This window comes from Variovorax sp. 10N432, from assembly GCF_056394465.1.
In genome coordinates, this window is the sequence record NZ_JBFTHX010000008.1 from 55,126 (window position 1) to 110,098 (window position 54,973).

52 protein-coding genes (2 of these 52 running past the window's edge) are annotated in these 54,973 nt (G+C 69.1%); 36 read left to right on the plus strand and 16 right to left on the minus strand.

The features are described from left to right. The 5 genes from AC1DF3_RS11785 to AC1DF3_RS11805 all read left to right on the plus strand — a co-directional run. Positions 1 to 1,374: the 3' portion of an FAD-dependent oxidoreductase gene (locus AC1DF3_RS11785; protein WP_478139715.1), read on the plus strand. It extends 306 nt beyond the left edge of the window; the window shows 1,374 of its 1,680 coding nt (coding positions 307-1,680); its start codon lies beyond the left edge, outside the window; its stop codon occupies positions 1,372 to 1,374. A 6-nt stretch (positions 1,375 to 1,380) separates the two neighbouring features. Beyond that, a complete protein-coding gene (locus AC1DF3_RS11790; protein WP_286519852.1) occupies positions 1,381 to 1,572 on the plus strand; it encodes a DUF2783 domain-containing protein in 192 nt (63 codons plus the stop codon). 19 nt (positions 1,573 to 1,591) lie between these two features. Continuing rightward, entirely contained in the window at positions 1,592 to 2,896 is a 1,305-nt protein-coding gene (gene hmgA, locus AC1DF3_RS11795) for a homogentisate 1,2-dioxygenase (protein ID WP_478139716.1), read from the plus strand. Continuing rightward, positions 2,893 to 4,164, plus strand: coding sequence for a fumarylacetoacetase (gene fahA / locus AC1DF3_RS11800; RefSeq protein ID WP_478139717.1), 1,272 nt, complete (start codon positions 2,893 to 2,895; stop codon positions 4,162 to 4,164). Before hmgA ends, fahA begins: the two co-directional genes overlap by 4 nt. Positions 4,165 to 4,242: 78 nt before the next feature. Beyond that, positions 4,243 to 5,184: a hypothetical protein gene (locus AC1DF3_RS11805; protein WP_478139718.1), complete on the plus strand. Its 942-nt coding sequence runs from the start codon at positions 4,243 to 4,245 to the stop codon at positions 5,182 to 5,184. 16 nt (positions 5,185 to 5,200) lie between these two features. Here AC1DF3_RS11805 and AC1DF3_RS11810 read toward each other — a convergent pair whose 3' ends face one another. Then, the gene (locus AC1DF3_RS11810; RefSeq protein WP_286509763.1) at positions 5,201 to 5,647 is read right to left on the minus strand and encodes an acyl-CoA thioesterase; all 447 of its coding nucleotides are present in this window, start codon (positions 5,645 to 5,647) and stop codon (positions 5,201 to 5,203) included. Between the two features lie 102 nt (positions 5,648 to 5,749). Between AC1DF3_RS11810 and AC1DF3_RS11815 the strand changes: the two genes are divergently transcribed. The 5 genes from AC1DF3_RS11815 (at position 5,750) to AC1DF3_RS11835 (ending at position 11,195) form a co-directional block, all read left to right on the plus strand. Further along, positions 5,750 to 6,733, plus strand: coding sequence for a Bug family tripartite tricarboxylate transporter substrate binding protein (locus AC1DF3_RS11815; protein WP_478139719.1), 984 nt, complete (start codon positions 5,750 to 5,752; stop codon positions 6,731 to 6,733). Positions 6,734 to 6,795: 62 nt separating this feature from the next. Then, positions 6,796 to 7,776 (plus strand): Bug family tripartite tricarboxylate transporter substrate binding protein, encoded by a 981-nt coding sequence (locus AC1DF3_RS11820; RefSeq protein ID WP_478139720.1) that lies wholly within the window; start codon positions 6,796 to 6,798, stop codon positions 7,774 to 7,776. Then, the gene (locus AC1DF3_RS11825) at positions 7,773 to 9,119 is read left to right on the plus strand and encodes an FAD-dependent oxidoreductase (protein ID WP_478139721.1); all 1,347 of its coding nucleotides are present in this window, start codon (positions 7,773 to 7,775) and stop codon (positions 9,117 to 9,119) included. The genes AC1DF3_RS11820 and AC1DF3_RS11825 overlap by 4 nt, the downstream gene beginning before the upstream one ends. 79 nt (positions 9,120 to 9,198) lie before the next feature. Beyond that, positions 9,199 to 10,086: an acyl-CoA thioesterase gene (locus AC1DF3_RS11830; protein ID WP_286533505.1), complete on the plus strand. Its 888-nt coding sequence runs from the start codon at positions 9,199 to 9,201 to the stop codon at positions 10,084 to 10,086. Beyond that, the gene (locus tag AC1DF3_RS11835) at positions 10,083 to 11,195 is read left to right on the plus strand and encodes an NADH:flavin oxidoreductase/NADH oxidase (protein ID WP_478139722.1); all 1,113 of its coding nucleotides are present in this window, start codon (positions 10,083 to 10,085) and stop codon (positions 11,193 to 11,195) included. The genes AC1DF3_RS11830 and AC1DF3_RS11835 overlap by 4 nt, the downstream gene beginning before the upstream one ends. Positions 11,196 to 11,209: 14 nt before the next feature. Here the strand turns inward: AC1DF3_RS11835 and atpE are convergent, their stop codons facing one another. From atpE to AC1DF3_RS11855, 4 genes are all read right to left on the minus strand, one after another. Then, complete coding sequence (gene atpE, locus AC1DF3_RS11840) at positions 11,210 to 11,449, minus strand: F0F1 ATP synthase subunit C (RefSeq protein ID WP_286509773.1); 240 nt, start codon at positions 11,447 to 11,449, stop codon at positions 11,210 to 11,212. Next, entirely contained in the window at positions 11,446 to 11,706 is a 261-nt protein-coding gene (locus tag AC1DF3_RS11845; protein ID WP_478139723.1) for a hypothetical protein, read from the minus strand. Before AC1DF3_RS11845 ends, atpE begins: the two co-directional genes overlap by 4 nt. A gap of 197 nt (positions 11,707 to 11,903) precedes the next feature. Beyond that, on the minus strand, positions 11,904 to 14,948 hold the full coding sequence (gene uvrA / locus AC1DF3_RS11850; RefSeq protein WP_478139724.1) for an excinuclease ABC subunit UvrA: 3,045 nt from the start codon (positions 14,946 to 14,948) through the stop codon (positions 11,904 to 11,906). A 47-nt stretch (positions 14,949 to 14,995) separates the two neighbouring features. Then, positions 14,996 to 16,366, minus strand: a complete 1,371-nt coding sequence (locus AC1DF3_RS11855; RefSeq protein ID WP_478139725.1) for a chloride channel protein — start codon at positions 16,364 to 16,366, stop codon at positions 14,996 to 14,998. Positions 16,367 to 16,453: 87 nt separating this feature from the next. Here AC1DF3_RS11855 and ssb point away from each other — a divergent pair, with 87 nt between their 5' ends. Beyond that, positions 16,454 to 16,981 carry a single-stranded DNA-binding protein gene (gene ssb / locus AC1DF3_RS11860; RefSeq protein ID WP_286533514.1) on the plus strand — a complete coding sequence of 176 codons (528 nt, stop codon included), beginning with the start codon at positions 16,454 to 16,456 and terminating at the stop codon, positions 16,979 to 16,981. 103 nt (positions 16,982 to 17,084) lie between these two features. Further along, positions 17,085 to 18,311, plus strand: coding sequence for an MFS transporter (locus AC1DF3_RS11865; RefSeq protein ID WP_286533515.1), 1,227 nt, complete (start codon positions 17,085 to 17,087; stop codon positions 18,309 to 18,311). A gap of 9 nt (positions 18,312 to 18,320) precedes the next feature. On the opposite strand, the gene AC1DF3_RS11870 is transcribed toward AC1DF3_RS11865, so the two are convergent. After that, on the minus strand, positions 18,321 to 19,052 hold the full coding sequence (locus tag AC1DF3_RS11870; protein ID WP_286533516.1) for a carbonic anhydrase family protein: 732 nt from the start codon (positions 19,050 to 19,052) through the stop codon (positions 18,321 to 18,323). Between the two features lie 229 nt (positions 19,053 to 19,281). Here AC1DF3_RS11870 and AC1DF3_RS11875 point away from each other — a divergent pair, with 229 nt between their 5' ends. From AC1DF3_RS11875 to AC1DF3_RS11890, 4 genes are read left to right on the plus strand one after another with little or no spacing between them, the layout of a single operon-like run. Next, a complete protein-coding gene (locus AC1DF3_RS11875; RefSeq protein WP_286533518.1) occupies positions 19,282 to 20,712 on the plus strand; it encodes a basic amino acid/polyamine antiporter in 1,431 nt (476 codons plus the stop codon). Between the two features lie 13 nt (positions 20,713 to 20,725). Next, the gene (locus AC1DF3_RS11880) at positions 20,726 to 21,136 is read left to right on the plus strand and encodes an SH3 domain-containing protein (protein WP_478139726.1); all 411 of its coding nucleotides are present in this window, start codon (positions 20,726 to 20,728) and stop codon (positions 21,134 to 21,136) included. Between the two features lie 38 nt (positions 21,137 to 21,174). After that, on the plus strand, positions 21,175 to 21,399 hold the full coding sequence (locus AC1DF3_RS11885; RefSeq protein ID WP_286519871.1) for a LapA family protein: 225 nt from the start codon (positions 21,175 to 21,177) through the stop codon (positions 21,397 to 21,399). Positions 21,400 to 21,447: 48 nt separating this feature from the next. Next, on the plus strand, positions 21,448 to 21,825 hold the full coding sequence (locus tag AC1DF3_RS11890; protein WP_286533520.1) for an SHOCT domain-containing protein: 378 nt from the start codon (positions 21,448 to 21,450) through the stop codon (positions 21,823 to 21,825). Between the two features lie 18 nt (positions 21,826 to 21,843). Here the strand turns inward: AC1DF3_RS11890 and AC1DF3_RS11895 are convergent, their stop codons facing one another. Further along, on the minus strand, positions 21,844 to 23,385 hold the full coding sequence (locus AC1DF3_RS11895) for a phospholipase D-like domain-containing protein (protein ID WP_478139727.1): 1,542 nt from the start codon (positions 23,383 to 23,385) through the stop codon (positions 21,844 to 21,846). 103 nt (positions 23,386 to 23,488) lie between these two features. Between AC1DF3_RS11895 and AC1DF3_RS11900 the strand changes: the two genes are divergently transcribed. Next, on the plus strand, positions 23,489 to 24,484 hold the full coding sequence (locus AC1DF3_RS11900; RefSeq protein ID WP_478139728.1) for an LLM class flavin-dependent oxidoreductase: 996 nt from the start codon (positions 23,489 to 23,491) through the stop codon (positions 24,482 to 24,484). A gap of 52 nt (positions 24,485 to 24,536) precedes the next feature. Next, positions 24,537 to 25,640, plus strand: a complete 1,104-nt coding sequence (gene mnmA / locus AC1DF3_RS11905) for a tRNA 2-thiouridine(34) synthase MnmA (RefSeq protein WP_478139729.1) — start codon at positions 24,537 to 24,539, stop codon at positions 25,638 to 25,640. A gap of 7 nt (positions 25,641 to 25,647) precedes the next feature. On the opposite strand, the gene AC1DF3_RS11910 is transcribed toward mnmA, so the two are convergent. The 3 genes from AC1DF3_RS11910 to AC1DF3_RS11920 are packed head-to-tail and all read right to left on the minus strand — an operon-like array spanning position 25,648 to position 27,863. Further along, a complete protein-coding gene (locus AC1DF3_RS11910; RefSeq protein ID WP_478139730.1) occupies positions 25,648 to 26,112 on the minus strand; it encodes an NUDIX hydrolase in 465 nt (154 codons plus the stop codon). 2 nt (positions 26,113 to 26,114) lie between these two features. Then, positions 26,115 to 27,143 (minus strand): sensor histidine kinase, encoded by a 1,029-nt coding sequence (locus tag AC1DF3_RS11915; protein WP_478139731.1) that lies wholly within the window; start codon positions 27,141 to 27,143, stop codon positions 26,115 to 26,117. Then, a complete protein-coding gene (locus AC1DF3_RS11920) occupies positions 27,144 to 27,863 on the minus strand; it encodes a response regulator transcription factor (RefSeq protein ID WP_478139732.1) in 720 nt (239 codons plus the stop codon). A gap of 229 nt (positions 27,864 to 28,092) precedes the next feature. Between AC1DF3_RS11920 and AC1DF3_RS11925 the strand changes: the two genes are divergently transcribed. The 10 genes from AC1DF3_RS11925 (at position 28,093) to AC1DF3_RS11970 (ending at position 39,254) form a co-directional block, all read left to right on the plus strand. After that, positions 28,093 to 29,223, plus strand: a complete 1,131-nt coding sequence (locus AC1DF3_RS11925) for a Re/Si-specific NAD(P)(+) transhydrogenase subunit alpha (RefSeq protein WP_286533529.1) — start codon at positions 28,093 to 28,095, stop codon at positions 29,221 to 29,223. 28 nt (positions 29,224 to 29,251) lie between these two features. Further along, positions 29,252 to 29,587 (plus strand): NAD(P) transhydrogenase subunit alpha part 2, encoded by a 336-nt coding sequence (locus AC1DF3_RS11930; RefSeq protein ID WP_286519879.1) that lies wholly within the window; start codon positions 29,252 to 29,254, stop codon positions 29,585 to 29,587. Further along, a complete protein-coding gene (locus AC1DF3_RS11935) occupies positions 29,584 to 31,071 on the plus strand; it encodes an NAD(P)(+) transhydrogenase (Re/Si-specific) subunit beta (RefSeq protein WP_286533530.1) in 1,488 nt (495 codons plus the stop codon). The genes AC1DF3_RS11930 and AC1DF3_RS11935 overlap by 4 nt, the downstream gene beginning before the upstream one ends. Before the next feature lie 117 nt (positions 31,072 to 31,188). Then, positions 31,189 to 32,868, plus strand: a complete 1,680-nt coding sequence (locus tag AC1DF3_RS11940; RefSeq protein WP_478139733.1) for a long-chain-fatty-acid--CoA ligase — start codon at positions 31,189 to 31,191, stop codon at positions 32,866 to 32,868. Between the two features lie 53 nt (positions 32,869 to 32,921). Next, positions 32,922 to 33,926: an ABC transporter permease subunit gene (locus tag AC1DF3_RS11945; RefSeq protein WP_286519883.1), complete on the plus strand. Its 1,005-nt coding sequence runs from the start codon at positions 32,922 to 32,924 to the stop codon at positions 33,924 to 33,926. After that, positions 33,923 to 34,822, plus strand: coding sequence for an ABC transporter permease subunit (locus AC1DF3_RS11950; RefSeq protein WP_301811126.1), 900 nt, complete (start codon positions 33,923 to 33,925; stop codon positions 34,820 to 34,822). The genes AC1DF3_RS11945 and AC1DF3_RS11950 overlap by 4 nt, the downstream gene beginning before the upstream one ends. A 1-nt stretch (position 34,823) precedes the next feature. After that, on the plus strand, positions 34,824 to 35,843 hold the full coding sequence (locus tag AC1DF3_RS11955; RefSeq protein ID WP_286533534.1) for an ABC transporter ATP-binding protein: 1,020 nt from the start codon (positions 34,824 to 34,826) through the stop codon (positions 35,841 to 35,843). Continuing rightward, positions 35,840 to 36,841: a dipeptide ABC transporter ATP-binding protein gene (locus AC1DF3_RS11960; RefSeq protein ID WP_478139734.1), complete on the plus strand. Its 1,002-nt coding sequence runs from the start codon at positions 35,840 to 35,842 to the stop codon at positions 36,839 to 36,841. Before AC1DF3_RS11955 ends, AC1DF3_RS11960 begins: the two co-directional genes overlap by 4 nt. A gap of 14 nt (positions 36,842 to 36,855) precedes the next feature. Continuing rightward, complete coding sequence (locus AC1DF3_RS11965; RefSeq protein WP_286533537.1) at positions 36,856 to 38,478, plus strand: ABC transporter substrate-binding protein; 1,623 nt, start codon at positions 36,856 to 36,858, stop codon at positions 38,476 to 38,478. Further along, positions 38,475 to 39,254, plus strand: a complete 780-nt coding sequence (locus AC1DF3_RS11970; RefSeq protein WP_478139735.1) for a 5'-methylthioadenosine/adenosylhomocysteine nucleosidase — start codon at positions 38,475 to 38,477, stop codon at positions 39,252 to 39,254. Before AC1DF3_RS11965 ends, AC1DF3_RS11970 begins: the two co-directional genes overlap by 4 nt. On the opposite strand, the gene corA is transcribed toward AC1DF3_RS11970, so the two are convergent. Then, positions 39,247 to 40,233: a magnesium/cobalt transporter CorA gene (gene corA, locus AC1DF3_RS11975; protein ID WP_286519890.1), complete on the minus strand. Its 987-nt coding sequence runs from the start codon at positions 40,231 to 40,233 to the stop codon at positions 39,247 to 39,249. The genes AC1DF3_RS11970 and corA overlap by 8 nt on opposite strands. Positions 40,234 to 40,442: 209 nt before the next feature. Between corA and AC1DF3_RS11980 the strand changes: the two genes are divergently transcribed. The 4 genes from AC1DF3_RS11980 to hprK all read left to right on the plus strand — a co-directional run bounded on the left by AC1DF3_RS11980 (position 40,443) and on the right by hprK (position 44,793). Continuing rightward, a complete protein-coding gene (locus tag AC1DF3_RS11980) occupies positions 40,443 to 42,563 on the plus strand; it encodes an ATP-dependent helicase (RefSeq protein ID WP_478139736.1) in 2,121 nt (706 codons plus the stop codon). A 354-nt stretch (positions 42,564 to 42,917) separates the two neighbouring features. Next, entirely contained in the window at positions 42,918 to 43,247 is a 330-nt protein-coding gene (gene hpf, locus AC1DF3_RS11985; RefSeq protein ID WP_093381418.1) for a ribosome hibernation-promoting factor, HPF/YfiA family, read from the plus strand. Between the two features lie 90 nt (positions 43,248 to 43,337). Further along, the gene (locus tag AC1DF3_RS11990; protein WP_286372102.1) at positions 43,338 to 43,805 is read left to right on the plus strand and encodes a PTS sugar transporter subunit IIA; all 468 of its coding nucleotides are present in this window, start codon (positions 43,338 to 43,340) and stop codon (positions 43,803 to 43,805) included. A 28-nt stretch (positions 43,806 to 43,833) separates the two neighbouring features. Further along, entirely contained in the window at positions 43,834 to 44,793 is a 960-nt protein-coding gene (hprK, locus tag AC1DF3_RS11995) for an HPr(Ser) kinase/phosphatase (RefSeq protein ID WP_286510392.1), read from the plus strand. A gap of 22 nt (positions 44,794 to 44,815) precedes the next feature. Here hprK and fur read toward each other — a convergent pair whose 3' ends face one another. Next, positions 44,816 to 45,235 carry a ferric iron uptake transcriptional regulator gene (gene fur, locus AC1DF3_RS12000; RefSeq protein ID WP_286533540.1) on the minus strand — a complete coding sequence of 140 codons (420 nt, stop codon included), beginning with the start codon at positions 45,233 to 45,235 and terminating at the stop codon, positions 44,816 to 44,818. Positions 45,236 to 45,322: 87 nt separating this feature from the next. On the opposite strand from fur, the gene AC1DF3_RS12005 reads away from it, so the two are divergent. From AC1DF3_RS12005 to AC1DF3_RS12020, 4 genes are all read left to right on the plus strand, one after another. Beyond that, complete coding sequence (locus AC1DF3_RS12005) at positions 45,323 to 45,883, plus strand: outer membrane protein assembly factor BamE (RefSeq protein WP_286533541.1); 561 nt, start codon at positions 45,323 to 45,325, stop codon at positions 45,881 to 45,883. Positions 45,884 to 45,956: 73 nt separating this feature from the next. Beyond that, complete coding sequence (gene dapB, locus AC1DF3_RS12010) at positions 45,957 to 46,787, plus strand: 4-hydroxy-tetrahydrodipicolinate reductase (RefSeq protein ID WP_478139737.1); 831 nt, start codon at positions 45,957 to 45,959, stop codon at positions 46,785 to 46,787. Positions 46,788 to 46,865: 78 nt separating this feature from the next. Then, the gene (locus AC1DF3_RS12015) at positions 46,866 to 47,564 is read left to right on the plus strand and encodes a MotA/TolQ/ExbB proton channel family protein (protein ID WP_478139738.1); all 699 of its coding nucleotides are present in this window, start codon (positions 46,866 to 46,868) and stop codon (positions 47,562 to 47,564) included. A 17-nt stretch (positions 47,565 to 47,581) separates the two neighbouring features. Next, positions 47,582 to 48,040 (plus strand): ExbD/TolR family protein, encoded by a 459-nt coding sequence (locus AC1DF3_RS12020; protein WP_478139739.1) that lies wholly within the window; start codon positions 47,582 to 47,584, stop codon positions 48,038 to 48,040. Here the strand turns inward: AC1DF3_RS12020 and AC1DF3_RS12025 are convergent. The 4 genes in view from AC1DF3_RS12025 to glgX are tightly spaced (at most 59 nt apart) and all read right to left on the minus strand, a layout consistent with a single transcriptional unit that may run on beyond the window. Beyond that, positions 48,012 to 50,525, minus strand: coding sequence for a glycogen/starch/alpha-glucan phosphorylase (locus AC1DF3_RS12025; RefSeq protein ID WP_478139740.1), 2,514 nt, complete (start codon positions 50,523 to 50,525; stop codon positions 48,012 to 48,014). The genes AC1DF3_RS12020 and AC1DF3_RS12025 overlap by 29 nt on opposite strands. Then, entirely contained in the window at positions 50,522 to 51,994 is a 1,473-nt protein-coding gene (gene glgA / locus AC1DF3_RS12030; protein WP_286533545.1) for a glycogen synthase GlgA, read from the minus strand. Before glgA ends, AC1DF3_RS12025 begins: the two co-directional genes overlap by 4 nt. A 5-nt stretch (positions 51,995 to 51,999) precedes the next feature. Further along, positions 52,000 to 53,292: a glucose-1-phosphate adenylyltransferase gene (gene glgC / locus AC1DF3_RS12035; protein WP_286533546.1), complete on the minus strand. Its 1,293-nt coding sequence runs from the start codon at positions 53,290 to 53,292 to the stop codon at positions 52,000 to 52,002. A gap of 59 nt (positions 53,293 to 53,351) precedes the next feature. Beyond that, positions 53,352 to 54,973, minus strand: partial view of a glycogen debranching protein GlgX gene (glgX, locus tag AC1DF3_RS12040; protein ID WP_478139741.1) — the 3' portion only. 418 nt of this gene lie beyond the right edge of the window; 1,622 of the gene's 2,040 nt are visible here — the last part of the coding sequence; the start codon falls outside the window, past its right edge — the gene reads right to left on this strand; it ends in the stop codon at positions 53,352 to 53,354.

A 54,973-nucleotide genomic window follows, 5' to 3' on the forward strand; every position in this document is an offset into this window, starting at 1 on the left:
AACGTCGGCCGGGTGTTCTTCGGCGACGAGCAGGTCTACAGCTTCGACCTGCTGCCCGAGGCCGGCCACGAGCGCCCGGCCTTCATCAATCTGCAGCAGTACTACGTCGAGGGCTATCTGGCCGAGCGCGCCGCCGAGCTGCCGCTGATCGAGCTGCGCTGGAGCAACAAGGTGGTCGGCATCGAACAGGGCGCCGACCAGGCGCTCCTGACCATCGAGACGCCCGAGGGCGAGTACCGCCTGGCGGCCGGCCACGTGGCCGCCTGCGACGGTTCGCGCTCCAGCCTGCGGCAGCTGCTGGGCCTGGAGGCCAAGGGCCGGGTGTTCCGCGACCGCTTCCTGATCGCCGACGTGAACATGGACGCCCACCTGCCGACCGAGCGGCGCTTCTGGTTCGATCCGCCCTTCCACCCGAAGCAGAGCGTGCTGCTGCACAAGCAGGCCGACAACATGTGGCGGGTCGACTTCCAGCTCGGCTGGGACGCCGACCCGGTCGAAGAGCGCAAGCACGAGAACATCATCCCGCGGGTGCGCGCGCTGCTCGACAGCATCGGCCACCAAGGTGTGCGCTTCGACATCGGCTGGGCCAGCGTCTACACCTTCGCCTGCCAGCGCATGGAGCGCTTCCGCCACGGCCGCGTGCTGTTCGCGGGCGATTCGGCGCACGGCGTGTCGCCGTTCGGCGCCCGGGGTGCCAACTCCGGCGTGCAGGACGCCGACAACCTGGCCTGGAAGCTGGCCGCGGTGCTGCGCGGCGAGGCGCCCGACGCCCTGCTCGACAGCTACGCCAGCGAGCGCGAGTACGCGGCCGACGAGAACATCCGCAACTCGACCCGCGCCACCGACTTCATCACGCCCAAGAGCGAGGTCAGCCGGCTGTTCCGCGACGCCGTGCTGGAGCTGTCGAAGCGCCACGCCTTCGCGCGGGCGCTGGTCAACAGCGGCCGGCTGTCGGTGCCGAGCACCCTGCGCGAGTCGACGCTCAACACGCCCGACGTGGATGCGTTCGAAGGCCCGATGGTGCCCGGTGCGGCGGCCGCCGACGCGCCGCTGGCCGGCGCCGATGGCCGCGCCGGCTGGCTGCTGCGCGAACTGAGTCCGCCCGCCGGCGCGGCCACGCGCTTCACGGCACTGGTCTTCGGTGACGGCGCCGAGGCCGAGCGCAGCGTCGCTGCGCTGGCCCGAGCCGACGTCGCCCTGCACATCGTGCGGGTGCCCCCGGGCAGTACGGGCGAACTCGCCGCCCGGCGCTACGACGCCCGGCCCGGCACCGTCTACCTGCTTCGCCCCGACCAGCATGTCTGCGCGCGCTGGCGCGCACCCACACCCGAGGCCGTGCGCGCCGCGCGCGACCGCGCACTCGCCAAGGGCTAGACCGCCATGGACCTGATCACCACCCCCAACCTCGACGCCCCCGACGACTTCTACGAGGCCCTGATCGAAGCCCACCAGGGCCTGTCGAGCGACCAGAGCCACGCCTTCAACGCCCGCCTGGTGCTGGTGCTGGCCAACCATATCGGCTCGACCGCCGTGCTGCGCCAGGCCTTCGAGGCGGCCGCGGCTTCCCGTTGAACCCTCAGAGAGACTCCCCATGACGATCGCATCCGCGGCCGAGCGCCGCTACCAAAGCGGCTTCGGCAACGAGTACGCCACCGAAGCCGTCGCCGGCGCGCTGCCGCAGGGCCGCAACAGCCCGCAGCGCGCGCCCTTCGACCTCTACCCCGAGCTGATCTCGGGCACCGCCTTCACGGCGCCGCGGCACCAGAACCGGCGCACCTGGATGTACCGGCGCCAGCCGTCCGTGGTCGCCGGGCGCTACCAGGCCTATGCGCAGCCGCACTGGACCACCGGCGCCGACCGCGAGATGGCGCTCGCGCCCGAGCCGCTGCGCTGGGCCCCGCTGCCGCTAGACGGTGCCGACGCCGATTTCGTCGACGGCATGCGCACGCTGGCCGCCAACGGCGATGCCGAGGCACAGAGCGGCATCGGCGCCCTGGTCTATCTCGCCAACCGCTCGATGGAACGCCGCGCCTTCGTCAACGCCGATGCCGAGATGCTGGTGGTGCCGCAGCAGGGCCGGCTGGTGGTCACCTCCGAGATGGGCGTGCTCGACGTCAAGCCGGGCGAGATCGTGCTGCTGCCGCGCGGGGTCGTGTTCAAGGTCGATCTCCCCGACGGAGCGTCGCGCGGCTACGTCTGCGAGAACTACGGCGCCCAGTTCCGGCTGCCCGAGCTGGGCCCGATCGGCTCCAACGGGCTGGCCAACGCGCGCGACTTCCAGGCCCCGGTGGCGGCCTTCGAGGATGCGACGGTGGCCTACGAACTGGTGAAGAAGTCGGGCGGGCGCTTCTGGTCGGCACCGACCTCGCACTCGCCCTTCAACGTGGTCGCCTGGCACGGCAACCTGGCGCCGGTGAAGTACGACACCGCGCACTTCATGACCATCGGCTCGATCAGCTTCGACCATCCCGATCCGTCGATCTTCACGGTCCTGACCTCGCCCTCCGACACGCCCGGCACGGCCAACTGCGACTTCGTGATCTTCCCGCCGCGCTGGCTGGTGATGGAAGACACCTTCCGTCCGCCCTGGTACCACCGCAACCTGATGAGCGAGTTCATGGGCCTGGTCTACGGCGAGTACGACGCCAAGCCCGGCGGCTTCAAGCCGGGCGGCGCCAGCCTGCACAACTGCATGGTGCCGCACGGTCCCGACGAGGAAGCCTTCGAGAAGGCGAGCCACAGCGATCTCAAGCCGCAGAAGCTCGACAACACGCTGGCCTTCATGTTCGAAAGCCGGTTCCGATTCATTCCCACCGCCTACGCGATGCAAAGCCCGGCGCTCGACCAGAACTATGCCGACTGCTGGGCCGGCCTCAAAGATCAATTCAAGCCATGACATCCATCGACGCCACCCACGATCCGAAGCTGCGCAGCTGGGTCGCCTCGGCCAACCAGGCCGGCTGCGACTTTCCGATCCAGAACCTGCCCTTCGGCCGCTTCAGCCATGGCGCCGATGCGGCGCCGCGCATCGGCGTCGCGATCGGCGACCGGATCCTCGACCTGCGCCGCGCCGGCCTGATCGACAGCGACGACATGAACGCGCTGATGGCGGCCACGCCCGAGAAGCGCGCGGCGCTGCGGGCGCTGATCTCCCAGGGGCTGGCCGAAGGCAGCGCGCGGCAGGCGGAATGGGAGTCGGCGCTGGTCAACCAGTCGGCGGCGACGATGCATGTGCCCTGCCGCATCGGCGACTACACCGACTTCTACACCAGCGTGCACCACGCGACCACGGTCGGCAAGCAGTTCCGCCCGGACAACCCGCTGCTGCCGAACTACAAGTGGGTCCCGATCGGCTACCACGGGCGGGCCTCGTCGATCGGCGTCAGCGGCCAGCGCTTCAAGCGGCCGCAGGGGCAGACCAAGGCGCCGGACGCCGCGGTGCCCAGCTTCGGTCCGTCGAAGCGGCTGGACTACGAACTGGAGCTCGGCTGGTTCGTCGGCCAGGGCAATGCGCAGGGAGAGCCTGTCGGCATCGGTGCGGCCGAGGCCCATCTCTTCGGCGTCACGCTCTTCAACGACTGGTCGGCGCGCGACATCCAGGGCTGGGAGTACCAGCCGCTGGGCCCGTTCCTGTCGAAGAACTTCGCCAGCACGCTGTCGCCCTGGCTGGTCACGACCGAGGCGCTGGCGCCCTTCCGCGCGGCCTTCGAGCGCCCGGCCGACGATCCGCAGCCGCTGCCCTACCTGGACTCGGAGGCCAACCGCGCCCAGGGCGCGTTCTCCATCGAGCTGGAGGTGCTGCTGCAGACCGCGAAGATGCGCGAGGCGGGCGAGGCGCCGCATCGCCTGTCGAAGACCAACAGCACCCGCGCCGCCTACTGGACGCCGGCCCAGCTGATCGCCCACCACACGGTGAACGGCTGCAACCTCCAGCCCGGCGACTTGCTCGGCTCGGGCACGCTGTCCGGCCCGGAGGCGGTCGAGGCCGGTTCGCTGATGGAGCTCACGAACGGCGGTAAGCAGCCGATCGTGCTGCCCAACGGCGAGCAGCGCAGCTTCCTTGAAGACGGCGACACGCTGGTGATGCGCGGCTGGTGCGAGCGTGCGGGCGCGGTGCGCATCGGCCTCGGCGAAGTCAGCGGGACGGTGCTGGCGGCAGGCTGATCCGAAAGCGGTGCGGGGTCGCGGCCCCTCACCAAAGGGCAATTGCGCATCGTCGGGCGGCGGGCACCATCGAGACCGATGAAACCGCACGAGGCGTTCGCGCTGCTGATGGCTGGCGCATTGGGTCCCGCGACCGCCTGTGCGCAGGGGCTGGACATCGTCGGCTCGCGCATCCAGGAGCATGCCAACGGGGTGCTGGCGCTGATGGCCTACCAGGCGGTGCCGGACCTGACCTCGAGCAGCCTGTCGATCACCAACCCGACCAGCGGCAACCCCGGCATCGTGATGTCGCAGCTGGGCGGCGGATTCACGGTGAGCAAGAGCCTGCCGCTGTACCTCGAGGGCGCGATCGCCTACAGCCGCTACGACCCGGTCTTCGTCGCCAGCAACGGTGTCGACGCGCGCCAGCTGCCGACGCGCTGGAATTCGTTCAGCGGTACCGCCGGCATCGGCTGGGACTTTCCCATTGCAGCGGAGCTCGCCTTCCGTCCGATCTTCAATTTCTCGCTCGGCAAGGTGGCGAGCGACCTGCAGATCGCCAGGGCCTATCTCCGGAACGTCACCGACCGCCAGCTCGACTTCCTCGACGGCGGCTCGCTCAACGCCTATGGGCTCGGCGGCGCCGTCATGCTCGACTGGGAGCACTACCGCCAGGACTACGAAGTCGATGTCGAGCTGCGCTATTCGGACATCGAGCTCAAGTCCTACGGCAGCAGCAGCGCCGCGGTGGAGGGCAGCGCCTCGGCACGCACCGCCAACCTGTGGGCCCGCTGGCGCGCCCCGACCGGGCTGCAGGCCTTCGACCGGCCGCTGCGCTACGTGCTGGAGTTCTCCCATTCGCGCTACCTGGGCAGCCAGGCCGACGTGCTGGGCTTCGACCGCCTGACCACGCTGGGCACCGGGCTCGAACTGGACACCAGCGCCCACGACATCTTCATCACCCGGATCCGGGCCGTGGTGCGCTATGTGTTCGGCAACAACGTGTCGGGGTTCTCGCTGGGGCTGGCGGTGAGTTTTTGATGCGACGTCGATCGGCCTAGGCCCCGGTCGCCGCCCGGGTAGCCTCCAGGTGCAAGCGGGCCCGCTCGGCCAGCGCCATCTCTCCCGGCGTGCCGGGCGTGAAGCTGTCGACCGGCAGGGTGCGGCCGTGGGAGTCGACCGAGACGAAGACCACCAGACATTCGGTGGTCTTGTGCATCTCGCCGCCCTTCATGTCGCCGCTGCGCACCTCGACCGAGATGTTCATGCTGCTGTTGCCGGTGTAGGCAAGGCGGGCCTCGACCTCGACCAGGTCGCCGATCATGATCGGGCGATGGAAGCGGATGCTGCCGATGAAGACCGTCACGCAGTAGCGCTTGGACCAGCTGGTCGCGCAGGCGTAGCCGGCCTCGTCGATCCATTTCATGACGGTGCCGCCGTGGACCTTGCCGCCGAAGTTGACGGTGCTGGGTTCGGCCAGGAAGCGCAGGGTGATGGACGACATGGATGGCCTGGGCGTGGAGTGGATCGAGGACGCCGATTATGCGAGCGCCACGGCGACCTGATACAAATGCGCCGGCCTGTCTTAACAATCGCGAGACAAAAAATGAAATCCCTCCTGTCGTTGATCGCCGCCGGCGCCGCGGCCCTGTTGTCCACCACGGTGGCGGCCCAGGCGCCGGCCACGGACTTCCCGAGCAAGCCGGTGACCATCGTCACGCCCTTCGCCGCCGGCAGCGGGCCCGATGCGGTGCTGCGGCTGATCTCCGACAAGCTCGGCCGGCTCTGGAACCAGCGCGTGCTGGTCGACAACAAGCCCGGCGGCGGCGGCTTCATCGCGATCGAGCAGGCCCGGCGCGCCGCACCCGACGGCTACACGCTGCTGCAGCTCGACAGCGAGCACATCGCCGCCCTGCCGCACCTGTACAAGTCGCGCAACTTCGTGACCTTGCAACACTTCGATCCGGTGGCCTCGCTGTTCCGCACGCCCTTCTTTGTCGCGGTGCCGACCGATTCGAAGTGGAAGACCATGGGCGACCTGGTCGCCGCCGCCAAGGCGCAACCGGGCCAGATCAGCTACGGCTCGTGGGGTGTCGGCAGCCCAGGCCACCTGGGCGGCCAGCAGCTCGAGTCGCTGACCGGCACCCACATGCAGCACGTGCCCTACCGCGAGGTCTCGCAACTGTTCGCCAACGTGGGTTCGGGCGAGGTGGCGTGGAGCTTCGCCAGCCTGCCGTCGAGCCAGGGCATCTACAAGGCCGGCAAGCTGCGCTACATCGCGATCGCGGCGCCCAAGCGCATCCCGCAGATGCCCGACGTGCCGACCATGGCCGAATCCGGCGGCCCGGCCGGGCTGGAGGTGAACTCCTTCGTCTCGCTGCTGACGCCCAAGGGCGTGCCGGCGGCGATCCGGGCCCGGATCAACGCCGATGTCGCCAAGGTCATCGCCGACCCCGAGATCCGGGCCCGCTTCGATACCTTCGCCTTCGAGCCGCTGGCCTGGTCGCCCGAGGAGATCGAACGCAACGCCGAAGTCAAGTCGAAGATCTACGGCGAGCTCGTGCGGCGCGGGAACATCAGCCTCGAATGACGTCTCGTTACAAGACAGGGCTATCCTTGGGTTCTCGTTCGTTCCTCATTCCTCCTTCCCCCATGCATCCCTCCAAGAGAGCCCTCCTGATCGCTGCCGCCTGCGGCATCGCCACCGCTGCCCTGCCGTTCGCCGCCTCGGCGCAGAGCGCTGCCTGGCCCACCAAGCCGATCCGGCTGATCGTCGGCTTCCCTGGCGGCTCGACGCCCGACATCGCGGCCCGCGCCATCGCCGAGCCGCTGTCCAAGGCGCTCGGCCAACCGGTGGTGGTCGACAACAAGCCGGGCGCCTCGGGCAACATCGCGGCCGACCAGGTGGCCAAGGCAAGCGACGACCACACGCTGGGCATCGTCATCAACGGCAACCTGACCTCGTCGAAGATGCTGTATCCGAAGCTGCCCTACGACCCGGGCAAGGACTTCACCTACCTGTCGCTGATCGCCACCGCGCCGCTGGTGCTGGTGGGCCAGGCGAGCCTGCCGACCGGCGCCGCCTTCTTCGACGCCGCGCGCAAGGGCGGCGACAAGTGGAGCTACGGCTCGGTCGGCGTCGGCTCGGTCGGCCACCTCGGCATGGAGCTGCTCAAGAGCAAGGTGCCGGGCCTGAAGGCCGAGCACGTGCCCTACCAGGGCAACCCGCAGGTCATGACCGACCTGATCGGCAACCAGATCCAGATGGCGCTGATCCCGCCCGGGGTGGCGCTGCCGCAGATCAAGGCCGGCAAGGTCAAGGCGGTCGGCCTCACCAGCGGACGCAGCACGCTGGCGCCCGACGTGCCGGCGCTGGCGGACGCGGGCGTGCGCGACTTCAACCTCGAAGTCTGGACCGCGCTGGTCGGCCCGGCCAACCTGTCGAAGACGGCGCAGGACCGCATCACGAAGGAACTGGCGATCATCATGAAGTCGCCCGACGTGCGCCAGAAGCTGTTCGAGCAGGGCTGGCAGGCGGTCGGCACCTCGCCCGACGGCATGCGCGCGCGGGTGAAGGAAGAGGCCGCGATCATGACCAAGATCATTTCCACCAACGGCATCAAGCTCCAGTGAGCCAGACAGTCGTCGAACCGCAACGCACGCTGCCGGTCTACGGCGAGTACGACGTCGTCGTGGTCGGCGGCGGGCCGGCCGGCATCGCGGCCGCGGTGAGCGCGGCGCGCCACGGCGCCCGCACCTTGCTGGTCGAGCGCTACGGCTTCCTCGGCGGCATGGGCACCGCCGGCGGTGTCACCAACTTCGCCGGCCTCTACGGCCGGCGCGACGGCGAGATGACCCAGCTGGTGCACGGCGTGGCCGACGAGCTGCTGGCGCGCATCGACGCCCTGGGCGGCCTCAACAAGCCGCAGGACGGCATGCAGGGCCGCATCCGGGTGCGCTCCTACGACACCTCGGTCTACAAGTGCGCGGCCGACCGGCTGCTGCTGGACGCCGGGGTGGAACTGCTGTTCCACGCGCTGGCTGCCGCGGTGGTGATGGACGGCGCGCGCATCGCGGCGCTGGTGGTCGAGACCAAGTCGGGGCGCCAGGCGATCCGCGCCAATGCCTTCGTCGACGGCAGCGGCGACGCCGATGTCGCGGCCTTCGCCGGCGTTCCCTTCGCGGTCGGCGATGGCCACGGCAGCGGCCTGTTCCCCTCGACCATGTTCCGGGTCGGCCATGTCGAGGCGGCGCGCGCACTGGCCGCAGTGGGCGAGTTCAAGGCCATCAACGACCTGATGGCGCAGGTGCGCGAACGCGACCCGGAGGCCTACCGGTTTCCGCGCGAGGGCGCGATCCTGCGTCCGCAGATCGACCCGCGCGAATGGCGCGCCAACGTGACGCAGATCCGCAATGCCGAAGGCGGCGCGATGAACGGCGTCGATGCCCGCCAGCTGAGCGACGGCGAGGTCGAGGGCCGGCGCCAGATCGGCGAGTTCTTCAGGTTCCTGAAAGCCGAGGTGCCGGGCTTCGAGCAGTCGGCCATCGTCGAGATCGCGCCCCAGGTCGGGATCCGCGAGACCCGGCGCATCGAGGGGCTGTACGCGCTGAGCGGCGAAGACATCCTGTCGTCGGCGCGCTTCGACGACAGCATCGGCATCAATGCCTGGCCGATGGAAATGCACGCGGCGGGCCGGATCGAGTGGGCCTTTCCGCGCGACGAGCGGCGCACCTTCAACCAGCTGCCCTGGCGCATGCTGGTGCCGCGCGGGGTCGACAACCTGCTGGTGGCCGGCCGCTGCGCCTCGATGACCCACGAGGGCCAGTCGGCGGCGCGCGCCAGCGGCGGCTGCTTCGTGATGGGGCAGGCCGCGGGCACTGCCGCGGCGGCCCTGGGCGCCGGGCGCTTCGCCGAGGTCGAGGTGCCGGCGCTGCAGCGCAAGCTCGCGGCCGACGGCGCCGACCTGGATCGCTGAACATCGGCTGACAGGCGCGGGACAGCGCGGCGGCCGGGTCTTTGCTATCGTGGCAGGCTCCCGTTTTCCCGCCTCCCCGATGATTGATCCTTCCACCGCCGCCCGCGTCGTCGCCGACCTGGTCGATCTCATGCGCCTCGAAACCCTGGGCGCCGACCGCTTCCTGGCCCAGAGCGAGGACATCGGCACCCCCGCCGTCTTCGGCGGCCAGGTGCTCGGCCAGGCACTGATGGCCGCCAGCCGCACGGTCGAGGCCGACCGGCCGGCCCACTCGATGCACGCCTATTTCCTGCTGCCCGGCGAGCATGCGCCGATCGAATATTCGGTCGACCGCGTGCGCGATGGCCGCAGCTTCACCACCCGCCACGTGGTGGCGCGCCAGGGCGAGCGCATCATCTTCGAGATGTCGGCCTCGTTCCAGACCGTCGACGACGGCGTCGAGCACCAGCTGCCGATGCCCGCCGCGGCCGGCCCGGAGGGCCTGGCGAGCGAACTCGAGCAGCGCATCGCGATGGGCGAGCGCCTGCCCGCGCGCTGGCGCGACAAGGGCCTCGTGCCGCACGGGCTCGAATACCGCCGGGTCGACCCCGACGACCTGCTCGCGCCCGCGGTGCGGCCTTCCGAGAGCGCGCTCTGGATGCGCGCCATCGCGCCGCTGCCCGACGACCCCAACGTGCACCGTGCGCTGCTGGCCTATGCCTCGGACCATGGCCTGCTGGGCGCGGCCATGCGGCCGCACGGGCTCAGCTTCATGAGCGGCCAGGTGCGGCCCGCGAGCCTCGACCACGCGATGTGGTTCCATCGCGATTTCCGGCTCGACGACTGGCTGCTGTACAGCCTCGATTCGCCGAGCGCGAGCGGTGCCCGCGGCTTGTGCCGCGGCAGCATCTTCGCGCGCGACGGCCGGCTGGTCGCTTCCACCGCCCAGGAGGGGATGCTGCGGGTGCGGCGCCCCGAAAGCGCATGAGTCTTCTCTTCTCGCCTTTCTCGCTCGGCCCGCTGGCGCTGCGCAACCGCATCGTGATCGCGCCGATGTGCCAGTACTCGGCCGAGGACGGCAACGCGGCCGACTGGCACCTGATCCATCTCGGGCAGCTCGCGCTGTCGGGCGCCGGGCTGCTGATCATCGAGGCGACCGCGGTCGAGGCGCTGGGGCGCATCACGCTCGGCGACCTCGGCCTCTACACCGACGACAACCAGGCGGCGCTGGCGCGGGTGCTGGCGGCGATCCGGCGCCATTCGCGGATCCCGGTCGCGATCCAGCTCGGTCATGCCGGGCGCAAGGCATCCAGCCATGTGCCATGGGCAGGCGGCCAGTGCCTGGCGCCGGCGGAAGGCGCCTGGCAGACGGTCGCGCCGTCGGCCCTGCCGCACGCGCCCGGCGAGCCCCCGCCCACGGCGCTCGATGCCGACGGCCTGGCGCGCGTCAAGGCGGCCTTCGTGCGGGCGGCGCAGCGCGCCGACGCGCTCGGGCTCGATGCCATCGAGCTGCACGCGGCGCACGGCTACCTGCTGCACCAGTTCCTGTCCCCGATCGCGAATCGCCGCGAGGACGAATTCGGCGGCTCCCTCGAGCGGCGCATGCGCTTCCCGCTGGAGGTCTTCGAGGCCGTGCGTGCCGCCGTGCCGCAGCGCATGCCTGTCGGGGTCCGGATCTCGGCCACCGACTGGGTCGAGGGCGGGTGGGACGTCGACCAGAGCATCGCCTTCGCCCAGGGGCTCGCGCAGCGCGGCTGCAGCTTCATCCACGTGTCGTCGGGCGGCGTCTCGCCGCAGCAGAAGATTCCGGTCGGCCCTGGCTACCAGGTGCCGCTGGCCGAGCGCATCCGCGCCGCGGTCGACATGCCGGTCATCGCGGTCGGACTGGTCACCGAGCCGCAGCAGGCCGAAGCCATCGTCGCGGCCGGGCAGTCCGACCTGGTGGCGCTGGCCCGTGCCATCCTGTTCGAGCCGCACTGGCCCTGGCGCGCCGCCGCCGAGCTCGGGGGCCAGGTCGAGGCGCCGCCGCAGTACTGGCGCTCGCAGCCGCGCGAGCTGAAGGCCCTGTTCGGGGACGCCCGCATCGGCCAGCGCTGACTGCGCAGTGGCCGCTACCTGAACGGGTTGGCGGTCGCGAACCACAGGCCGATGCCGGTGGCGATGATGAAGGCGCCGTCGGTGACGCCGGCGATCAGGAAGAACAGCGTCTGCAGCGTGTCCTTGAGCTCGGGCTGCCGTGCCGTGCCTTCCAGCAGCTTCGCACCCACGATGCCGATGCCGATGCACGAACCCACGGCGGCGATGCCGATGAGGAGGGCCACTGCGAGGGGGAGGATGTCGAAGCCGGTCATGATGCGCTTTCGTTGGCCTGGAAGGTTCGGCCTGGTGGCTGCCGGTGCCACCCTGGCCCCGGCTCGCATCCAATGTCGCCGAGGCCCTGCGCGGCGTCGATGACCTCGCAGGTCATGGCGCGGCCGATGGTCAGTTCCCGCACTGATTGCTGCAGCAGCGCTTTCGGATTCATCTCATGGTGACGGGGCGCCGCGCCTGTCCCAATAAGGAGCTGCGCTCGGATTCCGGCGTCGTCAAACCTTTTTTGCTTCACCATGTTCCCTCAGTTCTTCGGGTTGGCTGGCAGTCAGACGCCCTTGCTGCTCGTTCTATTCGATGTCTCTTGCGCCCTGTTCACGGGTGGGTCGGTCTCCAGGATCCTCAGTCGCGAGCGACGCCGACGCCAGCGCCGCGAGGCGGCATCGCACCACTACGCCCGCTGCATGGAAGATTTTCCCGAGCTGGCGCAATGAGCTAGCTGCCCAGCAGGCGCTTCAGGTAGCGCCCGGTGTGGCTGGCCTCGTTGGCGGCGATGTCTTCAGGCGTGCCGACGCCCACCACGGTGCCGCCGCCGGCACCTCCTTCGGGGCCCATGTCGATCACCCAGTCGGCGGTCTTGATGACGTCGAGGTTGTGCTCGATCACCACGATCGTGTTGCCGGCATCGCGCAGCTGGTGCAGCACCTTCAGCAGCAGCTCGATGTCGGCGAAGTGCAGCCCGGTGGTCGGCTCGTCGAGGATGTAGAGCGTGCGGCCGGTGTCGCGCTTGCTGAGCTCGAGCGCCAGCTTGACGCGCTGCGCTTCGCCGCCCGACAAGGTGGTCGCCGACTGGCCGAGCTTGATGTAGCTGAGGCCGACGTCGAGCAGGGTGCGCAGTTTGCGCTCGATGGTCGGCACCGCCTTCAGGAAGTCGTGCGCGGTCTCCACCGTCATGTCGAGGATCTGCGCGATGTTGCGGCCCTTGTAGAGCACCTCCAGCGTCTCGCGGTTGTAGCGCTGGCCGTGGCAGACCTCGCAGGGCACGTAGACGTCGGGCAGGAAGTGCATCTCGACCTTGACCACGCCGTCGCCCTGGCAGGCCTCGCAGCGGCCGCCTGCGACGTTGAAGCTGAAGCGGCCCGGCCCGTAGCCGCGCTCGCGCGCGGTGTTGGTCTCGGCCATCAGCTCGCGGATCGGCGTGAAGAGACCGGTGTAGGTCGCCGGGTTGCTGCGCGGCGTGCGGCCGATCGGCGACTGGTCGACGTTGATCACCTTGTCGAAGTATTCGATGCCCTCGATCGCCTCGTGCGCGGCCGGCTCTTCATGCGCGCGGTACAGCGTGCGGGCGACCGCGCTGTAGAGCGTGTCGTTGACCAGCGTCGACTTGCCTGAGCCCGAGACGCCGGTCACGCAGGTCAGCAGGCCGACCGGGAAGGCGACGCTGACGTCCTGGAGGTTGTTGCCGCTGGCGCCGATGACGCGGATCTCCTGCAGGTCGGTCTGCGAGGCCAGGTGCGCCGCTTCGCGCGCCGCGCGGCGCTCGGCGGCGGGGCTGGGCGGAAAGCGCGGGGGCTTCTTGCCTTCGTGGAAGGCCCGTGTCGCCACCACCGGCAGCCACGGCGTACGGCGCGCGGGCACCTCGATCTTCTTCGCGCCCGAGAGGTACTGGCCGGTCAGCGAATCGGCGCTGGCTGCGACCTCGGCGTAAGTGCCCTGCGCCATCACCCGACCGCCATGGATGCCGGCGCCCGGCCCCATGTCGATCACGTGGTCGGCGGCATGGATCATGTCCTCGTCGTGCTCGACCACGATCACGCTGTTGCCGATGTCGCGCAGATGGCGCAGGGTGCCGATCAGCCGGTCGTTGTCGCGCTGGTGCAGGCCGATGCTGGGCTCGTCGAGCACATACATCACGCCCGTCAGGCCGGAGCCGATCTGAGAGGCCAGCCGGATCCGTTGGGCTTCACCGCCCGACAGCGTCTCGGCGCTGCGGTCCAGGCTCAGGTAGTTGAGCCCGACGTCGTTCAGGAACTTGAGCCTGAGCCCGACCTCGCGCACCACCTTGTCGGCGATCTCGGCCTTGGCGCCGCGCAGCTGCAGCTGCTGGAAGTAGGCGAGGCTGTCGCGCAGCGTGGCGCGGCTGATCTCGTAGATCGCCATGCGCTTGGGCTCGGGCCCGGACTCGTCGACCAGGAACACGTTGCGCGCCTCGGGCCGCAGGCGGCTGCCTTCGCAGTCGGGGCAGGGCTGCATGTTGCGAAAGCGCGAGAGGTCTTCCCGCACCATCGTCGAATCGGTCTCGCGGTAGCGCCGCGCCATGTTCGGGATGATGCCTTCGAAGGGGTGCTTGCGCACCAGCTTCTTGCCGGCCTGCTGGCCGCTGTCCATCACGTAGCTGAACTTGATCTCTTCCTGCGCCGAGCCGTGCAGCACGGCCTGCTGGACCGAGGCCGGCAGCTCCTCGAAGGGCTTGTCGATGTCGAACTTGTAGTGCTTGGCCACGCTCTCCAGCATGCTGAAGTAGTAGCCGTTGCGCCGGTCCCAGCCCTTGATCGCGCCGCTCGCGAGGCTCAGCGACGGGAAGGCGACGACCCGCGCCGGGTCGAAGAACTCGCGATGTCCCAGGCCATCGCAGCTCGGGCAGGCGCCCACCGGCGAGTTGAACGAGAACAGCCGCGGCTCCAGTTCGGCCAGCGAGTAGTGGCAGATCGGGCAGGCGAACTTGGCGTTGAACAGGTGCTCGCGTGGCGCGGCGGGCGTGCTGCCCTCGGCCGCCGGCGTTGCCATCTCGAGCGCGATCGCGCGGCCGTCGGCCAGCCGCAGCGCGGCCTCGAAGCTCTCGGCCAGCCGCTGCTGCATGTCGGGGCGGGCGCGCAGGCGGTCGATGACCACGTCGATGTCGTGCTTCTCGGTCTTCTTGAGCTTTGGAAGGTCGTTGTATTCGTAGGTCTGGCCGTCGACCCGGAAGCGGATGTAGCCCTGGGCCTGCATCTCGGCGAACAGTTCCAGGAACTCGCCCTTCTTCTCGCGCGCCACCGGCGCCAGGATCATCAGCCGCGGCTCGTCGGGCAGCGCGATCACGGCATCGACCATCTGCGACACGGTCTGCGCCTGCAGCGGCAGGTGGTGTTCGGGGCAGTAGGGCGTGCCGGCGCGGGCGTACAGGAGGCGCAGGTAGTCGTGGATCTCGGTCACCGTGCCGACGGTCGAGCGCGGGTTGTGGCTGGTCGCCTTCTGCTCGATGCTGATCGCCGGCGACAGGCCCTCGATCATGTCGACGTCCGGCTTGTCCATCAGCTGCAGGAACTGCCGCGCATAGGCCGACAGGCTCTCGACGTAGCGGCGCTGGCCCTCGGCGTAGAGCGTGTCGAAGGCCAGGCTCGACTTGCCCGAGCCCGACAGGCCGGTGATCACCACCAGCTTGTTGCGCGGAATGTCGAGGTCGACGTTCTTGAGGTTGTGCGTGCGCGCGCCGCGGATGCTGATGCGCTGCTGCGCCAGCACGGCGCCGAGGTAGGCGTCTTCGGGGGGGAGATTCACGGGGCGGTCGATTTTGGGCAACCGGACATGATAAGTCCCCGGAGCTTTCAGGGCACGGGCGGGGAATCTTCCGATTCCGCGGGCTCATCCTGCCGCGGCGGCAGGGGTGCCCCGATCGCCTGGGTCACCATGAAGTCGGCCAGCACCTCGTAGAGCGGCCGGGTGATCATCCGCGCCACCAGGCTGGCGCCCATCGCGCAGGCCATCAGGCTCAGCACCATCGAATGGCCGTCGACCATCTCCATCACGATGATGAAGGCGGTCAGCGGCGCCTGGGTCACGGCGGCCAGGAAGCCGGCCATGCCCATCGCGATCAGGGCCGGCCGCAGCGCCGGGCCGGCCAGCTGCGACAGGCCCTCGCCGATGCCGGCACCGATGGTCAGCGAGGGCGCGAAGATGCCGCCCGGCACGCCGCACCAGGCGGTGAGCCAGGTGGCGATGAACTTGAGCAGGGTCTGCAGCGGCGTGAAATCGCCCTGGCCGGCCAGCAGCTCCTTGACGGTCTCGGAGCCCGAGCCGAAGGTCGCGCCGCCCGAGGCCAGGCCGATCACGGCCACCGCCAGCCCGAGCCCGGCCGCGAATCGCACCGGCCAGCGCTGGCGCCAGCGGTTCAGCCGCTCCGGCGCAGCGGTCAACGAACTGGCCATCAGCTTGGAAAACAGACCGCCTGCCACGCCCGCGACCAGTGCCACCCCCAGGCCCGGGCCGAGGACGTCGATGCCCAGGCGGGGCACCTTGATGACGCCGAAGTAGCTGAAATTGCCGAACACCGAGACCGCCACCAGGCCGGCCAGCACGATGGCCGTGATGATGAGGCCGCTGGCCTTGGCCTCGATCCGGCCCGACAGCTCCTCGATCGCGAACACCACGCCGGCCAGGGGCGCGTTGAAGGCGGCGGCGATTCCGGCCGCGCCGCCGGCCAGGATCAGCGAGCGCCGGTTGATCGTGGTGCCCGGCGACAGCCAGCGCCGCGAATGCTGCAGCAGGCCGGCCGCGACCTGCACCGCCGGCCCTTCGCGACCGATCGACAGCCCGGCGCCGAAGCCGGCGACCGCCAGGCCGATCTTGGCCAGCGTCAGGCGCAGCGACACGAAACGGCTGCGCAACCCGTGCGGCAGCGCCGGGTGCAGCGCGGCCTTGACCTGCGGAATGCCCGAGCCGCTGGCGGCCGGGGCCCAGCGGCGCGTGGCCCAGACGATCGCCGCGGTGGCGGCGGGCGTCCACAACAGCACCGCCCAGGGATGGCTGCCGTACAAGCCGCGGAACAGCGCGAAAGCCCGGTCGCTGGCGATCGTGAACCCGACCACGAACAGGCCGGCGGCCACTGCATAGCCCAGCACGATGGCGCGGTCCAGCCACTGACGGCCGCCGGACAACTCGGCGCGCAGGTTCTCGAGGAAGTCGGGTTCGCGATTCATTGGGAAAGTGGAGCGATTGTCTCAGGCGGCATGCGGCACAATCCTGGGTTTTCCTTCTCCTTCACCACTTCATCAGGGGCAGTGCATATGGCATCGGTCAATAAAGTCATCCTCGTCGGCAATCTGGGACGCGATCCCGAAACCCGCACCTTTCCCAGCGGCGACCAGGTCTGCAACGTGACCCTCGCCACCACCGACAAGTGGAAAGACAAGCAGAGCGGCGAAATGCGCGAGGCTACCGAGTGGCACCGCCTCGTGTTCAACGGCCGGCTGGCCGAGATCGCCGCGCAGTACCTGCGCAAGGGCTCGCAGATCTACGTCGAAGGCCAGATCCGCACGCGCAAGTACAACGACAAGGACGGCGTCGAGAAGTACGCCACCGACATCCGCGTCGACCAGATGCAGATGCTGGGCAGCCGCCAGGGCCAGGGCGGTCCGTCGGGTGGCGGTGACGACGACGGCGGGTACTCGCAGGGCGGCGGCGGTGGCGGTGGCGGCTACTCGCGCCCGCCGGCAGCGGCGCCTCGCGCGCCTGCGGCGGCACCGGCAGCGCGCCAGGCGCCGGCCAAGTCGTCGTCGGGCTTCGACGACATGGACGACGACATCCCGTTCTGATCTCGACCTCCGTCGATCCGCAGACCCAAGGGCCGGTTCTCCACCAGAACCGGCCCTTCGCATTTCGGCGATGATCTGACGCCCCCCGCCAGGAGCCGGAGCCATGTCGATCCCCCCATCGCCGCCGTCCCGCGCCAAGGTCCGCTCGCTGGCCATCCTCCTGCTGTGCCAGGTCGGCGCCATGACCGTCTGGTTCTCCTCCGCCTCGGTGGTCGCGACCGTCAAGCAGACCCAGGCGGTGAGCGCCCAGGCGGCGGCGCTGCTGACCAGCGCGCTGCAGGTCGGCTTCGTCGCCGGCACCATCTTCAGCGCCGTGCTCTCGCTGGCCGACCGCTTCGATCCGAGGCGCCTGTTCATGGCCTCGGCGCTGGTCGCGGCCGCCGCCACCGCCTGGCTGGTGTTCCTGCCGCCGACCGGCCCGCTTGTGTATGCCTTGCGCTTTCTCACCGGCGTCTGCATGGCCGGCGTGTATCCGGTCGGCATGCGGCTGGCGGCGACCTGGGCCCAGGGCGACCTCGGCTTGCTGATCGGCCTTCTGGTCGGAGCCCTGACGCTGGGCTCGGCCAGCCCGCACCTGCTGGCGGCCAGCGGCGGGCTGGACTGGCGCCTGGTCTACGGCGTCGCCGCGGCCTGCGCCGCGCTCGCGGGCGTCGCCGTGCTGGCCTGCGGGATCGGCCCGCAAATGGCCCGCGCCGCCCGGCTCGACCCGACGAAGTTCATGCAGGCCTGGCGCGACCCGGCGGTCCGGCTGGCCAACCTGGGCTACCTGGGCCACATGTGGGAGCTGTATGCGATGTGGGCCTGGCTGGCCGTGTTCCTGCAGGCCAGCTTCGCGCTCAGCGGCCGGCCCGATGCCGCCCACCAAGCCAGCCTCTGGACCTTTGCCGCGGTGGCGTCGGGCATGCTGGGCGCCTGGGGCGGAGGCCTGTTGGCCGACCGCATCGGCCGGACCGCGGTCACCATCGGCGCCATGGCCGCCAGCGCCAGCTGCGCGCTGCTGATCGGATGGCTGCTGGGGGCCTCGCCCTGGATCGTGGTTCCGGTGGCGCTGCTGTGGGGCGTGACCGTGATCGCCGACTCGGCCCAGTTCTCGGCCAGCATCGCCGAACTCGGCGACCCGGCCTCGGTCGGCACCCTGCTGACCATCCAGACCTGTACCGGCTTCCTGCTGACGCTGGTCAGCATCCACCTGGTGCCCGACGTGGTGGCCCTGGCCGGCTGGCCCGGCGCCTTCAGCATGCTGGCCGTCGGGCCGCTGCTCGGCTGCGTGGCGATGTACCGGCTGCGGCAGCGGCCGCAGGCGCTTCGGCTGGCCGGCGGGCGGCGCTGAAGCCTTGCCCTAGCCCAGGAAAGTCACGGCACCGTTCGACAGGTCGTACATCGACCCGACGATCTTGATCTGCCCTTTCTTCTCGAGGTCCGAGAGGGTCGGGCTGCCGCTGCGCAGCGTGTCGATGGTCTGCTGCACGTTGGTTCGCGCCACTGCGTCGACGAAGGCCGCGTTCTTGCTGGTTCGCTCGCCCGCGTAGGTCGTTGCCGCCACGGCCGGCTTGATGGTGTCGAGCAGGCCGGTCAGGTTGCCGAGCTGCACGTTGTCGATGGCACCCTTGATCGCGCCGCAGGCGGTGTGGCCCATCACGAGCACGACCTTGGCGCCGGCGGCCGCGCAGGCGAACTCCAGGCTGCCCATCAGGTCCTTGTTGGCGATGTTGCCGGCGATGCGGGCGTTGAAGGTGTCGCCGATCCCCATGTCGAGGATGATCTCGGCCGGCGCGCGCGAGTCGATGCAGCTCAGGATCACCGCCGCCGGGAACTGGCCCGATGCGCTGGACCGCTTCTGCGCCAGGTAGTCGTGCTGCGTCGTCTTGCCGGATCGGAAGCGCTGGTTGCCCCGCTTCATCATCTCGATGATCTGGTCGGGGGTCAGCGCGTCGCGCTGGGCCTGGCTCAGCGAGGCGGCCTGGGCGTCCTCGGTGCGCAGGCCGATGCCGGCCATCAGCACGGCGGCGCCGGTGCCGGCGCCGGCCTTCAGCCAGCTCCGCCGGCCGCAGCAATCCTGGATCGATGTCATGGGCGCTCCTCTGTGGTTGTCCGGCCGATGATGCGGCGATCGATGCCGAAAATCCAGCCGGCGCGCGGCGCTAGAAGACGCGCTTGACAAAGGTTGGCGAGCCATCGATGCTCGCCGCCGGATGTGTTCCATGGACTCGGCCGACGCGCACGACACATCGTGGGAACCCATGAGAACAACAAAATCTGGAGGTTGGACGGGCACTTCGGTTCCGCCCTGTTGACCCTGCATGAGCACTTCGCAAGACCAGAAGCTTTCGCGTGGCGCCCTGATCGCGCTCGTCGTCGGGTCCATGATCGGTTCGGGCATCTTCGCGCTGCCTTCGGCCTTCGGCCGTTCGACCGGCGGCCTCGGCGCACTGATCGCATGGGCCATCGCCGGCACCGGCATGCTGATGCTCGCGCTGGTCTTCCAGACCCTGTCGATGCGACGGCCCGACCTCGACACCGGCATCTATGCCTATGCCAAGGCCGGCTTCGGCAACTACCTCGGCTTCGCGTCCGCGGTGGGCTACTGGATCGGCTGCTGCCTGGCCGACGTCGCCTGCCTGGTGCTGATCAAGGCCACGCTGGGCCAGTTCTTCCCGGTCTTCGGCGACGGCTCGACCGCGGTCGCGATCGTCTCGGCTTCCGTGATCTTGTGGGGCGTGCATGTGCTGGTGCTGCGCGGAGTCAAGGAGGCGGCGGCGCTCAACACCATCGCGACCGTGGCCAAGATCGTGCCGATCGCGGTCTTCCTGGTGGTCGCCGCCGTCGGCTTCAAGGCCGACATCTTTGCCTGGAATTTCTGGGGCGGCGAGGAGCGCAGCCTGTCGAGCGTCGCAGGCCAGGTCCGCAACACCATGCTGGTGACGGTGTTCGTTTTCGTGGGCATCGAGGGCGCCAGCGTCTATTCGCGCCACGCCAAGAAGCGCGAGGACGTCGGCGCCGCCACCGTGCTCGGATTCCTGGGCGTGCTGTGCCTGCTGATCCTGGTCACGATGTTCTCGTACGGCGTGCTGCTGCGGCCCGACCTGCAGGCCCTGCCGACACCCGCGATGGCTGGCGTGTTCGCCTCGATCGTCGGCCCGTGGGGCCTGGTCTTCATCAGCGTCGGGCTGTTGATCTCGATCCTCGGCAACTACCTGTCGTGGTCGCTGCTGGCGGCCGAGGTGCTGCATTCGGCGGCCAAGAACCAGACCATGCCGAGCTTTCTCGCCCGCGAGAACGCCAACAAGGTGCCGTCCGCCGCGCTGTGGCTGACCAACATCGTGATCCAGCTCTTCCTGCTCGTGACCTGGTTCGCCGAGTACGCCTTCACGATGGCGCTGAAGATGACGAGCTCGATGACGCTCATCCCCTATCTGCTGGTCGCCGCCTACGGGCTCAAGCTCGCATGGACCGGCAAGACCTACGAGCAGGACAGCCGCAGGCGCACGGGCGACTGGGTGCGCGGCGCCATCGCGACGCTCTACGCCGCGGGCATGCTGTATGCGGGCGGCCTGAAGTTCCTGCTGCTCTCGGCGATCCTCTACGCGCCGGGCACCATCCTGTACTTCCTCGCCCGGCGCGAGCAGAAGGAGCGGATCTTCACCGGGCCCGAGACGCTCGTCTTCGGCGTGTTGGTGCTCGCTGCGCTGGCGGCGCTGTGGGCGCTGGTGTCCGGTTCGATCACGGTGTAGTGTGAGGGTGACCATGCCGATCCCCGTCTCGACCCGATGGCTCGCCGCATTGTCTTGGCTGATGCCGCTGGCGGCACTGGCGCAAACGGCCTCCACCTTGCAGGCGGTCAACATGCGGGCCGGTCCCGACCGCGTTTTCCCGGTCGTGAGCTGGCTGCCGGCGCGCACGCCGGTGCGGGTGTTCGGCTGCACCACGCGCTGGCGCTGGTGCGATGTCGCCGCCGGCCGCAACCGCGGCTGGGTCGATTCGCGCTATCTCTCGAATGCGGTGCGGCGGGCGCCGATCGTCAATTTCTCGGTGCCGACCTACTGGGACCGGCACTACCGCGGACGGCCCTGGGACGTCGATCGCAACCAGTGGTCGAACTGGCGTTCGCCCGGGTTCCGGCCGCCGCCGCCGCCGCCGATGCGGCCGCCTCGATGAACCACGCCGCTTCGCATTTCACCAAGGAGAGACCCCTCATGCACCGCTTCGTCTACATCGTGCTGATCGTGATCCTGGCCGGCATCGTCCTGCTGTTCAAGTTCCAGAACCTGGAGTCGGCGACCGTCTCGCTGTTCTCCATGAGCATCACGCTGCCGATCTCGGTGCTGGTGCTGCTGATCTACGTGCTGGGCATGTTCACGGGCGGCTTCGTGCTCAGCCTGCTGCGCTCGCTGGCGCACGGCGCCACGCGCCGGCCCTGAAGCCGCGCCTCTCATTTCTCGATTTCTCAACAAGCTAGAAAGACCTCCATGAGCAATTTTTGGGACCTGATTCAATTGCTGCTGTCGACCTTCGTCCTGATCGTCTACCTGCTCATCCTGTTCCAGATCATCGGCGACCTGTTCCGCGACTCGGAGATGGGCGGCGGATCGAAGGTGCTGTGGATCATCGGCCTGGTCGTGATCCCGGGCCTCACGGCGATCCTCTACATCGTGATCCGCGGCCGCGGCATGGCGGAGCGGCAGCGTGCCAGCCTGCAGCGCGCCAAGTCCGACACCGACGCCTACATCCGCGAAGTGGCCGGCAAGTCGCCGGCCGAGCACATCGCGGATGCCAAGGCGCTGCTGGACGCCGGCACCATCACGCCGGAAGAATTCGCCAGGCTCAAGGCCAAGGCCCTGGCCTGAGCGGCGCGCCGACGCGCGTCAGAGCAGGTCCTCGGGCACCAGCGGCTGCAGCAGCAGCCGCTGCAGCGCGCTCCATGGCGACACTCCGGGCTCCGTTTCGACGCCCTGGTCGTCGTCCTCGTTCGGCGACACCCACGCGAGCGTGCTGCCCTGCGTCTCCAGCCGCAGCGCGTAGGCCTCGTTCTTCATCGCGTCGATCAGGCGCAGCGCTTCCCTGGCCAGTGCCGGGCTGTCGATCGCGACCCCGAGCTCGGTGTTGCGTCGCGCCGAGCGGGGGTCGAGGTTGAGCGAGCCGAGCAGCACCACTTCCTGGTCGATCACCATCAGCTTCGCGTGCAGGCGACCGTGCGACGAGCCGCTGAAGAAGGGCTGGCTCGCATTGGCGGAGGGCTGGGCGCTGATCTCGTACAGCCTGACGCCGGCGCGCAGTATCGGCCGCCGGTAGCGCGCATAGCCGATGTTGACCAGCGCCGAGTCGTTGGCCGACAGCGAGTTGGTCACCAGCGTCATCTCGACGCCCTTGCGCCGCAGGCTGTGCATCACCGCCATGCCGCGCGTGCCGGGCACCAGGTAGGGCGAGCTCACCACCAGTTCGCTGCGGCTGCCGAGCATCTGGCCGACGGCCCCGGTCATCAGGCTGCCGTCCTCGAGCTCGTCGCCGATCTGCAGCCGCTTGGACGGCTGGTCGGCGACGCCGTAGGCGAGGCCGGGAACCAGGCTCAGCCGATTCGCCGCCAGCTCCTTGCCGACCGGCTCGCGTCCCAGCAGGTCGCGCGCGGGCAGTCCGGAATCGATCGGTGCCGCGCCGTCGGGCAGGAGGCGCGCGAGCGCGGCCATGCGCGTGGACTCGGGGCCAAGGGGGCGCACCAAGAACTTGGCCGGAAAGGACTCCTCGCTGTTCCAGTAGCGGTCGAAGAGCACGCCGAGCTGGGGCACCACGCGGCCCGCGGCGATGGCGTCGAGGTCGATGAAGTTCGCCACCGGATCGCGGCCGAAGTAGGCGTCGGCGATGTTGCGGCCGCCGACGATCGCCAGCGCGCCGTCGGCGATCATCAGCTTGTTGTGCATCCGGTGATCGAGCCGGGGCAGGTCGCCGAGCGAGGTCACGATGCGCCCGGCCAGGCTCTGGCGGGCGCAGCAGAACGGGTTGAACAAGCGGATCTCGAAGTTCGGCAGGTCGACCAGCGCCGCCAGCAGCGGCTCGGCGCTCGCGCTGTTGAGATCGTCGAGCAGCAGCCGCACGCGCACCCCGCGCTGGGCGGCGTCGCGCAGCGCGGCGAACACGGCACGCCCGGACTCGTCGTTGTCCATGATGTAGACCTGCAGGTCCAAGGTGCGCGTGGCGCGGCCGATCAGCGCCAGCCGGGCATCGAGGCCGTAGGCGCCCAGCGGCAGCAGCCGGAAGCCCGACTGGGCGCTGGGCGGCAGCGCGGACTCGGCCAGCCGGGCCAGCGGGCTCTCGTCCGGCGCGGCGGGAAGACTGGTCGACACCGGCCGCTCCACGCCTGCCGGCAGCGAGCCGCAAGCGCCCAGGGCCAGGGCCAGCGCAAAACCAAGCATGCAGGAACCGAAGCGTCGCCAATTCATGGCCCCAAGCCTACCCGGTGGCGGGCCAATATCCCTTCGGCGCTTGAATCCGGCCGATCCGCGCCAAGATAGCGGCATGATTCCGTTTTCAATCCTCGATCTCTCCCCCGTCACCGAAGGCAGCGATCCCGCGCAGTCCTTTCGCAATTCGCTGTCGCTGGCGCGGCATGGCGAGAAGCTGGGCTACCGCCGCTACTGGCTGGCCGAGCACCACGGCATGCCGGGCATCGCGAGCGCGGCCACGGCGGTACTGCTGGCCCACATCGGCGCCGGCACCTCGACGATCCGGATCGGCGCCGGCGGCGTGATGCTGCCGAACCATTCGCCGCTGGTGATCGCCGAACAGTTCGGCACCCTGGAATCGCTGTACCCGGGGCGCATCGACCTCGGCCTCGGCCGCGCGCCCGGCTCCGACCAGCGCACCGCGCAGGCGCTGCGGCGCGACCTTCAATCCGATTCGGACCAGTTCCCGCAGGACGTCGTCGAGCTGATGGACTTCATGTCGAAGGAACCGCGCCAACCGGTGCTCGCGGTGCCTGGCCGGGGGCTCGAGGTGCCGGTGTGGATCCTCGGATCGAGCACTTTCGGTGCCCAGCTCGCGGCCCATCTCGGCCTGCCCTATGCCTTCGCCTCGCACTTCGCGCCGCAGCAGCTGATGCAGGCGATCCGCATCTACCGCGAGACCTTCAAGCCCTCGGCGCAGCTGGCCAAGCCTTACGTGATGCTGGGCTTCAACGTGTTCGCGGCCGAGACCGACGAGGAAGCCGCGTTCCGCGCCACCTCCTGGCAGCAGGCCTTCGTCAACCTGCGCAGCGGCCGGCCGGGCCGCCTGCCGCCCCCGGTCGCCAACTATCGGCAGAAGGTCGGCCCGGCCGAGAACGCCTTGCTCGATTCGGTGCTGTCGTGTTCGGCGGTGGGGTCGCGCGACACCGTGCGCGCCGGCATCCAGGCCTTCGTCGAGCGCACCGGTGCGGACGAGCTGATGATCACCTCGCAGGTCTTCGACCACGAGGCGCGGCTGCGCTCCTACGAGATCCTGGCCGAACTCCGCGACCAGGTGCCCGCGCGCTGAATTGACCCGCCGCCGGCACCGGCTTGGCCGGTGCTGGGACAATGCCAGCCCTATGGAAAAGCAGCGCATCGTGGTGGGCCTGAGCGGCGGAGTCGACTCCGCGGTCACGGCGCACCTGCTGAAGCAGCAGGGCCACGAGGTGGTCGGCATCTTCATGAAGAACTGGGAAGACGACGACGACAGCGAATACTGCTCGTCGAACATCGACTTCGTCGACGCCGCCAGCGTGGCCGACGTGCTGGGCATCGAGATCGAGCACGTCAATTTCGCCGCCGACTACAAGGACCGCGTGTTCGCCGAATTCCTGCGCGAGTACCAGGCCGGCCGCACGCCGAATCCCGACGTGCTGTGCAATGCCGAGATCAAGTTCAAGGCCTTCCTCGACCACGCGATGCGGCTCGGCGCCGAGAAGATCGCCACGGGGCACTACGCACGCGTGCGCCTCAATGCCGCCACCGGCCTGCACGAGCTGCTCAAGGGACTCGATCCGGCCAAGGACCAGAGCTATTTCCTGCATCGCCTGAACCAGCAGCAGTTGTCGAAGACGCTGTTCCCGGTCGGCGAGCTGCACAAGACCGAGGTGCGGCGCATCGCCGACGAGATCGGCCTGCCGAACGCGAAGAAGAAGGACTCCACCGGCATCTGCTTCATCGGCGAGCGCCCTTTCCGCGAGTTCCTCAACCGCTACATCTCGAAGGAGCCGGGCCCGGTGCGCGACGAGCGCGGCCGCCAGATCGGCGAGCACCAGGGCCTGAGCTTCTACACGCTGGGCCAGCGCCAGGGGCTGGGCATCGGCGGCATCAAGGCCAAGGGCGCCCGGCGCGGCGCCGGCGACCACGCGCCATGGTTCGTGGCGCGCAAGGATGTCGCCGACAACACGTTGTGGGTGGTGCAGGGTCACGACCATCCGTGGCTGCTGTCGTCGGCGCTCGAGGCCGACGATGCGAGCTGGGTCTCGGGCCAGGCGCCGGCGCCCGGCGCGCTGGCCGCCAAGTCGCGCTATCGGCAGGCCGACGCGTCCTGCCGGATGGGCGAGGGGTGCGATGGCGCCTTCCGCCTCGAATTCGACGAACCGCAATGGGCCGTCACACCGGGCCAGTCGGCGGTGCTGTACGACGGCGAGGTCTGCCTCGGCGGCGGCGTGATCGCGAACTGATCGCCAACTAGATCACCGACGGATCGATCCGCACCAGCTCCAGCGGGTAGCGCTTGCCGGCCGCGTGGTCTTCGACGCCTTGCAGCACTAGCGGGCTGCGATGCCGCGCCACGCTGGCGCGGATTTCATCAATCGTCATCCACAGCGTGCGGACGATGCCGTGGTCGAGCGGCCGCGCCGGCTCGAAGGCGCCGAGCGTGCCCGTGAAGGCGAAGCGCAGGTAGGTGATGTCTTCGGGCTGCCGGGTGCGGGCCAGGTAGATGCCGACCAGGGCTGTGGGGCTGAAGTGGTGGGCGGTTTCTTCCAGTGTTTCGCGCACGCAGCCCTGGACGGGCGATTCGCCGCGGTCGAGATGCCCGGCCGGGTTGTTCAGCCGCAGGCCGTCGGCCGTGTCTTCTTCGACCAGCAGGTAGCGGCCCTGCCGCTCGATCACGGCGGCCACCGTGACGTTGGGTTTCCAGCGCTTCGCCATGCTCATGACTCCGTGAAAGGCGCCGCCAGTTCGGCCGCGGTCGGCCTGGGCAGCACCAGCGTGACGGTGCAGCCGGCATCGGCCGCGTGTTCGATGTCCAGGCTACCACCATGGCGCTGTGCCACGGTGCGGGCCAACTGCAGCGCCTGTTGCACCGGTGGGCCCGCGGCAGGCTCCCGCAGGGCGACGCGCCACTGCCCGCCGTCCGCCGTGACGGCGCACGACAGGACCGAGCCGGGTGGCGAGCGACCGAGCGCATGGTCGAGCATCGCGCCCAGTGCGCGAGTGAGCATGCCGCGATCGGCGACGCAAGGCGCGTCGTCGGGCAGGGGCCGCAGCAGGATCCGGACGCGTTGGCGGTCCGCCGTGGACCAGGCCGCGTCGACCACCATCCGCAGCAGCGCGGCGAGGTCCAGCAACTCGGTCTGCAGCGGCCGCGCCTGCGTCCTTGCCAGCCGCACGAAGCGGTCGGAGCGGTCGAGGCCGGCCTGCGCCTCGCGCTCGATGCCCTGCAGCAGCCGGCCGTCCGTCTGATCCGCTTCCGGCCGCTGGCGCGCCAGGTCGAGCATGGCGAGGATCGTCGTCGCGGATTGGCGGGCGTCGTGGGAGAGGAATCGCAGTGCGTGGTCGCGTTGCGCCTCGGCCAGCCACAGGAGCGTGACATCGACCAGCACGACCAGCCAGCCGTGCAAGCCCTGACCCTCGTCGACCAGCGGCAGGCAGCGCAGCAGCCAGCCGCGGCCCTGCGCGTCCTCGCCCTCGCCGCAGGTCGCTCGCGGGCCGCCGCGCAGCGCGGCCCGGGGCAGCAGCGGCGAACCGTCGCCACGGCGGCGAAGGCCGCTGAGCAGGCTGTCCGCAGGCTGGCCCTGCAGCGGCGCCCCGCCGCCTTGCCACTGGCCCTGTGCCGCCAGGTTGGCGACCGCCACGCGGCCTTCGGGGTCGAGCAGCAGCGCCGCATCCGGCCAGTGGTCCAGGCTGTCGCGCAACCGGCGCCAGTCGGGCGGCGGCGGCGTGCGGGCGTGCCGCTTCATTCAGGTGCGCCGGCCATGGAGCGCCTCGATCTGCTCCGACTCGAGAGGCTCCAGCCTGTAGCCCATGCCATAGACGGCGGACAGCAGGAAGCCGTTGGAAGGCTGCAGGTCGAGTTTCTGCCGCAGTCGCGAAATGTGGGTGTCGAGCGATCGCGACGGCGTCTCGGTGTCGAGGCCCCAGACCGCCTCGCGCAGGTGGTCGCGCGACAGCAGGCGGCCCAGGTTGCGGAACAGGAACAGCGCCAGCGCGTGCTCGCGGCGGCTGAGTTCGACCAGTCTGCCGGCGATCCGAAGGGTGCGCGTCGCCGCATCGAAGCGATAGTCGCGAAACACGAGCACGCTCTCTTGCTGGCCCGGGTAGGTGCGGCGCAGCAGGGCGCGCACGCGGGCCTGGAGCTCGGCCACCCGGATGGGCTTGGTCATGAAGTCGTCGGCGCCGGCCGCCAGCCCTTCGACCAGGTCTTCTTCCTCGCGCCGGTTGGTGACGAACAGGATCGGCATGGCGCTCTTGAGGTCGTCGCGGATCCGTTTGACCACCCGCGGGCCCTCGATGTCGGGCAGTCCCCAATCGAGGATCAGCAGGTCGTAGGTTTCGCGGTGCAGGTCGCGCAGCAGCGACTTGCCGTCGCCATAGCCGTGGCACTCGTGGCCGATGACCTCCACCGCATGGCGGATCAGTTCGAGCTGAACCCCCTCGTCGTCAAGCGCAGCGATACGCATTCGATCCCCCTGAATCTTGTTGTCATGCGAAGCCGGCGTTCTTCGATCCGGTCATCGCGCCGACAGTGTACCCAGCGAAGCAGGTTCTGGAGTGCTATCGGTTTGATAGCAAGATGGACAGTCCGGGCGCTCCGAGGCACCGCTGGCGTCGGCACCTGGGGGACAACTTCCGGCTGGCGTCTTCGGGTAAGCTCGGCCCGAATTCCAATGCTGCCCTGAGGAGAAGTCCATGCTGATAGGCGTGCCGGTTGAAACCGTGCCAGGCGAAACCCGCGTCGCCGTGACCCCGGAGACCGCGAAGAAGCTGGTGGCGCAAGGCCATGTCGTTCGTGTGCAATCGGGCGCCGGCGTGGCCGCCAGCGTGACCGATGCGGCCTACCAGGCCGCCGGCGCCGAGATCACCGATGCCGCGGGCGCCTTCGGCGCCGACATCGTGCTCAAGGTGCGCAGCCCCGACGACCGGGAGTGCGCGCTGATGAAGCCCGCCACGGTGCTCATCGGCATGCTCAACCCCTTCGATGCCGCCGGCCTGCAGCGCCTGGCGACCGCAGGCCTCACGGCCTTCGCATTGGAGGCCGCCCCGCGCACCACCCGTGCCCAGAGCATGGACGTGCTGTCGTCGCAGGCCAACATCGCCGGCTACAAGGCCGTCATGATCGCCGCCGACCGCTACCAGCGCTTCTTCCCGATGCTGATGACCGCCGCCGGCACCGTGAAGGCGGCCCGGGTCGTGATCCTGGGCGTCGGCGTGGCCGGCCTGCAGGCCATCGCCACGGCCAAGCGCCTGGGGGCGGTGATCGAGGCCTCGGACGTCCGCCCGAGCGTCAAGGAGCAGATCGAGTCGCTGGGCGGCAAGTTCATCGAGGTGTCCTACGACACCGACGAAGAGAAAGAGGCTGCGGTCGGCGTCGGCGGCTATGCCAAGCCGATGCCCCCGAGCTGGCTGGCCCGCCAGCAGGTCGAAGTCGCCAAGCGCGTCGCGCTGGCCGACGTCGTGATCAGCACCGCGCTGATCCCGGGCCGCGCGGCGCCCACCCTGATCACCGAGGACATGGTCAAGGCCATGAAGCCGGGCTCGGTCATCGTGGACATCGCCGCCGGCAAGGGCCCTGACGGAGTGGGCGGCAACTGCCCGCTGTCGGAGGCCGACAAGACGGTGGTCAAGCACGGCGTGACGATCGTCGGCGAGACCAACCTGGCGGCGCTGGTGGCGGCCGATGCGTCGGCGCTCTATGCGCGCAACGTGCTCGACTTCCTGAAGCTGATCGTGGCCAAGGAAGGCACGCTCAAGATCGACCTCGAGGACGACATCGTGGCGGCCTGCCGCATGGCGCAAGACGGCCAGGTCACCAGGAAGTAAGACAAGAAACCCCCGGAGGAGCATCGCCATGGATCCCGTATCCCATACCGTCATCAACCTGATCATCTTCGTGCTGGCGATCTACGTCGGCTACCACGTGGTGTGGACCGTCACGCCGGCGCTGCACACGCCGCTGATGGCGGTCACCAACGCGATCTCGGCGATCGTGATCGTGGGCGCCATGCTGGCGGCCGCGCTGACCGAGACCGGTCTCGGCAAGACCATGGGCGTGCTGGCCGTGGCGCTGGCCGCGGTCAACGTCTTCGGCGGCTTCCTGGTCACCCGGCGCATGCTGGAGATGTTCAAGAAGAAGGACAAGAAGGCGCCTGCGGCTGAAGCGAGCGGCAAGGGGAACGCAGCATGAGCATGAATGTCGTCACGCTGCTGTACCTCGTCGCCAGCGTCTGCTTCATCCAGGCCCTGAAGGGCCTGAGCCATCCCACCACCTCGATCCGCGGCAACCTCTTCGGCATGGTCGGCATGGCGATCGCCATCCTGACCACCGCGGCGCTGATCGTGCAGCTGTCCGGCGGCAAGGCCATGGGAATGGCCTGGGTGCTGCTCGGGCTGGTGGTCGGCGGCGGCTACGGCGCCTACCGGGCCAAGACGGTCGAGATGACCCAGATGCCCGAGCTGGTGGCCTTCTTCCACAGCATGATCGGTATGGCGGCGGTGTTCATCGCGGTGGCCGCGGTGGTCGAGCCCTGGGCCTTCGGCATCACGCCGCCGCCGGTGGCGGCCGCGGTCGGCGTGCAGACGCCCGAGGGCGCCGCGATCATCGACGGCTTCCTTCGCTATGCCATTCCGGCCGGCAACCGGCTCGAACTGTTCCTGGGTGCGGCCATCGGCGCGATCACCTTCAGCGGCTCGGTGATCGCCTTCGGCAAGCTCTCGGGCAAGTACAAGTTCCGCCTGTTCCAGGGCGCGCCGGTGCAGTTCAAGGGCCAGCACATGCTCAACCTGGTGCTGGGCCTGCTGACCATCGCGCTGGGCCTGGTCTACATGGCGACCGAGAGCTGGGCGGCCTTCCTCGCGATGCTGCTGCTGGCCTTCGTGATGGGCGTCTTGATCATCATCCCGATCGGCGGCGCCGACATGCCGGTGGTGGTGTCCATGCTCAACAGCTACTCGGGCTGGGCGGCCGCGGGCATCGGCTTCAGCCTGAACAACGCGATGCTGATCGTGGCCGGTTCGCTGGTGGGCTCCTCGGGTGCGATCCTGAGCTACATCATGTGCAAGGCGATGAACCGCTCGTTCTTCAACGTGATCCTGGGCGGCTTCGGCGGCGAGGCGGCCACGGCCGGCGGCGGCGCCAAGGAGCAGCGCCCGGTCAAGAGCGGCAGCGCCGACGACGCGGCCTTCGTGCTCAGCAACGCCGAGACCGTGATCATCGTGCCGGGCTACGGCCTGGCGGTCGCCCGTGCCCAGCATGCCGTCAAGGAACTCGCGGCCAAGCTCACCGAGCACGGCGTGACGGTCAAGTACGCGATCCACCCGGTGGCCGGGCGCATGCCGGGCCACATGAACGTCCTCCTGGCCGAGGCCGAGGTGCCCTACGACCAGGTGTTCGAGATGGAGGACATCAACGGCGAGTTCGGCCAAGCCGACGTGGCGATCATCCTGGGCGCCAACGACGTGGTGAACCCGGCGGCGCTGCAGAAGGGCACGCCGATCTACGGCATGCCGATCCTGGAGGCCTACAAGGCCAAGACCGTGATCGTGAACAAGCGCTCGATGGCCGCGGGCTACGCAGGTCTCGACAACGAGCTCTTCTACATGGACAAGACCATGATGGTCTTCGGCGACGCCAAGAAGGTGGTCGAGGACATGGCCAAGGCGATCGAGTAGCACTCGGCCGCGCCATGAAGACCACGGGCCGCGCAGTGTCGCGGCCCGTGCCGCATCCGACGCTCAAGTTACGATGGCGGCAGATTTCCCCACAAGATTTCGTTCTGGAGACTGACAGTGATTGATCGACCCTGGCTCGGCAGCTATCCGCAAGGCGTGCCCGCCGACATCGATGCCTCGCGCTACGCCTCGCTGGTGGCGCTGATGGAAGAGAGCTTCACCCAATACGCCGACCGCACGGCCTACAGCTTCATGGGCAAGGATGTCAGCTACGCCGACGTCGACCACCAAAGCCGCGCCTTCGCCTGCTACCTGCAGGGCCTGGGCCTGGTCAAGGGCGACCGGGTGGCGATCATGATGCCGAACTGCCCGCAGTACCCGATCTCGGTGGCTGGCGCGCTGCGGGCCGGCCTGATCGTGGTCAACGTCAATCCGCTCTACACGCCGCGCGAGCTCGAGCACCAGCTGAGGGACTCGGGCGCGACCGCGATCGTGCTGATGGAGAACTTCGGCACCACGCTGCAGCAGTGCATCGGCGCCACGCAGGTCAAACACGTGGTGCTGGCCTCGATGGGCGATCGGCTCGGCATGCTGAAAGGCGCGCTGGTCAACTACGTGGTGCGCAGCGTCAAGAAGATGGTGCCGGCGTTCAGCCTGCCCGGCGCGGTGCGCTTCAACGATGCGCTCGAGAAGGGTGCCACCCGCACCTTGAAGGCCCCCGCGCTGGGCCCGGACGACGTCGCGGTGCTGCAATACACGGGCGGCACCACCGGCGTGTCGAAGGGCGCGGTGCTGCTCAACCGGAACGTGATCGCCAACGTGCTGCAGTCCGAGGCCTGGAACGACCCCGTGATGCAGAAGGTGCCGCCCGGCGAGCAGCCGACCAGCATCTGCGCGCTGCCGCTCTATCACATCTTCGCTTTCACGGTGAACATGATGCTCAGCATGCGCACCGGCGGCAAGCTGATCCTGATCCCGAATCCGCGCGACATCCCGGCGGTGCTGAAGGAACTATCGAAGCACACCTTCCACAGCTTCCCGGCGGTCAACACGCTGTTCAACGGCCTCGCGAACCACCCGGACTTCAACACCGTCAACTGGAAGAACCTCAAGGTCTCGGTCGGCGGCGGCATGGCGGTGCAGGCCGCGGTGGCCAAGCTCTGGCTCGAGAAGACCGGCTGCCCGATCTGCGAGGGCTACGGCTTGTCGGAGACCTCGCCCTCGGTGACCTGCAACCCGACCACCAGCATCGCCTACACCGGCACCATCGGCGTGCCCTTGCCGAGCACCGAGGTCAAGCTGCTCGACGACGACGGCCGGGAGGTCCCGCTCGGCAGCACGGGCGAACTCGCGGTCCGCGGGCCGCAGGTCATGGCCGGCTACTGGCAGCGGCCCGACGAGACGGCCAAGGTCATGACCCCCGACGGCTACTTCAAGACCGGCGACATCGCGATCGCGGACGAGCGCGGCTACTTCAAGATCGTGGACCGCAAGAAGGACATGATCGTGGTGTCGGGCTTCAACGTGTATCCGAACGAGATCGAGGACGTGGTCGCGCTGATGCCGGGCGTGCTCGAATGCGCCGCCGTGGGCATTCCGGACGAGAAGACCGGCGAGGGCGTCAAGCTGGTGATTGTCAAGAAGAACCCCGACCTCACCGAAGCCGAGGTTCGGGCCCACTGCCGCGCCAACCTGACCGGCTACAAGCAGCCGCGGGTGATCGAGTTCCGCACCGACCTGCCCAAGACGCCGGTCGGCAAGATCCTGCGGCGCGAACTGCGCGACGTTAAAAAGTAGTAAGGGTTCGGCCGGGGACCATAGCCGGCATCGCTCTTGCATATTGGGCATGAATGTTCAGATTCATCCTGACCCGCGCCAGCCTGCTCGTGCCGACCTTCATCGGCATGACCTTGCTCGCCTTCTTCCTGATCCGTCTGGTGCCGGGCGACCCGATCGAGACCCTGGCCGGCGAGCGCGGCATCGACCCGGTGCGCCACGCGGCGCTGCTCAAGGACTACGGGCTCGACAAGCCGCTATTCACCCAGTACGGCATCTACATCGGCCGCGTGCTGCATGGCGACCTCGGCAAGTCGGTCATCACGCAGGAGCCGGTGATGAGCGAGTTCCTGGCGCTGTTTCCGGCCACGGTCGAGCTGGCGCTGTGCGCCATCGCGTTCGCACTGCTGCTGGGCATTCCGGCCGGCATCCTGGCGGCGGTCAAGCGCAATTCGCTGTTCGACCATGGCGTGATGGCGACCTCTCTCACCGGCTACTCGATGCCGATCTTCTGGTGGGGGCTGCTGCTGATCCTGTTCTTCTCGGTGCAGCTCGGCTGGACGCCGGTCTCGGGCCGGATCTCGGTGCAGTATTTCATCGAGCCGGTCACCGGTTTCCTGCTGATCGACACCCTGCTGTCCGATGAAAAGGGCGCCTTCGTCTCGGCGCTGCAGCACCTGATCCTGCCGGCCATCGTGCTCGGCACCAACACGCTGGCGGTGATCGCGCGCATGACGCGATCGGCCATGCTCGAAGTGCTCGGCGAGGACTACATCCGCACCGCCCGCGCCAAGGGCCTGGCGCCGCTGCGCGTGATCGGCCTGCATGCGCTGCGCAACGCGATGATCCCGGTGGTCACCGTGATCGGCCTGCAGGTCGGCGTGCTGTTCACCGGCGCGATCCTGACCGAGACCATCTTCTCCTGGCCCGGCGTCGGCAAATGGCTGATCGAGGCCATCGGCCGGCGCGACTACCCGGTGCTGCAGGGCGGCATGCTGCTGCTCGGCGTGATCGTCATGACGGTCAACGTGGCGGTGGATGTCGCCTATGGGCTCATCAATCCGAGGATCCGCAGATGAGCGCCAGCGCCGTCGTGACCGACAAGAGCACCGCGCCACCCGGCCCGTGGCGCGAGTTCTGGGGCGCGTTCTCGGCCAACCGCGGCGCGGTCATCGGCCTGGCCGTGATCGTCTTGCTGCTGCTGGTGGCGCTGTTCGCGCCGTGGATCGCGCCGCATGCGCCCAACCAGACCGACAGCAGCGCCTTCCTGCGGCCGCCGGCCTGGCAGGAGGGCGGCACCGCCGCGCACCTGCTGGGCACCGACGCGATCGGGCGCGACATCCTCTCGCGGCTGATGTTCGGCGCCCGGCTGTCGCTGTCGATCGGCATCGCCGTGGTGGCGATCTCGGCCGCGGCGGGCATCGCGCTGGGCCTGATCGCGGGCTTCTTCCGCGGTGTGCTCGAGATCGCGATCATGCGGCTGATGGACGTCGTGCTGACCTTGCCCAGCCTGCTGCTGGCGATCGTGATCGTCGCCATCCTCGGTCCGGGCCTGACCAACGCGATGCTCGCGGTGGCCGTGGTGGTGTTGCCGCACTACGTGCGCATCACGCGGGCCGCCGTCATCTCCGAAGTCTCGCGCGACTATGTCACGGCGGCCCGCGTGAGCGGCGCCGGCACGCTGCGGCTGATGTTCCGCGAGGTGCTGCCCAATTGCGCCGCACCACTGATCGTCCAGGCCTCGCTGGGCGTCTCGACCGCCATCCTCGACGCCGCGGCGCTGGGCTTCCTCGGCCTCGGCGCGCAGCCGCCGTCGCCCGAGTGGGGCACGATGCTCGCCGATGCGCGCGAGTTCGTGCTGCGTGCCTGGTGGGTCGTGACCTTCCCGGGCATGGCGATCCTCGCCGCGGTGCTGGCCTTCAATCTTCTGGGCGACGGGCTGCGCGACGCGCTCGACCCCAAACTCAAACGCTGAAATGCCTCTTCTCGACATCCGAGACCTCCATGTGGAGTTCCCGACCCAGGGCGGCACGCTGCATGCGGTCGACGGCGTGAGCCTGCGGCTGGAGCAGGGCGAGGTGCTCGGCATCGTCGGCGAATCCGGCTCGGGAAAGAGCGTCACGATGATGGCGCTGATGGGCCTGATCGGCTGGCCGGGCCGCGTGCGGGCGCAGCACCTTCGCTTCGACGGCCACGACCTGCTCGGCCTGTCGGACAAGGCACGGCGCGGACTGGTCGGCAAGGATGTGGCAATGATCTTCCAGGAGCCGACAACCAGCCTGAACCCCTGCTTCACGATCGGCTGGCAGCTGATGGAAACGCTGCGCCTGCATCTCCATCTCGACAAGCGCGAAGCGAAGAAGCGGGCCATCGGCCTGCTCGAGCAGGTCGGCATCCCGGCGGCGTCCACGCGCCTGGGCAGCTACCCGCACCAGCTGTCCGGCGGCATGAACCAGCGCGTGATGATCGCGATGGCGATCGCCTGCAACCCCAAGCTGCTGATCGCCGACGAGCCCACCACCGCGCTCGACGTCACGATCCAGGCCCAGATCCTCGACCTGCTGCGCAGCCTGCAGAAGGAGCGCGGCATGGGCCTGGTGCTGATCACCCACAACATGGGCGTGGTGAGCGAGATGGCGCAGCGCGTGGCCGTGATGTACGCGGGCCAGGTGATGGAAGAGCGCGGCGTGGCCGAGCTGTTCGCCGCGCCCCAGCATCCCTACACCGCGGCGCTGCTGGCGGCGCTGCCCGAGCGTGCGGCCGGCGAGGGCCGGCTGGCCACCATCTCGGGCGTGGTGCCGGGCCTGCACGATCGCCCCACGGGCTGCCTGTTCGCGCCGCGCTGCAGCTACGCGACCGCGCATTCGCGCGCCGTGCGGCCCGAGCTGCGCGACTGGATGGGCGGCCAGGTGCGCTGCCACTATGCGCTCGGCGATCCGCAGCGCGACGCGGCGCTGGCGCGCGATGGCGCGCGGGTGGTGGAGTTCGTGCGATGACCGAATGGGTGGTCGAGGCCCAGGACCTGCAGCGCGTCTACACGGTGCGCCGCGGGCTGTTCCGCGCACCGGCGCACCTGCAGGCGGTCGGCAACATCTCGTTCAAGGTCGAGAAGGGGCGCACGCTGGCGGTGGTCGGCGAATCCGGCTGCGGCAAGTCCACCTTGGCGCGCATGGTGGCGCTGATCGAGAAACCGACCGCGGGCTCGCTCCGGCTGGTCGGCCACGACGCGGTCGATCCGCCGCACGAGCGCCGGCGCGAGCTGCGCCAGGCGGTGCAGCTGGTGTTCCAGAACCCCTACGGCTCGCTCAACCCGCGCAAGAAGATCTCCTCCGTGCTCGAGGACCCGCTGGCGATCAACACCACCCTCGGCAAGACCGAGCGGGCCGCCAAGGCGCGCGACATGCTGGCCCGGGTCGGCCTGCGGCCCGAGTACGCCAACCGCTATCCGCACATGTTCTCGGGCGGCCAGCGCCAGCGCATCGCGATCGCGCGGGCCCTGATGCTCGACCCGCGCCTGCTGGTGGCCGACGAGCCGGTGTCGGCGCTCGACGTCTCGATCCAGGCCCAGGTGCTGAACCTGCTGGCCGACCTGCAGGCCGAGCTCGGCCTGTCCTATCTCTTCATTTCGCACGACCTCGGCGTGGTGCGCCACATCGCGCACGAGGTGCTCGTGATGTACCTGGGCCATGCGGTCGAGCAGGGCCCCAAGGCGCGCATCTTCGCCCGGCCGCTGCACCCCTACACCCAGGCGCTGCTGGCATCGACGCCCGGTCTTGCCGCCGAACGCATCGTGCTCAAGGGCGAACTGCCCTCGCCGCTGGCACCGCCGCCGGGCTGCGTCTTCAACACCCGCTGCGCGCATGCCACCGAGCGCTGCCGCAGCGAGCGGCCGCTGCCGCGCCTGCTCGACGAGCGCATGGTGGCCTGCCATCACGCCGAAAAATTCCTGCCAGCCGAAGTTTCCCCATCCGCGTCCGCGCGGCCTCAACCTTGAAGGAGTCGAACGACATGCCCACCACGTCCCCTCTCTCGCGCCGCTTCCGCGCGGCCGCGCTGCTGGCACCGGCCGCGCTCGCGCTGGCCTGCGGCGCCGCGTCGGCCAAGACCCTGGTGTTTTGCTCCGAAGGCAGTCCCGAGAATTTCTACGCTGCCGTGAACACCACCGGTACCTCGTTCGACGTCACCACGCAGGTCTACAACAACCTGGTCGAGTTCGAGCGCGGCGGCACCAAGGTCGTGCCCGGCCTGGCCGAGAGCTGGACCATCTCGCCCGACGGCACCGAGTACACCTTCAAGCTGCGCCAGGGCGTCAAGTGGCACAACACGTCCAAGAGCTTCAAGCCGACGCGCGACTTCAACGCCGACGACGTCATCTTCATGATGGAGCGGCAGTGGAAGGAGAACGATCCCTACTTCAAGGTCACGAGCACAAACCACTCGTACTTCAACGACATGGGCATGCCGAAGCTCTTGAAGTCCATCGACCGCATCGATGACTACACGGTCAAGTTCGTGCTCAACAAGCCCGAGGCGCCCTTCCTCGCCAACCTCGCGATGCCCTACGCGGGCATCCAGTCGAAGGAATACGCGATCGCGATGCTCAAGGCCGGCACGCCCGAGAAGATCGACCAGGACCCGATCGGCACCGGCCCGTTCTACCTCGTCCAGTACCAGAAAGACGCGATCGTGCGCTTCAAGGCCTTCCCGCAGTACTGGGGCGGCAAGGCCAAGATCGATGACCTGATTTTCGCCATCACGCCCGATGCCTCGGTGCGCTGGGCCAAGCTGCAGAAGGGCGAATGCCACGTCATGCCCTACCCGAACCCGGCCGACCTCGACGCGATCCGCAAGGACTCGAACGTGCAGGTGCTCGAGCAGGCCGGCCTCAATGTCGGCTACCTGGCCTACAACACGCAGAAGAAGCCCTTCGACGACGTGCGGGTGCGCAAGGCCATCAACATGGCGATCAACAAGAAAGCCATCATCGATGGCGTCTACCTGACCACCGGCGTCGCCGCCAAGAACCCGATCCCGCCGACCATGTGGTCCTACAACGACGCCATCAAGGACGACCCCTACGATCCCGAAGCGGCCAAGAAGCTGCTGGCGCAGGCCGGCTACCCGGACGGCTTCACGACCGACCTGTGGGCGATGCCGGTGCAGCGGCCCTACAACCCGAACGCCAAGCGGATCGCCGAGCTGATGCAGGCCGACCTGGCCAAGGTCGGCGTCAAGGCCGAGATCAAGAGCTTCGAATGGGGCGAATACCGCAAGCGCATGCAGGCCGGCGAGCACCAGATGGGCATGCTGGGCTGGACCGGCGACAACGGCGATCCGGACAACTTCATGTACACGCTCCTGGGCTGCGCCTCGGCGCAGTCGAACGGCAGCAACGTCGCCAAGTTCTGCTACCAGCCCTACGAGGAGCTGGTCGTGAAGGCCAAGAACGTGCCCAAGCAGGCCGAGCGCGACGCGCTCTACAAGAAGGCGCAGGTGGTCTTCAAGGAGCAGGCGCCCTGGTTCACGATCGCGCACGCGGTGCAGTTGAAGCCGGTGCGCAAGGAGGTCGTGGACTTCAAGCTGAGCCCCTTCGGGCGCCACACCTTCTACGGGGTCGACATCAAGCAATGACGATCGCCATCGTCGCCGCGATGCACGAGGAACTGGCTGCGCTGCTGGCGCAGATGCCGGACGAGCAGCGCGTGCGCGTGGCGGGGCGCGACTTCTGGGTCGGCCATCTGCAGGGGCAGCCGGTGGTGGCGGTGCTGTCGCGCATCGGCAAGGTCGCGGCGGCGCTCACGGCCACCGTGCTGCTCGAGCGCTTCCAGGCGCAGGCGATCGTCTTCACCGGCGTCGCCGGCGGGCTGGCGCCGGGTGTCCGGGTCGGCGACGTGGTGGTCGCGACCCGGCTGCTGCAGCACGACCTCGACGCCTCGCCGATCTTCCCGAAGTACGAGGTGCCGCTCACCGGCCATGCGCGTTTCGCGGCCGACACGGCGATCAGCGACGCGCTGGCCGCGGTGGCCGCCGGCGTGCTGGCCGACACGGTGGGCCTGCTAGGGCAGCAGGTGGTCGAGGATTTCGGGCTGGCCGCGCCCGCGGTGCACCGCGGCCTGCTGGTGAGCGGCGACCGCTTCGTGTCGTCCGCCGCCGAAAGCAGCGCGCTGCGCAACGACCTGCCGGACGCGCTGGCGGTCGAGATGGAAGGCGCAGCGGTGGCCCAGGTGTGCCACGACTTCGGCGTGCCCTTCGCCGCGGTGCGCACCATTTCCGACCGCGCCGACGACGAGGCGCACGGCGACTTCACGCGCTTCGTCTCGGTGGTCGCGAGCCGCTACAGCCTGGCGCTGATCGATGGGTGGCTGGCGACCCTGCCGCCGCCCGCCGAGCAGGGCGAGGCTACTTGAGCCACCCCCGCCGGCGGAAGTACCACATCGGCCCCAGCGCGCTGATGATCATCAGCACGATCGCATACGCGTAGCCGTAGCTCCAGTCGACTTCGGGCATGAACTTGAAGTTCATGCCGTAGACGCTGGCGATCAGGGTCGGCGGCAGCAGCGCGACGCTCGCCACCGAGAAGATCTTGATGGTCTTGTTCTGGTTGATGTTGATGAAACCGACGGTCGCATCCATCAGGAAGTTGATCTTGTCGAACAGGAAGGCCGTGTGGTTGTCCAGCGACTCGATGTCGCGCAGGATCTGCCGCGCCTCCTCGAACTGCTCGGCGTTGAGCATCCGGCTGCGCATCATGAAGCTCACGGCGCGGCGGGTGTCCATCACGTTGCGGCGGATGCGCCCGTTCAAGTCTTCCTGGCGCGCGATCAGGCCCAGCACCTCGCCGGCCAGCTCGTCGCTGACGTTGCCCGACAGCACCTTCCGGCCGGCGATCTCGAGTTCGTCGTAGATGTTCTCGAGCGTGTCGGCCGAGTACTCGGCGTCGGCGTCGAACAGCTTCAGCAGCACTTCCTTGGCATCCTCGATCAGCCCCGGGGCACGCCGCGCGCGCATGCGCAGCAGCCGGAACACCGGCACGTCCTCGTCGTGGATCGAGAACAGCACGCCGCGGCTGCGCAGCTCGGTGTTGTGCTGGTTCAGGATGAAGGCGACGCGCACCGAGCGCGGGTTCTCGTCGTCGGCAATCAGGAAGTCGCTGCGGATGTGGAGCTCGCCGTTGTCTTCCTCGTAGAAGCGGGCCGACTCCTCGATGTCCTCGTCCATCGCGTCTTCGGGGATCGACAGGCCGTAGTACTGCTTGATCCAGCGCTTCTCCTCGACCGTCGGCGATTCGAGGTCGACCCAGATCGGCTGGAACTTGGACAGCTCTTCCAGGGCCTCGATCTCTTCCTGGACGAGGCGGCCGTTGGCAAGCGTGAAGATGTTGAGCATGGCTCACTCCCTTGAAATGTCTGGCGTTGGGGCGAGGGGCGGGGCGCTTTCAACTCCCTCGCCAACGGCGCGTCAGAGGGGAAGTGAAAGCTGCCGAGACGGATCGATTTCCATGCGCGAGTCTCCGGTTGCAGCGAGGCGCGATTATGTCATCCGGTCCCCGGCGGCGCCGCTGTCCGACTGGACGGACATACAGTACAGTTGCGTCGATGCAGCGCCTTGCCACCCCTCTTCCCACCGCGGCCGGAAGCCAGGCCGAGCGGCTGGCTGAAGCGCTCGCGACCCTCAACGAGGCCCAGCGCGCCGCGGTCCTGCACGGCGTCGACGCCGCCCTGGACCCGGGGCAGCAGGACCCGCGTCCGCTGCTGGTGATCGCCGGCGCCGGCTCGGGCAAGACCAGCACGCTGGCGCACCGCGTGGCGCACCTGATCGCCGGCGGCGCCGACCCGCAGCGCCTCCTGCTGCTGACCTTCTCCCGCCGCGCGGCGCAGGAGATGGAGCGCCGCGCCGGCCAGGTGCTGCAGCGCGTGCTGGGCCTGGCCTCGCAGGCGCCGCCGGCACTGCCCTGGGCCGGCACCTTCCACGGCATCGGCGCCCGGCTGCTGCGCGCGTACGCGGCGCAGATCGGCCTGAGCGAGAACTTCACCATCCATGACCGCGGCGACGCCGAGGACCTCATGGGACTGGTGCGCCACGACCTCGGCCTGTCGTCCAGCACGCGGCGCTTTCCGCAGAAGGGCACCTGCCTGTCGATCTATTCGCGCACGGTCAACACCTGCGCGCCACTGGCCGAGGTGCTGAAAGAGGCCTTCCCCTGGTGCGCCGAATGGGAGGCCGAGCTCAAGCGGCTGTTCGGCGCCTACGTCGAGGCCAAGCAGCAGCAACAGGTGCTCGACTACGACGACCTGCTCCTCTACTGGTCGGCGATGGTCGCCGAGCCCGCGCTGGCCGAGCAGGTGGGGGGCCGATTCGACCACGTGCTGGTCGACGAATACCAGGACACCAACCTGCTTCAGGCCGCCATCCTGCGTGCCATGAAGCCCGATGGCCGCGGCCTGACCGTGGTCGGGGACGACGCCCAGTCGATCTATTCGTTCCGTGGCGCCACGGTCCGCAACATCCTCGACTTCCCGCATCAATTCGGCCAGCCGGTGCGGATCGTCACGCTGGAGCGCAACTACCGGTCGACCCAGCCGATCCTCGACGTCTCCAATGCGCTCATCGCCGGCGCCGCCGAACGGCACGCCAAGACCCTGTGGACCGACAAGCCCTCGGCCGGCAGGCCGCAGCTGGTGCTGGTGCCCGACGAAGCGCAGCAGGCCTGCTGGGTCGCCGACCGGGTGCTGGCCCACCGCGAGGGCGGCCTGGCGCTGAAGTCGCAGGCGGTGCTGTTCCGCACCTCCAGCCACAGCGCCGCGCTCGAGCTGGAACTGGCGCGGCGCAACATCCCCTACGTGAAATACGGGGGGCTCAAGTTCCTGGAGGCGGCCCACGTCAAGGACCTGCTCGCGGTGCTGCGTTTCGCCCAGAATCCGCGCGGCCGGATGGCCGGCTTCCGGGTCACCCAGATGATCCCGGGGATCGGCCCGGTCAGCTCGGCGCGGCTGCTCGATGCCATGGACCGGGCGGGCGATCCGGGCGCCGCGGTGCAGGACTTCGTGCCGCCGGCCGCGGCGCAGGTCGAATGGACCCGTTTCGCAGCCACCTACGCCGCGCTGCGCGCCCCGGGGCTGTCCTGGCCCGCCGACATGGAACTGGCGCTCGACTGGTACCTCCCGCACCTGGAGCGGCTTCACGACGATGCCGCCGTGCGGCGCGGCGACGTCGAGCAGCTGGCCCGGCTGGCCGCCGGCTACGGCTCGCGCGAGCGCTTCCTGACCGAGCTCACGCTCGACCCGCCCGAGGCCACCAGCGACCGCCCCGGACCGCCGCTGCTCGACGAGGACTACCTGATCCTGTCGACCATCCACTCCGCCAAGGGCCAGGAGTGGAAGTCGGTCCACGTGCTCAACGTGGTCGACGGCTGCATCCCGGCCGACGTGGCGCAGGGCGCCCGCGAGCTCGAAGAAGAGCGCCGGCTGCTGTACGTCGCCATGACCCGTGCCCGCGACCACCTGCACCTGCTGGTGCCGCAGCGCTTCTACGTGACGCAGCAGGCGGCGCGCGGCGACCGCCACCTGTACGCGGGCCGCACCCGCTTCATTCCCGCCGCCGATGCCCAGCGCTTCGAGCAGCAGACCTGGCCGCCGCCGCCCGAGCGCGCGCCCCACGTGCCGCCGCCGGCCGCCACGATCGACCTGCTGAGCCGGATGCGCGCCGCCTGGCGCTGAACGCGTGTCCGGCGGCGGCTTCCTGTCCCTTCGGACTGCGGGGTCGAAAGCCCCTTCGCCGGAGCCTGGGTTTGTTTCCAGTGGCGCCGGTCGGCCGCGCCGCCCGGCGCTTGTTGGCTATCAAATCGATAGCGTGTGACAAACTGCATTTGATCTGGCGCAGACCCCTGGCACGAAGGGATTGCAATTCGATGACAGCATGGGCATAGTGACCCGAAGCCTCTCTCTCCCTCCCCCTCTTTCCCTTCTTTCCCCTCTCTCTCCCTCCCCTCATTCCCCTCTCGTTTCCCCGGCCACGCCTCTACTTCCAGGGGCGCGGCTATTTCCCCAACCGTCAATTCCAGGAGGTCATTCATGAATTTGACGATCAGCGGTCATCACCTCGACGTCACACCTGCTTTGCGCAACTACGTTACGAGCAAGCTGGACCGGATCACCCGGCATTTCGACCAGGTGGTCGATGTGAAGGTGATCCTCACGGTGGAAAAGCAGAAGGAAAAGGAACGCCGGCAACGGGCCGAATGCAATATCCACGTCAAGGGCAACGACATGTTCGCGGAATCGAGCCACGCTGATCTCTATGCCGCCGTCGACGAACTGGTCGACAAGCTCGACCGCCAGGTCGTGCGCCACAAGGACCGCCTGCAGGATCACCACCACGCCGCCCCCAAGCGCGTGATGTAGTTCCGCTGTTCGGGCAAATACTCTTGCGGGCCGCCATCAGGCGGCCCTTTGCTTTTTTCAGGGTGGGTGCATAATCGCCCCCGCCCCAACATGAACCGACTCGCGTCCATCCTGCCGCCCGCTCAAGTGCTCGTGAGCGTCGACGCCACTAGCAAGAAGCGTGCTTTCGAAGAAGCAGGGCTTTTGTTCGAGAACCTGCACGGTCTCGGGCGTGCCCTGATCACCGACAGCCTGTTTGCGCGCGAGCGCCTGGGCTCAACCGGTCTCGGCCACGGCGTGGCGATCCCCCACGGCCGCATCAAGGGCCTCAAGTCGCCGATGGCCGCTGTGTTCCAGCTCGCCAACGCGATCGGCTTCGACGCCCCGGACGAACAACCGGTCGTGCTGCTGATCTTCCTTCTGGTGCCGGAAGCCGCGACCCAGAAACATCTGGAAATACTCTCGGAAATCGCCGAGCTGCTGAGCGATGCCAATCTGCGCGAGCAGATCAAGTCCAGCACCGATGCGGCGGCACTGCACGCCCTGATCGCCGGATGGCAGTCCGCACAGGTGGCTTGAACCTCTTCGGCGCCGGACGGGTTCGGACATGAAGCCGACCGTCATCAGCGCCGATGCGATGTTCGAGGAGTTCCGCGGCTCGCTGCGCTGGGAGTGGCTGGCCGGGCTCGGCGCCTCCGAACGGCAGTTCGACCCCGACGTCATCAGCCGCGCCCAGTCGGCCGCCGACCTGGTCGGCTACCTCAACTACATCCACCCGTACCGGGTCCAGATCCTCGGCGCCCGCGAAGTCGCCTACCTGACCCGCGGCACGCTCCAGGACACCGCCCGGCGGATCGCGCGCATCGTCACGCTGGAGCCGCCGATGCTGGTGCTGGCCGACGGCCAGCCGGCCCCCGACGAGCTGCTGTCGATCTGCGAGCGCGCCCAGCTGCCGCTGTTCGCGACCCGCGAGTCGTCGGCCTTCGTGATCGACCTGCTGCGGGCCTACCTGTCGAAGCATTTCGCCGAGCGCACCTCGATGCACGGCGTCTTCATGGACATCCTGGGCCTGGGCGTGATGATCACGGGCGAATCGGGGCTCGGCAAGAGCGAACTCGGCCTGGAGCTGATCTCGCGCGGCAACGGGCTGGTGGCCGACGACGCGGTCGACCTCTATCGCATCAACCAGACCACGCTGGAGGGCCGCTGCCCCGAACTGCTGCAGAACCTGCTGGAGGTGCGCGGCATCGGCCTGCTGGACATCCGGGCGATCTTCGGCGAGACCGCCGTGCGCCGGAAGATGCGCCTCAAGCTGATCGTGCACCTGGTGCGGCGCGACAGCTTCGAGCGCGACTACGAGCGCATGCCCTCGGCGCCGCTGACCCAGGACGTGCTGGGCATCCCGGTGCGCAAGGTGATCATCCAGGTGGTGGCCGGGCGCAACATCGCGGTGCTGGTCGAGGCCGCGGTGCGCAATTCGATCCTGCAGCTGCGCGGCATCGATACCTATGCCGATTTCGTCGCCCGCCACCACAAGGCGATGGAAAGCGCACGCGACGACGATTGACCCGTCCGGGGGCGAACGAGAGTCAGCGCTTGCTTACGCAATCGGCGCAGAGGCCGTAGAGCGACATGGCGTGGTCCTGCAGGATCCAGCCCTTGTCCTTGGCGATCATTTGCTGGCGCCGCTCGATCTCGGCGTCGTAGAACTCCTCGACCTTGCCGCAGCCGGTGCACACCAGGTGGTCGTGGTGCTTGCCTTCGTTGAGCTCGTAGACCGCCTTGCCGCTCTCGAAGTGGCTGCGCTCCAGGATGCCGGCCTGCTCGAACTGCGTCAGCACGCGGTAGACCGTGGCCAGGCCGATGTCGGAGTGGTCGTTGAGCAGCACGCGGAAGACGTCTTCCGCGGTCATGTGGCGCTGGTTGCCGTTCTGGAAGATCTCGAGGATCTTCAGGCGTGGCAGGGTGGCCTTGAGGCCGGTGTTCTTGAGTTCGTCGATGTTGCCCATGGGTCGTTCCTCCGCCGGCCAGGCGGGCGAGGCCCGCCGGGGGCCAGCCGCTACAATGATTCGATCATATCGCCCAACCCTTTTCCCATGCCCGCCATTTCCCAACGCCGCCCATGGCTGCTCCTCGGCGCCGTCGCCGCGAGCCTGTGCCTGGGCGCCTGCAGCAGTGTCGGCGACAGCGCGCGCGGTGCACTCACGGCCGTCACGCCCTACAAGGTCGAGGTGGTCCAAGGCAATTTCGTGTCCAAGGAGCAGGTCGCGGCCCTCAAGCCCGGCATGTCGCGCCAGCAGGTGCGCGAAGTCCTCGGCACCTCGCTGCTGACCGATGTCTTCCATTCCAACCGCTGGGACTACGTATTCACGATCCGGCGCCAGGGCGTCGAGGCCCAGCAGCGCCGCCTGACGCTGTATTTCAACGGCGAACTGCTCGAGCGCTTCGAGGGCGACCCGATGCCGAGCGAAGAGGAATTCGTCGCCCAGCTCGACACCCGCAAGCGCCGTGGCTCGGTGCCGCCGCTCGAGGCGACCGACGACCAGCTCAAGAAGTTCGATCCGCCCAAGGAAAAACCGGCGGAAGGCCAGCCGGCACCCGCCGCGCCGCAGCCGCCATTGCCGGCGGTCTACCCGCCGCTCGAACCGACGCGCTGAGCGCGCACCCTGGCCGGGACCACCGGCCTGCCTGCTCCTTTCCGTTCTTCCGCATTTCCAGAGGCTGAAACGCGTGACCGACTCCTCCGCTTCCAATTCCCCACTCCGGCGCGTGGCGATCGCCGGCGCTTCCGGCCGCATGGGCCACATGCTGATCGAGGCCGTGCGCCAGACGCCCGATTGCCGCCTGGCCGGTGCGCTGGATGTCGCCGGCGGCCCGGCGATCGGCACCGACGCCACGGCCTTCCTCGGTGCCGCGAGCGGCGTGCCGATCGTCTCCGACCTGCGCGCCGGCCTCGCCGATGCACAGGTGCTGATCGATTTCACGCGGCCCGAGGGCACGCTCGCGCACCTGGCGGTGTGCCGCGAACTCGGGGTGCAGATGGTGATCGGCACCACCGGCTTCAGCGACGCCCAGAAGGCCGAGATCGCCGATGCCGCCCAGGACATCGCGATCATGATGGCGCCCAACATGAGCGTCGGCGTCAATGTCACGCTGAAGCTGCTCGAGATGGCGGCCAAGGCGCTCGCCACCGGCTACGACATCGAGATCATCGAGGCCCACCACCGCCACAAGGTCGATGCGCCCTCGGGCACCGCGCTCAAGATGGGCGAGGTGATCGCCCAGGCGCTGGGCCGCGACCTCAAGGACTGCGCGGTCTACGCGCGCGAGGGCATCACCGGCGAGCGCGATCCCTCGAGCATCGGCTTCTCGGCGATCCGCGGCGGCGACATCGTCGGCGATCACACCGTGCTGTTCGCCGGCACCGGCGAGCGCATCGAGATCAGCCACAAGTCGTCCAGCCGCGCGACCTACGCCCAGGGCAGCCTGCGTGCCGTGCGCTTCCTGGCCGGCCAGAAGGCGGGCCTGTTCGACATGTTCGACGTCCTCGGCCTGCGCTGAGGACCGAGCCGGCATGAGCCCGCGCCCGGCCGTTCCGAAGGGGGCTCGCACCGCAGTGCGAAGCACGGAGGTCATTCCATGAGCATCCTCGAGTTGCTCCGCCATGGCGACGGGGTCAGCCGCGCGGTGGCGGCGCTGCTGCTCGCGATGTCGGTGGCGAGCTGGGTCGTGATCCTCTGGAAGGCCTGGCTGCTGCGCGGGGGAACGCGCGACGTGCTGCGCAGCATTGCGGCCTTCTGGCAGTCGGCTTCGCTGCAGGACGCCGAGGCGCGCCTGCAAGCCTTCGACCGGGCATTGATGGTGCTGCCGGCGGTGCGCGCTCTGAACCGGCTGGCGCTGCCGGCCGAGAGCGCGACGCTCGGCGGCAAGGTCGACCGCACCCAGCGCCTGACACGGATCCTTCGCGACGCCCTGCACGCGGCCCTGCGCCGACTGCAGGCCGGTCAGATCGTGCTGGCCACGGTCGGCGCCACGGCGCCCTTCGTGGGGCTGCTCGGCACCGTCTGGGGCATCTATGGCGCGCTGGTGGCCATTGCCGCCGAGACCGGCGGCTTCACCATCGACAAGGTGGCGGGGCCGGTCGGCGAGGCGCTCATCATGACCGCCTTCGGCCTGGCGGTCGCGATCCCGGCGGTGCTGGCGTACAACGTCTTCGGCCGGGTGGTCGGCCGCATCGAGGCCGAGCTCGAGGGCTTTGCCCACGACCTGCTCGGCATGTTCGGCGAGCCTGCATCGCGGGAGGCCCCCCTGCCGCCGGCGCGGCCGATGCCGGCCTAGGCGCCAGGAGCCCGCACATGGCCTTCGGTCGCACCTCGCTCGGCAGCGCCGCCAGCGGCGGCCGCTCGACCGGCGCCGGCGGCCAGCGGCCGCTGTCGGACATCAACGTCACGCCGCTGGTCGACGTGATGCTGGTGCTGCTGGTGATCTTCATCATCACCGCGCCGCTGATGGCCAGCTCGATCAAGCTCGACCTGCCGCGCACCGACGCCGGCCAGGCCAACGACACGCCCAGGTTCGTCACGCTGGTGGTCGATGCGGCGGGCAAGGTGTACCTGAACGACCAGGCGGTCAGCACCGACGAACTCGCCGCCGGCCTGGCCAAGGCCGCGGCCGGCAGCCGCGACACCGAGGTGCAGCTGCGGGCCGACCAGAGCGTTCCCTACGGCCGCGTGGTCGAGCTGATGGGCATCGCCAACAAGGCCGGCTTGAGCCGCATCGGCTTCGTCACCGAGGCGCCGCCGAAGAAGCCGTAGCGGCCTCCGAGGCCGGCCCCAGCGCCACCGGCCTGGTCTTCCAGATCTCGTGCGCGTACTGCGCGATGGTGCGGTCCGACGAGAACTCGCCCATGCCCGCCACGTTGAGGATCGCCATCCGGGTCCAGGCATCGGCGTCGCGGTACAGCGCATCGACCCGGGCCTGGGCCGCGATGTAGCTCGCGTAGTCGGCCAGCAGCAGGTAGTGGTCGCCCCAGCTCACCAGGGCGTCGAAGATCTGCTGGTAGCGTGCCGGCTCGGCGGGCGAGAACAGGCCGTCGCGGATGCTGTCCAGCGTGCGCTGCAGTTCCGGGTCGGCTTCGTAGATGCCGCGCGGGTGGTAGCCGGTGGCGCGGATCTGGGCCACCTCCGGCGTGGTGTTGCCGAAGATGAAGAAGTTCTCGGCGCCGACGTTGTCGCGCATCTCGACGTTGGCGCCGTCCAGCGTGCCGATGGTCAGCGCGCCGTTGAGCGCGAACTTCATGTTGCCGGTGCCGGACGCCTCGGTGCCGGCGGTCGAGATCTGCTCCGACAGGTCGGCCGCGGGCATGATGATCTCGGCCAGGCTTACGCTGTAGTTCGGCAGGAACACCACCTTCAGCAGCTTGCCGACCCGCTCGTCCTCGTTGATCACCTTGGCCACGTCGTTGATCAGCCGGATCACCAGCTTGGCCATCTGGTAGGCCGAGGCCGCCTTGCCGGCGAACACGATCATGCGCGGCACATGGCCGGCCGTCGGATCGGCAAGGATGCGGTGGTAGCGCGTGACCACGTGCAGCACGTTGAGCAGCTGCCGCTTGTACTCGTGCATGCGCTTGACCTGGACGTCGAACAGCGCGTCGGTGTCGATGTCGATGCGCAGGTGCTCGTCGACCCAGTTGGCCAGCCGCAGCTTGTTCTCGCGCTTGGCATGGCGAAAGGCCCGCACGAAGGCCGGCTGTTGCGCCATCGGCCGCAGCGCCTGCAATTGCGTCAGGTCGCGCCGCCAGCCGCGGCCGATGCGGGCATCGAGCAGCGCGGCCAGCGGCGGATTGGCCTGCGCCAGCCAGCGCCGCGGCGTGACGCCGTTGGTCTTGTTGTTGAAGCGCTCGGGAAACAGGGTGTTGAAGTCGGCGAAGATCGACTGTTTCATGAGCTCCGAGTGCAGCCCCGAGACGCCGTTGATCGAGTGGCTCGCGAGCACCGCCACGTAGGCCATGCGCACCCGCCGCTCGCCCGATTCGTCGATCAGCGAGAGCCGCCGCAGCAGCTCGACATCGTGCCCGTGGGCCTGGGTGACTTCGGCCAGGAAGCGCGAATTCATGTCGAACAGGATCTGCAGGTGGCGCGGCAGGATGCGGCCGAACATCTCGACCGGCCAGGTCTCGAGCGCCTCGTGCATCAGCGTGTGGTTGGTGTAGCTGAACACCTTCTGCGTGTGGGCCCAGGCGGTGTCCCAGGGCAGGTTGTGCTCGTCGATCAGGAGGCGCATCAGCTCGGGCACCGCCAGCACCGGATGGGTGTCGTTGAGATGGATGCTGACCTGGTCGGGCAGGTCGTCGAAGGTGGTGTGGTTGCGCAGGTAGCGGCGCAGCAGGTCCTGCACGCTGGCGCTGACGAAGAAGTATTCCTGGTGCAGCCGCAGCTCGCGGCCGGAGGGCGTGGAGTCGTCGGGATAGAGCACGCGCGAGACGTTCTCGGAGTGGTTCTTGCTCTCCACGGCCTCCATGTAGTTGCCGCGGTTGAAGGCCGACAGGTCGATCTCCTCGGTGGCCTTGGCCGACCACAGGCGCAGCGTGTTGGTGGCCTGGGTGCCGTAGCCCGGGATGATGGTGTCGTAGGCCATCGCCAGCACGTCGTGGGTGTCGACCCAGTTGGCCGCGCCATAGGGCGCGTGGATGCCCTCGCGCCGCTGCACGTGGCCGCCGAAGCGCACGCGGAAGGTGACTTCGGGCCGCTGGAACTCCCAGGGGTTGCCGCGCGTGAGCCAGTAGTCGGGCTGCTCGACCTGCTGGCCATCGACGATGCGCTGGCGGAACATGCCGTATTCGTAGCGGATGCCGTAGCCCATGCCCGGCACGCCGAGCGTGGCCATCGAGTCGAGGAAGCAGGCCGCCAGCCGGCCGAGGCCGCCGTTGCCCAGGGCGGCGTCGGGTTCGCGCTCGGACAGCGCCTGGATGTCGACCCCGAAGTCGGCCAGCGCCTGCTTCACGGTGCCCTGCAGCTCGAGCGCCAGCAGCGCGTTGGTGAAGGTGCGCCCGATCAGGAACTCCATCGACATGTAGTAGACGCGCTTGAGCTTCTGCGCGTACTGCGCCCGCGTGGTGCCCATCCAGCGCTCGACCAGCTGGTCGCGCACCGCCAGCGCGGTGGCGTGCAGCCAGTCGTCGGGGCTGGCGGCGAACGGGTCCTTGCCGACCGCATAGATGAGCTTGTTGGCGACCGCGCGCTTGAAGGCTGCGACGTCTCGGTCGGGGTGGTCGTATTTGAAGTCTTCGATGTTCATGGTGATTCGCGTGGGAGGGCTTCGGCATAGACGCCGAGGTATTCGGCGGCGGCGCTGCCCCAGTCGGCGGGGCGGCGCATGGCGCTGGCGCGCACGGCGCGCCAGTCGGCCGGGCGCTGGAAGAGGGCGAACGCGCGGCGCACCGCGCGTGCGTAGCCTTCGTTGCCGAAGGTGTCGAACGAGAAGCCGGTGGCCAGGCCGCCGGCCATGTCCTCGAGCGTGGCGTCGACCACCGTGTCGGCCAGGCCGCCGATCCGGTGCACCAGCGGCAGGCTGCCGTACTTCAGCCCGTACATCTGGGTCAGGCCGCAGGGCTCGAACAGCGAGGGCACCAGCGTGACGTCGCCGGCGCCGAACAGCCGGTGGGCGGTCGCTTCGCTGTAGCCCAGCGTGACGCTGACCGACTGCGGCGCGTGGGCCGCGCGTTGCTTGAACGCCGCCTCGAGCCAGGCGTCGCCGCTGCCCAGCAGGGCCAGCTGGCCGCCTTGTGCGAGCAGCCCGTCGAGGCCTTCGAGCACCAGGTGCAGGCCCTTCTGCTCGGTCAGCCGGCTGACCAGCACGAACAGCGGGGCATGGGTCTGGGGCGCGAGGCCGAGCTCTTCCTGGAGCGCCGCCTTGTTGCGCACCTTGCCGGTCATCCGGCGCAGGTCGTAGCGGTGCGGAATCAGCGCGTCGGTGGCCGGGTTCCAGACCTGGTCGTCGACCGCGTTGAGGATGCCGGTCAGCACCTCGGCCCGGCTGCGCAGCAGGCCGTCGAGGCCGCAGCCTTGCTCGGGCGTCTGGATCTCGCGCGCGTAGGTCGGGCTGACGGTCGTGAGGCGGTCGGCGAAGCACAGGCCGCCCTTCATGAACGACAGCTGCCCGTGATATTCAAGGCCGTCGATCGAGAAGGCCGCGGGCGGCAGGCCGAGCTCGGCGAAATGCGAAGCGGCGAACAGGCCCTGGTAGGCCAGGTTGTGGACCGTGAAGACGCTGCCGGCGCGCGGCCGGCGCCCGCGCGGCGCGAAGGCCATGTAGGCCGGCGCCAGGGCGGCGTGCCAGTCGTGCGCATGCACGATGTCGGGCTGCCAGCCGGGGTCGAGCCCCTGGGCCAGCTGTGCCGCGGCCCAGCCGAGCAGCGCGAAACGCCGGTGGTTGTCGGCATAGGGCTGGCGGCGCGGGTCCTCATAGGGATTGCCGGGGCGGTCGTAGAGCGCCGGCGCATCGATGACGTAGGCCGGCGTGTCGGGCGCGCCGGTGGTGGCGATCCGGCCGAGCAGCAGCCGTGCCCGTTCGCCCCAGGGCGCGGTCAGCTCGGCCACCGGCGCCGCATCGGCGACGCCGGCGAGGATGGCCGGGAAGCCCGGAAGCAGCACCCGCGCCTCCTGGCCGGCCGCCATCAGCGCCAGCGGCAGGGCGCCGGCGATGTCGGCCAGCCCTCCGGTCTTGAGCAGGGGAAACAGTTCGGCGCTGACCTGGAGGATCCTCATCGTCGTCAGGAGGCCAGTCGCTTGAGCATCTCGCGCGTCACCAGCACCACCCCGCCCTCGGTGCGCTCGAAGCGTGCGGCGTCGGCGACCGGGTCCTCGCCGATCACCATCTCGTCGGGGATCACGCAGGCGCGGTCGATCACGACCTTGTTGAGCCGGCAGGCGCGGCCGACCTCGACGTCGGGAAGCAGCACGGCTTCGTTGATGTCGCAGAACGAATGGATGCGCACGCCCGAGAACAGCACCGAGCTGCTGACCTTGGAGCCCGAGACGATGCAGCCGCCCGAGACGATGGTGTTGACCGTCATGCCGTGCTTGCCGTCGCGATCGAGCACGAACTTGGCCGGCGGCAGCTGCCGCTGGTAGGTCCAGATGGGCCAGTCGGTGTCATAGATGTCGAGCTCCGGGGTGATCGAGGCCAGGTCGAGGTTGGCTGCCCAGAATGCATCAATCGTGCCCACGTCACGCCAGTAGGCGGCCGCGTCGGGGCCGCGGCTGGCCCGGGTCACGCAGGACATGCCGAAAGGATGGGCCAGCGCCCGCCCTTCGGCGACCGCGCGCGGGATGATGTCCTTGCCGAAGTCGTGGTCCGAGACGGGGTTGGCGCTGTCCTCCTCGAGCAGTTGGTAGAGGTATTCGGAATCGAAGACGTAGATGCCCATGCTGGCCAGCGCCATGTCGGGCTTGCCCGGCATGGCCGGCGGGTCGGCGGGCTTCTCGAGGAAGGCCGTGATGTTGCGGTTCTCGTCGACATCCATCACGCCGAACGCCGTGGCCTCCATGCGCGGCACCTCGATGCAGCCGACCGTGCAGCCGCGGCCGCTGGCGACGTGGTCGGTCAGCATGATCGAGTAGTCCATCTTGTAGACATGGTCGCCGGCCAGCACCACGACGTAGTCATGCGGCGTCGAGCGGGTCTGGATGATGTCGAGGTTCTGGTAGACGGCGTCGGCCGTGCCGCGGTACCAGTGCTCGTCGCCGACCCGCTGCTGGGCCGGCAGCACGTCGACCATCTCGTTGAGCTCGGCGCGCAGGAAGCTCCAGCCGCGCTGCAGGTGGCGCATCAGCGAGTGCGACTTGTACTGCGTCACCACGGCCATCCGCCGGATGCCCGAGTTGAGGCAGTTCGACAGCGCGAAATCGATGATGCGGAACTTGCCGCCGAAATAGACCGCCGGCTTGGCCCGCCGGTCGGTGAGCTGCTTGAGCCGGGAGCCCCGGCCGCCGGCCAGCACCAGGGCGATGGTGCGGCGAACGAGTTGGTGGGCCTGCAGGGTGGGTTGCGCGATGTTTTCCATCAGATGTCTCCGTTGGTTTTCTCGGGTGATTCCAGCCTAGCACCGTGGTGCCGGCGCCTTCATGTTTTTGCGACCCAGAGGCTGCCCGGCGCCAGGGTCTGGGTCGCATCGAGGGGCTGGGCCGCGGCCTCGTCGTCGGCCGCGTCGCTGGCCAGCCGGCAGGTCCAGCGCCCCGGCGGCAGGGTGAATGCGACCGGGGCGGTGCCGGCATTCAGCATCACCATCCAGCGCTCGGCGGGCGACGGCGCCTCGAACAGGATGGCCATTGCACGGCGCTCGCCGGCCTGCCAGTCTTCATTGCGCATCGCGTCGCCCTCCGGGGCCAGCCAGCGCAGCGCGGTGGTGCCGGGCGCGGGCTCGGCCGGCCACCACAGCGTGCTGCGCAGGGGAGCGGCTTCGCGGCGCAGCGCCAGCAGGCGGGCGACGAAGGCTGTCATGGCGCCGTCGGCACGGTCCCAGTCGAGCCAGGTGATGTCGTTGTCCTGGCAGTAGGCGTTGTTGTTGCCGCGCTGGGTATGGCCGATTTCGTCGCCGGCCAGCAGCATCGGCGTCCCCTGCGACAGCAGAAGCACGGCCATCAGCACCCGTTGCAGGCGCCGCCGCTCGGCGCGCACGGCGGGGTCGTCGGTCTCGCCCTCGACGCCGCAATTGCGGCTCAGGTTGTGGCCGCTGCCGTCGCGGTTGCCCTCGCCGTTGGCCAGGTTGTGACGCTCGTTGTAGCTCAGCAGGTCGCGCAGCGTGAAGCCGTCGTGCGCGGTGATGAAGTTGACGCTGGCCGTGGGCGCGCGGGCGTTGCGCCTGAAGTCGTCGCTCGAGGCCGCGAAGCGATGGGCGAATTCGCCGAGGCCCTCGCTGCCCTGCAGCCAGAAGCCGCGCTGCACATCGCGGAAGCGGTCGTTCCATTCGAGCCAGCCGGCCGGGAACTCGCCGAGCCGGTAGCCGCCTGGGCCGATGTCCCAGGGTTCGGCGATCAGCAGGGTGCGCGCCAGCACGGGGTCCTGCGCGATGGCCGCGAGCAAGGGCGCGCGAGGATCGAAGTCGCCGTCGGCGCGGCGCGCGAGCACCGGTGCGAGGTCGAAGCGGAAGCCGTCGACGCCGAGCTCGCAGACCCAGTAGCGCAGGCTGTCCATCACCAGCGCGAGCACCCTGGGCTCGGCCAGGTTGAGGCAGTTGCCGCAGCCGGTCCAGTTCTGGTAGAGCGCCCGGTCGTCGGGGCGCAGGTGGTAGTAGAGCGCGTTGTCGATGCCGCGCAGGCTCAGCGTCGGCCCGAGCTCGTCGGTCTCGGCGCTGTGGTTGTAGACCACGTCGATCACCAGTTCCATGCCGCGTGCATGGACGGCATCGGCCAGGGCCCGGAACTCGCTCGCCGGCGTGGTGCCGGCGCGGCCGCTCCAGTAGCGGACCTCGGGCACGAACCAGCCGATCGTGCTGTAGCCCCAGTAGTTGCTGAGGCCCAGGGCGAGCAGGCGCGACTCGTCGGCGCGCTGCTGGACCGGCATCAGGCTCAGCGTGGTGACGCCAAGGCGCTGCAGGTGGTCGAGCACCACCGGCTCGGCGAGGCCGGCGTAGCTGCCGCGCAGGGCCTCGGGGACGCCCGGGTGGCGGCGGGTCTGGCCGCGCACATGGACCTCGTACAGCACCCGTTCGCCGGCCGGGATGCGGCTGCGCCCCGGCGGCGCCG

Excerpts from the sequence above, each read along its gene's own strand:
- AC1DF3_RS12015 (WP_478139738.1), top strand. The coding sequence starts at position 46,866 with ATGAGCATCCTCGAGTTGCTCCGCCATGGCGACGGGGTCAGCCGCGCG.
- AC1DF3_RS11885 (WP_286519871.1), top strand. The coding sequence starts at position 21,175 with ATGCACCGCTTCGTCTACATCGTGCTGATCGTGATCCTGGCCGGCATC.
- AC1DF3_RS11890 (WP_286533520.1), top strand. The coding sequence starts at position 21,448 with ATGAGCAATTTTTGGGACCTGATTCAATTGCTGCTGTCGACCTTCGTC.
- glgC (WP_286533546.1), bottom strand. The coding sequence starts at position 53,292 with ATGGAAAACATCGCGCAACCCACCCTGCAGGCCCACCAACTCGTTCGC.
- fahA (WP_478139717.1), top strand. The coding sequence starts at position 2,893 with ATGACATCCATCGACGCCACCCACGATCCGAAGCTGCGCAGCTGGGTC.
- AC1DF3_RS11830 (WP_286533505.1), top strand. The coding sequence starts at position 9,199 with ATGATTGATCCTTCCACCGCCGCCCGCGTCGTCGCCGACCTGGTCGAT.
- AC1DF3_RS11950 (WP_301811126.1), top strand. The coding sequence starts at position 33,923 with ATGAGCGCCAGCGCCGTCGTGACCGACAAGAGCACCGCGCCACCCGGC.
- ssb (WP_286533514.1), top strand. The coding sequence starts at position 16,454 with ATGGCATCGGTCAATAAAGTCATCCTCGTCGGCAATCTGGGACGCGAT.
- AC1DF3_RS11810 (WP_286509763.1), bottom strand. The coding sequence starts at position 5,647 with ATGTCGTCCATCACCCTGCGCTTCCTGGCCGAACCCAGCACCGTCAAC.
- AC1DF3_RS12005 (WP_286533541.1), top strand. The coding sequence starts at position 45,323 with ATGCCCGCCATTTCCCAACGCCGCCCATGGCTGCTCCTCGGCGCCGTC.
- hmgA (WP_478139716.1), top strand. The coding sequence starts at position 1,592 with ATGACGATCGCATCCGCGGCCGAGCGCCGCTACCAAAGCGGCTTCGGC.
- mnmA (WP_478139729.1), top strand. The coding sequence starts at position 24,537 with ATGGAAAAGCAGCGCATCGTGGTGGGCCTGAGCGGCGGAGTCGACTCC.
- AC1DF3_RS11820 (WP_478139720.1), top strand. The coding sequence starts at position 6,796 with ATGCATCCCTCCAAGAGAGCCCTCCTGATCGCTGCCGCCTGCGGCATC.
- AC1DF3_RS11855 (WP_478139725.1), bottom strand. The coding sequence starts at position 16,366 with ATGAATCGCGAACCCGACTTCCTCGAGAACCTGCGCGCCGAGTTGTCC.
- AC1DF3_RS11970 (WP_478139735.1), top strand. The coding sequence starts at position 38,475 with ATGACGATCGCCATCGTCGCCGCGATGCACGAGGAACTGGCTGCGCTG.
- fur (WP_286533540.1), bottom strand. The coding sequence starts at position 45,235 with ATGGGCAACATCGACGAACTCAAGAACACCGGCCTCAAGGCCACCCTG.
- AC1DF3_RS11960 (WP_478139734.1), top strand. The coding sequence starts at position 35,840 with ATGACCGAATGGGTGGTCGAGGCCCAGGACCTGCAGCGCGTCTACACG.
- AC1DF3_RS11790 (WP_286519852.1), top strand. The coding sequence starts at position 1,381 with ATGGACCTGATCACCACCCCCAACCTCGACGCCCCCGACGACTTCTAC.
- hprK (WP_286510392.1), top strand. The coding sequence starts at position 43,834 with ATGAAGCCGACCGTCATCAGCGCCGATGCGATGTTCGAGGAGTTCCGC.
- AC1DF3_RS12025 (WP_478139740.1), bottom strand. The coding sequence starts at position 50,525 with ATGAACATCGAAGACTTCAAATACGACCACCCCGACCGAGACGTCGCA.
- AC1DF3_RS11965 (WP_286533537.1), top strand. The coding sequence starts at position 36,856 with ATGCCCACCACGTCCCCTCTCTCGCGCCGCTTCCGCGCGGCCGCGCTG.
- corA (WP_286519890.1), bottom strand. The coding sequence starts at position 40,233 with ATGCTCAACATCTTCACGCTTGCCAACGGCCGCCTCGTCCAGGAAGAG.
- AC1DF3_RS11990 (WP_286372102.1), top strand. The coding sequence starts at position 43,338 with ATGAACCGACTCGCGTCCATCCTGCCGCCCGCTCAAGTGCTCGTGAGC.
- AC1DF3_RS11910 (WP_478139730.1), bottom strand. The coding sequence starts at position 26,112 with ATGGCGAAGCGCTGGAAACCCAACGTCACGGTGGCCGCCGTGATCGAG.
- AC1DF3_RS11815 (WP_478139719.1), top strand. The coding sequence starts at position 5,750 with ATGAAATCCCTCCTGTCGTTGATCGCCGCCGGCGCCGCGGCCCTGTTG.
- AC1DF3_RS11935 (WP_286533530.1), top strand. The coding sequence starts at position 29,584 with ATGAGCATGAATGTCGTCACGCTGCTGTACCTCGTCGCCAGCGTCTGC.
- AC1DF3_RS11900 (WP_478139728.1), top strand. The coding sequence starts at position 23,489 with ATGATTCCGTTTTCAATCCTCGATCTCTCCCCCGTCACCGAAGGCAGC.
- AC1DF3_RS11865 (WP_286533515.1), top strand. The coding sequence starts at position 17,085 with ATGTCGATCCCCCCATCGCCGCCGTCCCGCGCCAAGGTCCGCTCGCTG.
- AC1DF3_RS11895 (WP_478139727.1), bottom strand. The coding sequence starts at position 23,385 with ATGCTTGGTTTTGCGCTGGCCCTGGCCCTGGGCGCTTGCGGCTCGCTG.
- AC1DF3_RS11835 (WP_478139722.1), top strand. The coding sequence starts at position 10,083 with ATGAGTCTTCTCTTCTCGCCTTTCTCGCTCGGCCCGCTGGCGCTGCGC.
- AC1DF3_RS11880 (WP_478139726.1), top strand. The coding sequence starts at position 20,726 with ATGCCGATCCCCGTCTCGACCCGATGGCTCGCCGCATTGTCTTGGCTG.
- AC1DF3_RS11875 (WP_286533518.1), top strand. The coding sequence starts at position 19,282 with ATGAGCACTTCGCAAGACCAGAAGCTTTCGCGTGGCGCCCTGATCGCG.
- AC1DF3_RS11915 (WP_478139731.1), bottom strand. The coding sequence starts at position 27,143 with ATGAAGCGGCACGCCCGCACGCCGCCGCCGCCCGACTGGCGCCGGTTG.
- AC1DF3_RS11870 (WP_286533516.1), bottom strand. The coding sequence starts at position 19,052 with ATGACATCGATCCAGGATTGCTGCGGCCGGCGGAGCTGGCTGAAGGCC.
- AC1DF3_RS11845 (WP_478139723.1), bottom strand. The coding sequence starts at position 11,706 with ATGGTGAAGCAAAAAAGGTTTGACGACGCCGGAATCCGAGCGCAGCTC.
- hpf (WP_093381418.1), top strand. The coding sequence starts at position 42,918 with ATGAATTTGACGATCAGCGGTCATCACCTCGACGTCACACCTGCTTTG.
- AC1DF3_RS11920 (WP_478139732.1), bottom strand. The coding sequence starts at position 27,863 with ATGCGTATCGCTGCGCTTGACGACGAGGGGGTTCAGCTCGAACTGATC.
- AC1DF3_RS12020 (WP_478139739.1), top strand. The coding sequence starts at position 47,582 with ATGGCCTTCGGTCGCACCTCGCTCGGCAGCGCCGCCAGCGGCGGCCGC.
- AC1DF3_RS11925 (WP_286533529.1), top strand. The coding sequence starts at position 28,093 with ATGCTGATAGGCGTGCCGGTTGAAACCGTGCCAGGCGAAACCCGCGTC.
- AC1DF3_RS11805 (WP_478139718.1), top strand. The coding sequence starts at position 4,243 with ATGAAACCGCACGAGGCGTTCGCGCTGCTGATGGCTGGCGCATTGGGT.
- glgA (WP_286533545.1), bottom strand. The coding sequence starts at position 51,994 with ATGAGGATCCTCCAGGTCAGCGCCGAACTGTTTCCCCTGCTCAAGACC.
- atpE (WP_286509773.1), bottom strand. The coding sequence starts at position 11,449 with ATGACCGGCTTCGACATCCTCCCCCTCGCAGTGGCCCTCCTCATCGGC.
- AC1DF3_RS11930 (WP_286519879.1), top strand. The coding sequence starts at position 29,252 with ATGGATCCCGTATCCCATACCGTCATCAACCTGATCATCTTCGTGCTG.
- AC1DF3_RS11980 (WP_478139736.1), top strand. The coding sequence starts at position 40,443 with ATGCAGCGCCTTGCCACCCCTCTTCCCACCGCGGCCGGAAGCCAGGCC.
- AC1DF3_RS11955 (WP_286533534.1), top strand. The coding sequence starts at position 34,824 with ATGCCTCTTCTCGACATCCGAGACCTCCATGTGGAGTTCCCGACCCAG.
- AC1DF3_RS11945 (WP_286519883.1), top strand. The coding sequence starts at position 32,922 with ATGTTCAGATTCATCCTGACCCGCGCCAGCCTGCTCGTGCCGACCTTC.